This is a genomic window from Streptomyces sp. NPDC050422 (assembly GCF_044458665.1).
Taxonomy (GTDB): Bacteria; Actinomycetota; Actinomycetes; order Streptomycetales; family Streptomycetaceae; genus Streptomyces.
Genome location: NZ_JBITIE010000010.1, coordinates 172,214 through 228,659 on the forward strand (window position 1 = coordinate 172,214; position 56,446 = coordinate 228,659).

54 protein-coding genes (1 of these 54 only partly in view) are annotated in these 56,446 nt (G+C 70.8%); 34 read left to right on the forward strand and 20 right to left on the reverse strand.

All coding sequences use genetic code 11. The features are described 5' to 3' along the window. On the reverse strand, positions 1–665 hold the 5' portion of the coding sequence (gene ndgR, locus ACIBJG_RS17590) for an IclR family transcriptional regulator NdgR (protein ID WP_399308413.1). 52 nt of this gene lie to the left of the window's left edge; the window shows 665 of its 717 coding nt (coding positions 1–665); it begins with the start codon at positions 663–665; its stop codon lies off the left edge, out of view. Between the two features lie 174 nt (positions 666–839). Here ndgR and leuC point away from each other — a divergent pair, with 174 nt between their 5' ends. From leuC to ACIBJG_RS17610, 4 genes are all read left to right on the forward strand, one after another. Further along, positions 840–2,264, forward strand: coding sequence for a 3-isopropylmalate dehydratase large subunit (leuC, locus tag ACIBJG_RS17595; RefSeq protein WP_399308414.1), 1,425 nt, complete (start codon positions 840–842; stop codon positions 2,262–2,264). A 5-nt stretch (positions 2,265–2,269) separates the two neighbouring features. Next, the gene (gene leuD, locus ACIBJG_RS17600) at positions 2,270–2,863 is read left to right on the forward strand and encodes a 3-isopropylmalate dehydratase small subunit (protein WP_399308415.1); all 594 of its coding nucleotides are present in this window, start codon (positions 2,270–2,272) and stop codon (positions 2,861–2,863) included. 104 nt (positions 2,864–2,967) lie between these two features. After that, positions 2,968–3,195 (forward strand): hypothetical protein, encoded by a 228-nt coding sequence (locus tag ACIBJG_RS17605; protein ID WP_136330716.1) that lies wholly within the window; start codon positions 2,968–2,970, stop codon positions 3,193–3,195. 143 nt (positions 3,196–3,338) lie between these two features. Then, complete coding sequence (locus tag ACIBJG_RS17610) at positions 3,339–4,019, forward strand: HU family DNA-binding protein (RefSeq protein WP_399308416.1); 681 nt, start codon at positions 3,339–3,341, stop codon at positions 4,017–4,019. Between the two features lie 99 nt (positions 4,020–4,118). Here the strand turns inward: ACIBJG_RS17610 and ACIBJG_RS17615 are convergent, their stop codons facing one another. Then, positions 4,119–4,322, reverse strand: coding sequence for a hypothetical protein (locus ACIBJG_RS17615; RefSeq protein ID WP_399308417.1), 204 nt, complete (start codon positions 4,320–4,322; stop codon positions 4,119–4,121). A gap of 10 nt (positions 4,323–4,332) precedes the next feature. After that, positions 4,333–5,016 (reverse strand): 2-phospho-L-lactate guanylyltransferase, encoded by a 684-nt coding sequence (cofC, locus tag ACIBJG_RS17620; RefSeq protein WP_399308418.1) that lies wholly within the window; start codon positions 5,014–5,016, stop codon positions 4,333–4,335. Between the two features lie 147 nt (positions 5,017–5,163). On the opposite strand from cofC, the gene ACIBJG_RS17625 reads away from it, so the two are divergent. The 3 genes from ACIBJG_RS17625 to ACIBJG_RS17635 all read left to right on the forward strand — a co-directional run bounded on the left by ACIBJG_RS17625 (position 5,164) and on the right by ACIBJG_RS17635 (position 8,148). Continuing rightward, on the forward strand, positions 5,164–5,916 hold the full coding sequence (locus ACIBJG_RS17625; protein WP_399308419.1) for a lysophospholipid acyltransferase family protein: 753 nt from the start codon (positions 5,164–5,166) through the stop codon (positions 5,914–5,916). Next, positions 5,913–6,923, forward strand: coding sequence for an NAD(P)H-dependent glycerol-3-phosphate dehydrogenase (locus tag ACIBJG_RS17630; RefSeq protein WP_399308420.1), 1,011 nt, complete (start codon positions 5,913–5,915; stop codon positions 6,921–6,923). The genes ACIBJG_RS17625 and ACIBJG_RS17630 overlap by 4 nt, the downstream gene beginning before the upstream one ends. A gap of 67 nt (positions 6,924–6,990) precedes the next feature. Continuing rightward, on the forward strand, positions 6,991–8,148 hold the full coding sequence (locus ACIBJG_RS17635) for a D-alanine--D-alanine ligase family protein (protein WP_399308421.1): 1,158 nt from the start codon (positions 6,991–6,993) through the stop codon (positions 8,146–8,148). 48 nt (positions 8,149–8,196) lie between these two features. Here ACIBJG_RS17635 and ACIBJG_RS17640 read toward each other — a convergent pair whose 3' ends face one another. Both ACIBJG_RS17640 and ACIBJG_RS17645 read right to left on the reverse strand, forming a co-directional pair. Further along, positions 8,197–8,685 (reverse strand): DUF3515 domain-containing protein, encoded by a 489-nt coding sequence (locus ACIBJG_RS17640; protein WP_399308422.1) that lies wholly within the window; start codon positions 8,683–8,685, stop codon positions 8,197–8,199. Between the two features lie 20 nt (positions 8,686–8,705). Beyond that, positions 8,706–8,939, reverse strand: coding sequence for an Lrp/AsnC family transcriptional regulator (locus ACIBJG_RS17645; RefSeq protein ID WP_064070330.1), 234 nt, complete (start codon positions 8,937–8,939; stop codon positions 8,706–8,708). Positions 8,940–9,265: 326 nt separating this feature from the next. Here ACIBJG_RS17645 and ACIBJG_RS17650 point away from each other — a divergent pair, with 326 nt between their 5' ends. Together ACIBJG_RS17650 and thiD are read left to right on the forward strand one after the other, a co-directional pair. Next, entirely contained in the window at positions 9,266–10,234 is a 969-nt protein-coding gene (locus tag ACIBJG_RS17650; RefSeq protein ID WP_399308423.1) for a thiamine-phosphate kinase, read from the forward strand. Between the two features lie 31 nt (positions 10,235–10,265). After that, positions 10,266–11,075: a bifunctional hydroxymethylpyrimidine kinase/phosphomethylpyrimidine kinase gene (gene thiD / locus ACIBJG_RS17655; protein WP_399308424.1), complete on the forward strand. Its 810-nt coding sequence runs from the start codon at positions 10,266–10,268 to the stop codon at positions 11,073–11,075. Between the two features lie 93 nt (positions 11,076–11,168). Here the strand turns inward: thiD and rpmB are convergent, their stop codons facing one another. Continuing rightward, on the reverse strand, positions 11,169–11,354 hold the full coding sequence (gene rpmB, locus ACIBJG_RS17660; protein ID WP_003965989.1) for a 50S ribosomal protein L28: 186 nt from the start codon (positions 11,352–11,354) through the stop codon (positions 11,169–11,171). Between the two features lie 259 nt (positions 11,355–11,613). Here rpmB and ACIBJG_RS17665 point away from each other — a divergent pair, with 259 nt between their 5' ends. The 9 genes from ACIBJG_RS17665 (at position 11,614) to mutM (ending at position 20,811) form a co-directional block, all read left to right on the forward strand. Continuing rightward, positions 11,614–13,248, forward strand: a complete 1,635-nt coding sequence (locus ACIBJG_RS17665; RefSeq protein WP_399308425.1) for a DAK2 domain-containing protein — start codon at positions 11,614–11,616, stop codon at positions 13,246–13,248. Between the two features lie 107 nt (positions 13,249–13,355). Continuing rightward, entirely contained in the window at positions 13,356–15,581 is a 2,226-nt protein-coding gene (gene recG / locus ACIBJG_RS17670) for an ATP-dependent DNA helicase RecG (protein ID WP_399308426.1), read from the forward strand. 107 nt (positions 15,582–15,688) lie between these two features. Then, entirely contained in the window at positions 15,689–16,273 is a 585-nt protein-coding gene (gene rsmD / locus ACIBJG_RS17675) for a 16S rRNA (guanine(966)-N(2))-methyltransferase RsmD (protein ID WP_399308427.1), read from the forward strand. A 26-nt stretch (positions 16,274–16,299) separates the two neighbouring features. Beyond that, positions 16,300–16,779, forward strand: coding sequence for a pantetheine-phosphate adenylyltransferase (coaD, locus tag ACIBJG_RS17680; protein ID WP_328898434.1), 480 nt, complete (start codon positions 16,300–16,302; stop codon positions 16,777–16,779). 118 nt (positions 16,780–16,897) lie between these two features. Further along, complete coding sequence (locus ACIBJG_RS17685; protein ID WP_399308428.1) at positions 16,898–18,010, forward strand: cell division initiation protein; 1,113 nt, start codon at positions 16,898–16,900, stop codon at positions 18,008–18,010. Positions 18,011–18,225: 215 nt separating this feature from the next. Beyond that, positions 18,226–18,834, forward strand: coding sequence for a YceD family protein (locus ACIBJG_RS17690; RefSeq protein ID WP_399308555.1), 609 nt, complete (start codon positions 18,226–18,228; stop codon positions 18,832–18,834). 2 nt (positions 18,835–18,836) lie between these two features. Then, positions 18,837–19,010 (forward strand): 50S ribosomal protein L32, encoded by a 174-nt coding sequence (gene rpmF / locus ACIBJG_RS17695; protein WP_003965982.1) that lies wholly within the window; start codon positions 18,837–18,839, stop codon positions 19,008–19,010. A gap of 19 nt (positions 19,011–19,029) precedes the next feature. Then, positions 19,030–19,851, forward strand: a complete 822-nt coding sequence (gene rnc / locus ACIBJG_RS17700) for a ribonuclease III (protein WP_399308429.1) — start codon at positions 19,030–19,032, stop codon at positions 19,849–19,851. Positions 19,852–19,956: 105 nt separating this feature from the next. Next, on the forward strand, positions 19,957–20,811 hold the full coding sequence (mutM, locus tag ACIBJG_RS17705) for a bifunctional DNA-formamidopyrimidine glycosylase/DNA-(apurinic or apyrimidinic site) lyase (protein ID WP_399308430.1): 855 nt from the start codon (positions 19,957–19,959) through the stop codon (positions 20,809–20,811). Between the two features lie 5 nt (positions 20,812–20,816). On the opposite strand, the gene ACIBJG_RS17710 is transcribed toward mutM, so the two are convergent. Next, complete coding sequence (locus tag ACIBJG_RS17710) at positions 20,817–21,236, reverse strand: winged helix-turn-helix transcriptional regulator (protein WP_399308431.1); 420 nt, start codon at positions 21,234–21,236, stop codon at positions 20,817–20,819. Positions 21,237–21,366: 130 nt separating this feature from the next. Next, positions 21,367–22,359 (reverse strand): CAP domain-containing protein, encoded by a 993-nt coding sequence (locus ACIBJG_RS17715; protein ID WP_399308432.1) that lies wholly within the window; start codon positions 22,357–22,359, stop codon positions 21,367–21,369. A gap of 144 nt (positions 22,360–22,503) precedes the next feature. Between ACIBJG_RS17715 and ACIBJG_RS17720 the strand changes: the two genes are divergently transcribed. From ACIBJG_RS17720 to ACIBJG_RS17735, 4 genes are all read left to right on the forward strand, one after another. After that, the gene (locus ACIBJG_RS17720) at positions 22,504–22,785 is read left to right on the forward strand and encodes an acylphosphatase (RefSeq protein ID WP_399308433.1); all 282 of its coding nucleotides are present in this window, start codon (positions 22,504–22,506) and stop codon (positions 22,783–22,785) included. 438 nt (positions 22,786–23,223) lie between these two features. Beyond that, complete coding sequence (locus ACIBJG_RS17725; protein WP_018551753.1) at positions 23,224–23,436, forward strand: hypothetical protein; 213 nt, start codon at positions 23,224–23,226, stop codon at positions 23,434–23,436. A 361-nt stretch (positions 23,437–23,797) separates the two neighbouring features. Next, the gene (locus ACIBJG_RS17730; RefSeq protein ID WP_399308434.1) at positions 23,798–27,565 is read left to right on the forward strand and encodes an AAA family ATPase; all 3,768 of its coding nucleotides are present in this window, start codon (positions 23,798–23,800) and stop codon (positions 27,563–27,565) included. A 209-nt stretch (positions 27,566–27,774) separates the two neighbouring features. After that, entirely contained in the window at positions 27,775–29,193 is a 1,419-nt protein-coding gene (locus ACIBJG_RS17735; protein ID WP_399308435.1) for a sugar porter family MFS transporter, read from the forward strand. Positions 29,194–29,263: 70 nt separating this feature from the next. Here the strand turns inward: ACIBJG_RS17735 and ACIBJG_RS17740 are convergent, their stop codons facing one another. Both ACIBJG_RS17740 and ACIBJG_RS17745 read right to left on the reverse strand, forming a co-directional pair. Further along, positions 29,264–30,229: an LLM class flavin-dependent oxidoreductase gene (locus ACIBJG_RS17740; RefSeq protein WP_399308436.1), complete on the reverse strand. Its 966-nt coding sequence runs from the start codon at positions 30,227–30,229 to the stop codon at positions 29,264–29,266. A gap of 62 nt (positions 30,230–30,291) precedes the next feature. After that, positions 30,292–31,683 (reverse strand): purine-cytosine permease family protein, encoded by a 1,392-nt coding sequence (locus tag ACIBJG_RS17745; protein ID WP_399308437.1) that lies wholly within the window; start codon positions 31,681–31,683, stop codon positions 30,292–30,294. Between the two features lie 113 nt (positions 31,684–31,796). Here ACIBJG_RS17745 and ftsY point away from each other — a divergent pair, with 113 nt between their 5' ends. Then, entirely contained in the window at positions 31,797–32,993 is a 1,197-nt protein-coding gene (gene ftsY / locus ACIBJG_RS17750) for a signal recognition particle-docking protein FtsY (protein ID WP_399308438.1), read from the forward strand. Between the two features lie 72 nt (positions 32,994–33,065). Here ftsY and ACIBJG_RS17755 read toward each other — a convergent pair whose 3' ends face one another. Then, the gene (locus tag ACIBJG_RS17755; protein WP_399308439.1) at positions 33,066–33,725 is read right to left on the reverse strand and encodes a bifunctional DNA primase/polymerase; all 660 of its coding nucleotides are present in this window, start codon (positions 33,723–33,725) and stop codon (positions 33,066–33,068) included. 423 nt (positions 33,726–34,148) lie between these two features. On the opposite strand from ACIBJG_RS17755, the gene ACIBJG_RS17760 reads away from it, so the two are divergent. The 5 genes from ACIBJG_RS17760 to ffh all read left to right on the forward strand — a co-directional run bounded on the left by ACIBJG_RS17760 (position 34,149) and on the right by ffh (position 41,873). Then, positions 34,149–35,624: a hypothetical protein gene (locus ACIBJG_RS17760; RefSeq protein WP_399308440.1), complete on the forward strand. Its 1,476-nt coding sequence runs from the start codon at positions 34,149–34,151 to the stop codon at positions 35,622–35,624. Positions 35,625–36,024: 400 nt separating this feature from the next. Continuing rightward, the gene (locus ACIBJG_RS17765; RefSeq protein WP_399308441.1) at positions 36,025–37,368 is read left to right on the forward strand and encodes an ammonium transporter; all 1,344 of its coding nucleotides are present in this window, start codon (positions 36,025–36,027) and stop codon (positions 37,366–37,368) included. Beyond that, positions 37,365–37,703 (forward strand): P-II family nitrogen regulator, encoded by a 339-nt coding sequence (locus tag ACIBJG_RS17770; RefSeq protein ID WP_136330688.1) that lies wholly within the window; start codon positions 37,365–37,367, stop codon positions 37,701–37,703. Before ACIBJG_RS17765 ends, ACIBJG_RS17770 begins: the two co-directional genes overlap by 4 nt. 31 nt (positions 37,704–37,734) lie before the next feature. Next, positions 37,735–40,188, forward strand: a complete 2,454-nt coding sequence (locus ACIBJG_RS17775; protein ID WP_399308442.1) for a [protein-PII] uridylyltransferase — start codon at positions 37,735–37,737, stop codon at positions 40,186–40,188. Positions 40,189–40,319: 131 nt separating this feature from the next. Next, a complete protein-coding gene (gene ffh / locus ACIBJG_RS17780) occupies positions 40,320–41,873 on the forward strand; it encodes a signal recognition particle protein (RefSeq protein ID WP_399308443.1) in 1,554 nt (517 codons plus the stop codon). 74 nt (positions 41,874–41,947) lie between these two features. On the opposite strand, the gene ACIBJG_RS17785 is transcribed toward ffh, so the two are convergent. The 8 genes from ACIBJG_RS17785 to yhfZ form a co-directional block, all read right to left on the reverse strand. Next, positions 41,948–43,189: a phosphopentomutase gene (locus ACIBJG_RS17785; RefSeq protein ID WP_399308444.1), complete on the reverse strand. Its 1,242-nt coding sequence runs from the start codon at positions 43,187–43,189 to the stop codon at positions 41,948–41,950. A gap of 11 nt (positions 43,190–43,200) precedes the next feature. Then, entirely contained in the window at positions 43,201–44,367 is a 1,167-nt protein-coding gene (locus ACIBJG_RS17790) for an alanine racemase (RefSeq protein WP_399308445.1), read from the reverse strand. A gap of 2 nt (positions 44,368–44,369) precedes the next feature. Further along, entirely contained in the window at positions 44,370–45,485 is a 1,116-nt protein-coding gene (locus tag ACIBJG_RS17795; RefSeq protein ID WP_399308446.1) for an aminotransferase class V-fold PLP-dependent enzyme, read from the reverse strand. A 2-nt stretch (positions 45,486–45,487) separates the two neighbouring features. Beyond that, positions 45,488–46,441 (reverse strand): phosphotriesterase, encoded by a 954-nt coding sequence (locus ACIBJG_RS17800; RefSeq protein WP_399308447.1) that lies wholly within the window; start codon positions 46,439–46,441, stop codon positions 45,488–45,490. 47 nt (positions 46,442–46,488) lie between these two features. After that, positions 46,489–47,826, reverse strand: coding sequence for a YhfT family protein (locus tag ACIBJG_RS17805; RefSeq protein ID WP_399308448.1), 1,338 nt, complete (start codon positions 47,824–47,826; stop codon positions 46,489–46,491). Positions 47,827–47,873: 47 nt separating this feature from the next. Continuing rightward, on the reverse strand, positions 47,874–48,230 hold the full coding sequence (locus ACIBJG_RS17810) for a DUF2620 domain-containing protein (RefSeq protein WP_399308449.1): 357 nt from the start codon (positions 48,228–48,230) through the stop codon (positions 47,874–47,876). Positions 48,231–48,268: 38 nt separating this feature from the next. Next, the gene (locus ACIBJG_RS17815; protein ID WP_399308450.1) at positions 48,269–48,655 is read right to left on the reverse strand and encodes a transcriptional antiterminator; all 387 of its coding nucleotides are present in this window, start codon (positions 48,653–48,655) and stop codon (positions 48,269–48,271) included. A 98-nt stretch (positions 48,656–48,753) separates the two neighbouring features. After that, on the reverse strand, positions 48,754–49,692 hold the full coding sequence (gene yhfZ, locus ACIBJG_RS17820) for a GntR family transcriptional regulator YhfZ (RefSeq protein ID WP_399308451.1): 939 nt from the start codon (positions 49,690–49,692) through the stop codon (positions 48,754–48,756). 126 nt (positions 49,693–49,818) lie between these two features. Between yhfZ and ftsH the strand changes: the two genes are divergently transcribed. After that, positions 49,819–51,735 carry an ATP-dependent zinc metalloprotease FtsH gene (gene ftsH, locus ACIBJG_RS17825; protein WP_399308452.1) on the forward strand — a complete coding sequence of 639 codons (1,917 nt, stop codon included), beginning with the start codon at positions 49,819–49,821 and terminating at the stop codon, positions 51,733–51,735. Positions 51,736–51,903: 168 nt separating this feature from the next. Here ftsH and ACIBJG_RS17830 read toward each other — a convergent pair whose 3' ends face one another. Then, positions 51,904–52,752: an SAM-dependent methyltransferase gene (locus ACIBJG_RS17830; RefSeq protein ID WP_399308453.1), complete on the reverse strand. Its 849-nt coding sequence runs from the start codon at positions 52,750–52,752 to the stop codon at positions 51,904–51,906. Between the two features lie 581 nt (positions 52,753–53,333). On the opposite strand from ACIBJG_RS17830, the gene ACIBJG_RS17835 reads away from it, so the two are divergent. The 5 genes from ACIBJG_RS17835 to trmD all read left to right on the forward strand — a co-directional run bounded on the left by ACIBJG_RS17835 (position 53,334) and on the right by trmD (position 56,336). Further along, entirely contained in the window at positions 53,334–53,927 is a 594-nt protein-coding gene (locus ACIBJG_RS17835; protein WP_073739095.1) for a hypothetical protein, read from the forward strand. A 157-nt stretch (positions 53,928–54,084) separates the two neighbouring features. Further along, positions 54,085–54,528, forward strand: a complete 444-nt coding sequence (gene rpsP / locus ACIBJG_RS17840) for a 30S ribosomal protein S16 (protein ID WP_399308454.1) — start codon at positions 54,085–54,087, stop codon at positions 54,526–54,528. A gap of 2 nt (positions 54,529–54,530) precedes the next feature. Then, a complete protein-coding gene (locus ACIBJG_RS17845) occupies positions 54,531–54,770 on the forward strand; it encodes an RNA-binding protein (protein ID WP_014153811.1) in 240 nt (79 codons plus the stop codon). 79 nt (positions 54,771–54,849) lie between these two features. Continuing rightward, positions 54,850–55,515, forward strand: coding sequence for a ribosome maturation factor RimM (rimM, locus tag ACIBJG_RS17850; protein ID WP_399308455.1), 666 nt, complete (start codon positions 54,850–54,852; stop codon positions 55,513–55,515). Further along, entirely contained in the window at positions 55,515–56,336 is an 822-nt protein-coding gene (gene trmD / locus ACIBJG_RS17855) for a tRNA (guanosine(37)-N1)-methyltransferase TrmD (protein WP_399308456.1), read from the forward strand. The genes rimM and trmD overlap by 1 nt, the downstream gene beginning before the upstream one ends. Positions 56,337–56,446 lie beyond the last annotated feature (110 nt).

A 56,446-nucleotide genomic window follows, 5' to 3' on the forward strand; every position in this document is an offset into this window, starting at 1 on the left:
GCCTGGGCGTGCATCCGGCCCGGGTGGCGGGTCAGCCGCTCGATCGGTCCCGAGACCGAGACCGCCGCGACCACCCGGTTCGAGGGGCCGCGCACCGGGGCGGAGACCGAGGCGACGCCCGGTTCGCGCTCACCGATCGACTGGGCCCAGCCCCGGCGCCGTACGCCGGAGAGCGCCGTCGCCGTGAAGCGGGCGCCCTGGAGGCCGCGGTGCAGCCGCTCCGGTTCCTCCCAGGCCATCAGGATCTGGGCGGAGGATCCCGCCTTCATGGTGAGCGTGGAGCCGACCGGTACGGTGTCCCGCAGGCCGGACAGTCGTTCCGCCGCCGCCACACAGATGCGCATGTCGCCCTGCCGGCGATAGAGCTGGGCGCTCTCGCCGGTGATGTCGCGCACATGCGTGAGCACGGGGCCGGCCGTGGCCAGGAGCCGGTCCTCACCCGCCGCTGCGGCGAGCTCGGAGAGGCGGGGGCCGAGAATGAAGCGGCCCTGCATGTCCCTTGCCACCATGCGGTGATGTTCCAGTGCCACGGCCAGCCGGTGGGCCGTGGGTCGTGCGAGCCCGGTCGCCGCGACCAGCCCCGCGAGGGTGGCCGGTCCGGACTCCAGGGCGCTCAATACCAGAGCTGCCTTGTCGAGAACGCCGACGCCGCTAGAGTTGTCCATACGACGATACTCGCGTCTCACTCTGTGAAACGCAAGTTCAATTTTCCAGGGAAGTTGCGAACCTGTACGGGCGGCCCCACAACGGCCCGTAGCCACCGCCCCGCACGGGGGTCCGGACGGGGGCGCACCGAATCTCTAGTTGGGCCGGCGACGACGCCGGCCGGAGGGAAAGCGATGGGTAGGACACTCGCGGAGAAGGTTTGGGACGACCATGTCGTCCGGCGCGCCGAAGGCGAGCCCGACCTCCTCTACATCGATCTGCACCTGCTGCACGAGGTGACCAGCCCGCAGGCCTTCGACGGTCTGCGGCAGGCCGGACGCCCGGTGCGGCGCCTCGACCTCACCATCGCCACCGAGGACCACAACACCCCTACCCTCGACATCGACAAGCCGATCGCCGACCCGGTCTCCCGCGCCCAGCTGGAGACCCTGCGCAAGAACTGCGCGGAGTTCGGCGTCCGGCTGCACCCGCTGGGCGACGTCGAGCAGGGCGTCGTGCACGTGGTCGGCCCGCAGCTGGGCCTGACCCAGCCCGGCACCACGGTCGTCTGCGGCGACTCCCACACCTCCACGCACGGTGCGTTCGGCGCCCTGGCGTTCGGCATCGGCACCAGCCAGGTCGAGCACGTGCTCGCCACCCAGACGTTGCCGCTGGCCCGTCCGAAGACGATGGCGATCACCATCGACGGCGAACTGCCCGACAGCGTCACGGCCAAGGACCTGATCCTCGCGATCATCGCGCGGATCGGCACCGGCGGCGGCCAGGGTTACATCCTCGAATACCGCGGCTCCGCCATCGAGAAGCTCTCGATGGAGGCCCGGATGACCATCTGCAACATGTCGATCGAGGCCGGAGCGCGGGCGGGCATGATCGCCCCCGACCGGACCACCTTCGACTATCTGCAGGGCCGGGACCACGCCCCGCAGGGCGAGGACTGGGACGCGGCCGTCGCGTACTGGAAGACGCTGCGCACGGACGACGACGCGGTCTTCGACGCCGAGGTGGTCATCGAGGCTGCCGAACTGGCGCCGTTCGTCACCTGGGGCACCAACCCCGGCCAGGGCGCGCCGCTGTCGGCCAACGTCCCCGACCCTGCTTCGTACGAGGACGCCTCGGAGCGCAACGCCGCCGAAAAGGCCCTGGAGTACATGGGGTTGACCGCCGGGCAGCCGCTGCGCGAGATCAACGTCGACACCGTCTTCGTAGGCTCCTGCACCAACGGCCGGATCGAGGACCTGCGCAACGTGGCCGCGATCATGGACGGCCGCAAAGTCGCCGACGGAGTACGCATGCTGGTCGTCCCGGGCTCCGTCCGGGTCGCCCTGCAGGCCGTGGAGGAGGGCCTGGACAAGGTCTTCACCACCGCCGGCGCCGAATGGCGGCACGCGGGTTGCTCGATGTGTCTCGGCATGAACCCCGACCAGCTGGCCCCCGGCGAGCGTTCCGCATCGACCTCGAACCGCAACTTCGAGGGCCGGCAGGGCAAGGGCGGCCGTACGCACCTGGTCTCCCCGCAGGTCGCCGCCGCCACCGCGGTGCTGGGCCATCTGGCCTCGCCCGCCGACCTGTCCGACGTCCGTACGCCCGCCGGAGTCTGAGAATCATGGAAGCTTTCACCGCACACACCGGCCGGGCCGTCCCGCTGCGCCGCAGCAACGTCGACACCGACCAGATCATCCCCGCCCACTGGCTGAAGAAGGTCACCCGGGACGGCTTCGAGGACGGGCTCTTCGAGGCCTGGCGCAAGGACGAGAACTTCGTCCTCAACCGCCCGGAGCGGGGCGGTGCCTCGGTCCTGGTGGCCGGCCCCGACTTCGGCACCGGCTCGTCCCGCGAGCACGCCGTCTGGGCGCTCCAGAACTACGGCTTCAAGACCGTCATCTCCTCCCGGTTCGCCGACATCTTCCGTGGTAACTCGCTGAAGAACGGGCTGTTGACCGTGGTCCTGGACCAGCAGGTCGTCGACGCCCTGCTGGAGCTGACCGAGGCCGACCCGACGGCCGAGGTCACCGTCGACCTGGAGAAGCGGCAGGTGCTCGCGGAAGGCATCACCGCCGACTTCGAACTCGACGAGAACGCCCGCTGGCGGCTGCTGAACGGTCTGGACGACATCGGCCTCACCCTTCAGAACGAAGCGGACATCGCGACCTACGAGGCGGCCAGGCCGGCCCACAAGCCCCGTACAATTAACGCCTGAGCAGCGCGTTTCCGGTACTGCGCCCCCTGCCTTCTGGTAGGGGGCGCAGTCGCTTGTTGAGACCCCGTCGGGCGACAACTCGCCCCAGATGGCACAATCGGTGCATGGAACGCGACAGCCAACTCAAGCTTTACGGCCAAGTCGCCGACCAATTGAAGGAAGCGCACTCACGAGTGCGTGCACTGCAAGTCCCGGAGGGCGTACGGATGGCGCTGAACCGGAAGCTGTTGGTCGTCACGGCCGCGGCAAAGCACGATCTCCCAGATGCAGCAAGGCGTCTGGACCGGTTGATGAAGGACCTCGATGAGGGCCGATTCCCCGAAGGTGACTGACTCTGCGGAACTGCGCAGCGGTCGACTTCGTTGCGGCACTAGGGTGATTAGCCCGTTTCGTGTTTGATTTGCGGTATATATCTGCCTAACGTGCGAAAAAGCCTGAACAGTTTCGTTCAGGCAATGTCTCCGAAGGGGAAGACGTGAACAAGGCGCAGCTCGTAGAAGCGATTGCCGACAAGGTCGGCGGCCGTCAGCAGGCCGCGGACGCCGTCGATGCGGTGCTCGACGCGATCGTTCGTGCGGTTGTCGCAGGTGACCGGGTTTCGGTCACCGGCTTCGGCTCGTTCGAGAAGGTCGACCGCCCCGCCCGTTACGCCCGCAACCCGCAGACGGGTGAGCGCGTACGGGTCAAGAAGACCTCGGTGCCCCGCTTCCGTGCGGGACAGGGCTTCAAGGACCTGGTGAGCGGCTCGAAGAAGCTCCCCAAGAACGACGTGGCCGTGAAGAAGGCCCCCAAGGGCAGCCTCTCGGGCGGTTCTTCCACCCGTACGACGGCCAAGGCCGCCGCGAAGAAGGCCACCGCCAAGAAGGCCGTGGCGAAGAAGGCAGCCACCGCCAAGAAGGCCGTGGCGCCGGCGAAGAAGGCCACGGCCACCGCCAAGAAGACCACCGCGAAGAAGACGTCCGCGGCGGCGAAGAAGACCACGACGGCCGCCAAGAAGGCGACCCCGGCGGCGGCGAAGAAGACCACGGCGACCACCAAGAAGGCCGTCGCCGCCAAGACCGCGCCCGCCAAGAAGACCACGGCGAAGAAGGCGCCCGCGAAGAAGACCACCGCGCGCAAGACCACGGCCAAGAAGGCCACTGCACGCAAGAAGTGAGGACCGGAACCTCAGGGCTCCTCACACACGCGCCGGGCCGGGCTCCCCTCGGGGAGCCCGGCCCGCGGGCTGTCCGGGCCCGGTCGGACCGACCGGCACTCAGAAGGTCTGCAGCGTCACCAGGGTGATCCGCAGCCCGGCACCCCTGCCCTGCCCCTCGATCCGCACCCGTTGCCCCGGACGCAGCAGCCGCAGACCGCCGGCGTCGAAGGCCGGGGCGTCGAAGTCCACCGGGGTGCCGTCGTCGAGCAGCACGCTGCCGGTGCGGGTCTCGGGGTCGTACGTGTACGAGGTCGCCTGCATGGGCGGCAGCCTATCGGTCCGCCGCACGGACCCCCGCGGCCCAGCGGCCCGCCGTGTACGGGCCGACGCCCAGTGCCAGCGCCACCCGCAGATCGTCGCCCGTGTCCACGTCCTGGCGCACCGAATCGATACCGGACAGCGTGATCTCCACCGCCCCGGACGCGAGATGCCGGGCCCTGGACGGACCGCCGAAAGCGGGACGCAATTCCACTCCCGGCCCGGCGGAGAGAAATGTCGTTCCGATTCCGGCGGCGTCGGTGACGAACGTCCGCGGAAAAGCGGCAGAAATTTCGAGTACGCGCGACAATTCCGCCGGCCGCAGCGCGGGCAGATCCGCGTTGAGCGCGGCGACCGCCCCCCGCGGCCGCGTCGCTCGCACCGCCCGCTCACCGTGCGCGAGGGCGGCGTTGAGTCCGGCCGCCGGGGTGTCGGCCACGATCCGGGCCCCGAGCGCCGCCAGCGCCGATCCGGCCGCGGTGTCGTCCGTGACGACCACCACATCGGCGACCCCCGGGCAGGACAGTGCGGCGGACACGGTGTCCCGGGCGAACGCCAGGGCGAGCCGTGGCCGCAACAGGGCCCCGGAAGCGGGCGTCAGCCTGCTCTTGGCCCGCGCCAGGGGCTTCAACGGGACGACCAGTGACCAGGGGCCGGTCGGGTCGGTGTTCGTGGCGGTCTCCCCCTCGATGCGCATGGCCGCCTATTCTCGCCTGCCGGTGCGACAACCCGGAGGGTCGGTCCCGAAGGTGAGGCGTACGGTGTTCTCGACAGAGCAGGGGCCTGGGGCGAGACTTGACCGTCGGTAGTCAGTCACAGTCAGGCCATAGAGGAGGGTGTCCGAGTGTCCCGCCGCAGAATCGGCTTCTGGTACCGCCTGGCCGCGGTCATCGCGAAACCGCCGCTGGTGATTCTGTTCAAGCGCGACTGGCGGGGAATGGAACACATTCCGGCCGACGGCGGATTCATCACCGCGGTCAATCACAACTCGTACCTGGACCCGCTTTCGTACGGACATTTCCAGTACAACACCGGACGGGTGCCGCGGCTCCTCGCCAAGGCGGGTCTCTTCAAGACCCCCTTCGTCGGAATGATGCTGCGCGGCACCGGACAGATCCCGGTGTACCGCGAGACCACCAACGCGCTGGACGCCTTCCGGGCCGCCGTCGACGCCATCGAGCGCGGTGAGTGCGTCGCCTTCTACCCCGAGGGCACCCTCACCCGCGACCCCGACATGTGGCCGATGACCGGCAAGACCGGCGCCGCCCGCGTCGCGTTGATGACCCGCGCTCCGGTCATCCCCGTCGCTCAGTGGGGCGCCAACCTGGCGATGCCGCCCTACGCCACGGAGAACAAGCTGCGGTTCTTCCCCCGCAAGACCCTTCAGGTCCAGGCCGGTCCGCCCGTCGACCTCTCCCGGTTCTACGACCGGGAGCCGACGCCCGACGTGCTGCGCGAGGCGACCGAGGTCATCATGCTCGCGGTCACCGCGCAGCTGGCGCACGTGCGCGGCCGGCCGGCACCCGCCGAGCTCTACGACCCACGCAAGGCCCGTGCACAACAACGGCGCAAGGCCGAAGGAGAGGGAACCAAGTGACGCACCCCGTAAAGGCAGCCGTCTTCGGAACCGGCTCATGGGGTACGGCCTTCGGCATGGTCCTCGCCGACGCCGGCTGCGAGGTCACCCTCTGGGGGCGCCGGGCCGAGGTCGCCGAGGCCGTCAACACGACCCGTACCAACCCCGACTACCTGCCGGGCATCGAACTTCCCGCATCTGTCCGGGCCACCACGGACGCCGCCGAAGCGCTGCGCGGCGCGGACTTCGCGGTCCTCGTCGTGCCGTCCCAGACGTTGCGCGCCAACCTCGCCGACTGGGCCCCGCACCTGGAGCCGCAGACGGTCCTGGTCTCGCTGATGAAGGGCGTCGAACTCGGTACCGCGAAGCGGATGAGCGAGGTCATCGAGGACGTCACGAAGGTCTCCGCCGACCGCGTCGCCGTCATCACCGGACCCAACCTCGCCAAGGAGATCGCCGAACGCCGCCCCGCGGCAGCGGTCGTCGCCTGCCAGGACGAGTCCGTCGCACGCCGTCTCCAGGCCGCCTGCCACACCCCGTACTTCCGCCCGTACACGAGCACCGACGTGGTCGGCTGCGAACTCGGCGGCGCCGTCAAGAACGTCATCGGGCTGGCCGTCGGCATCGCCGACGGCATGGGGCTCGGCGACAACACCAAGGGATCGCTCATCACCCGCGGCCTCGCCGAGACCATCCGCCTCGGTGTGGCCATGGGTGCCGATCCGCTGACGTTCTCCGGACTCGCGGGCCTCGGCGACCTGGTGGCGACCTGCTCGTCGCCGCTCTCGCGCAACCACACCTTCGGCACCAACCTCGGCCGCGGCATGACGCTCCAGGAGACCATCGCCGTCACCAAGCAGACCGCCGAGGGCGTCAAGTCGTGCGAGTCCGTGCTCGACCTGGCCCGACGGCACGGAGTCGAGATGCCTCTCACCGAGACGGTCGTCAGCATCGTCCACGAGGGCAAGCCGCCGCTGGTCGCGCTCAAGGAACTCATGTCGCGCAGCGCCAAGGCCGAACGGCACTGACAAGCTGACCCCGTTCGGCCCCGACCGCGCTGACGTGACCCGTACCAGCAGGTACGCTCATCGCGATATGAGCAGCGAGAACCTCCCCCAGAGCACGGAGCAGCAGCTCCGCAAGCCGCGTGTGGCCGTCGTGTTCGGCGGCCGCAGCTCCGAACACGGCATTTCGGTGGTCACGGCCGGTGCGGTCCTGAACGCGATCGACCGGACGAAGTACGACGTCCTGCCGATCGGCATCACGACGGACGGCCGCTGGGCGCTCACCGCCGACGAACCCGAACGCATGGGCATCACGGACCGGAAGATGCCCGACGTGGCACAACTGGCCGAGTCCGACGAGGGCGGCGTGGTGCTCTCCGTCGATCCCGGCAGTCGTGAAGTGGTCTACAGCGAGCCCGGATCGGTCCCCAAGGCGCTCGGCGAGGTCGACGTCGTCTTCCCCGTCCTGCACGGTCCCTACGGTGAGGACGGCACGCTCCAGGGCCTCCTGGAGCTGTCCGGTGTGCCGTACGTGGGCGCCGGTGTCCTCGCCTCCGCGGTCGGCCAGGACAAGGAGTACATGAAGCGCGTCTTCATCTCCTTCGGGCTCCCCGTCGGGCCGTACGTGGTCGTGCGCCCCCGCGAGTGGGACAACGACCCCCAGGGCGCCCGCAAGCGCATCACGGACTTCGCCGGCGAGCACGGCTGGCCGCTCTTCATCAAGCCCGCCCGGGCCGGCTCGTCCATCGGCATCACCAAGGTCGACGACGCCTCCGGCCTCGACGAGGCGATCGAGGAGGCCCGCCGCCACGACCCCAAGTTCCTGGTGGAGTCGCTGCTGCGGGGCCGCGAGATCGAGTGCGGGGTGCTGGAGTTCGAGGACGGTCCGCGCGCCAGCGTGCCCGCCGAGATCCCGCCGGTCACCTCGCACGACTTCTACGACTTCGAGGCCAAGTACATCGACGCGGCGTCCGGGATCGTGCCCGCCCCGCTCACCGACGAGGAGACCGCCGAGGTCCAGCGGCTCGCGGTGGAAGCCTTCGAGGCGGCCTCCTGCGAGGGGCTCGTGCGTGCCGACTTCTTCCTCACCGAGGACGGCGGCTTCGTCATCAACGAGATCAACACCCTGCCGGGGTTCACCCCGATCTCCATGTACCCGCGCATGTGGCAGGAGAGCGGCGTCAGCTACCCGCAGCTGGTGGACCGGCTCATCCAGGCGGCGCTGGACCGGCCGACCGGTCTGCGCTGAGATCCGCCGCAACGGCGCAGGGAGTGCGCCCCGGCCGGGGCGCACTCCCTACAGGCTGCTGGGAACCGTCTTCTTGACCGCTGCCGCGAAGGCGGCCAGCGGGGTCGCGTCGTGCGCGTACGCCGCCGAGAGCGTGACTTCGACGTACGCCTTGCGCAGGGTGGTCGTGAAGCGCGGTCCGTCGTCCTCCCGTTGCTCCAGCAGCCAGTTGACGCCGTCGGCCTCGGCGGCCTTCGCCTGGGAGTCGTCCATCTTCGCGGGGCGCGTGACACCGCAGCGCAGTACGATCGCCCCGTCCCCCCACCCGGCGGTCAGATCCGATCGGGGCGCGGGATCACTGCGCTCCAGACCGGCGACGGAACTCGGCAGCTCCTTGTGCAGTGCGCGGCAGTAGGCTGCGGCTTCCGAGGACGGGGTGGGCACCGTGACCGATGCCGACGGATCCGTGGAAGTGCAGCCAACCGCTGCCAGGAGCACCAGGGCCGCGGTCGGACCGAGGAGCACGGGGTGGGGGAGCCGGCGGCAGGAAGATGTCACCGGCCCAGCGTAGACGGGGGCTACAGGTGAACGACCGGACAGGTCAGGGTTCGGGTGATGCCATCCACCTGCTGGACCTTGGCGACCACCATGCGTCCGAGTTCATCGACCGTGTCGGCCTGTGCCCGCACGATCACGTCGTAGGGGCCGGTGACGTCCTCTGCCTGGATCACTCCCGGAATCTTGGCGATGGTCTCGGCGACTGTCGACGCCTTGCCCACCTCGGTCTGGATAAGGATGTACGCCTGTACCACGGAACCTCCAGGGCGGCCACGAGGATCATGTGGGGGAAAGGGACGCCACGTTATCGCGTTGCCGTGGGCCGCGGGGAGACCTGCGGGCCGGATGACGCCCACAGCGTGGCGTACAGCACACACAAGTTGACGTATCTCTTGACAGTACCGACAGCAGTGAAGGCCCGCGACCGCAAGCTCAGCGGCGCGGACGGGGGACAGGCATGCCCGTGACCAGCAGGACGGACCGCCCCCGTCGGCGGACACGCTCCACGGCCGGGTCGGGCGCCCGGTTGCTGAAGCAGGCCGGACGCCCGTCCGGCCCCATAGATGAGAGGTGAGACTCGGTGAAGGGAACCGTGGGCGAGTTGGGGGAGTTCGGACTCATCAGGGAACTGACGTCCCGGCTCACCACCACTCCGGCGGTACGGCTGGGGCCCGGCGACGACGCCGCGGTCGTCACCGCCCCCGACCGCAGGGTCGTGGCCAGCACGGACATCCTGCTGGAGGGACGGCACTTCCGGCGTGACTGGTCGACCGCGTACGACGTCGGCCGCAAGGCCGCCGCGCAGAACCTCGCCGACATCGCGGCGATGGGCGCCGTGCCCACCGCACTGCTCCTCGGCCTCGTCGTCCCCGCCGAACTCCCGGTCACCTGGGCCGGGGAGCTGATGGACGGCATCCGCGACGAGTGCCAGGTCGCGGGGGCGGCCGTGGTCGGCGGCGACGTGGTGCGCGGCGACACCATCACCGTCGCGATCACCGCGCTCGGCGATCTGCGTAACCACGAACCCGTCACCAGGGCGGGCGCCCAGCCCGGCGACGTCGTCGCCGTCACCGGCTGGCTCGGCTGGTCCGCCGCCGGTTACGCCGTCCTCTCGCGCGGATTCCGCTCGCCCCGCGCCTTCGTGGAGGCCCACCGCCGCCCCGAACCGCCGTACCACGCCGGTCCCGCGGCGGCCGGGCTCGGCGCCACCGCGATGACGGACGTCAGCGACGGGCTCGTCGCCGACCTCGGCCACATCGCCGAGGCCAGCAAGGTCCGCATCGACCTGCGGTCCGGGCTCATCGACATCCCGTCCCAGATGTCCGACATCGGGCAGGCCGTCGGCGTGGACCCCCTCCAGTGGGTGCTCACCGGCGGCGAGGACCACGCGATCGTCGCGACGTTCCCGTCCGACGTGAAGCTGCCGGCCCGCTGGAAGGTGATCGGCGAGGTCCTCAATCCCTCGGCGCTGCCGCAGGTGACGGTCGACGGGGCGCCCTGGACCAGCAAGAGCGGCTGGGACCATTTCGGCGACATCGAGGACGCCTAGGGTCCTGCCCGGACCCAGTAGATTGCGGCGTATGCCCATACCCTCCGCCGTTCCGCCCCGCGTGCTCACCGTCGCCGGATCCGATTCCGGCGGCGGTGCGGGCATCCAGGCCGACCTGAAGACGATGCTGGCGCTCGGCGTCCACGGCATGAGCGTGCTGACCGCCGTCACCGCGCAGAATTCGCTGGGCGTGCAGGGCGCCTGGGAGCTGCCCGCGGAGGCCGTACGCGCCCAGTACCGCAGCGTCGTGGACGACATCGGGGTGAGCGCGGTCAAGACCGGCATGCTGTCGTCGGCGCTGCTCGTCGAGACCGTCGCCGGACTCCTCGCCGCGACGGACGCCCCCGCCGTCGTCGACCCGGTCGGCGTCTCCAAGCACGGTGACCCGCTGCTGGCCGCCGAGGCACTCGACTCGGTCCGTACGAAGCTGCTGCCCGTCGCGACCGTGGCGACGCCGAACCTCGACGAAGTGGCACAGCTCACCGGCATCACGGTCACCGACGAGGCCGGAATGCGGGAGGCGGCGGCCGCACTGCTCGGATACGGGCCCCGCTGGGTCGTCGTCAAGGGCGGACACCTGCCGGGCGAACCCGTCGACCTGCTCACGGACGGCACCGAGGAGCACTGGCTGCGCGCCCCCCGCCACGACAACCGCCACACGCACGGCACGGGCTGCACCCTCGCCTCCGCCATCGCCTGCGGACTGGCCCTGGGCCAGGACGTGCCCACGGCGGTACGGACCGCCAAGACCTATGTCACCGGCGCGATCATGGCGGGCTTCCCGCTGGGATCGGGGATCGGCCCGGTCGACCACGGGTGGCGGCTGCGGGACGCCCGCTGACCCTTCCCTCCCGGAAGCGCACAGCAAAAAGCCGGTCCACCGAGGTGGACCGGCTTTTTGGGCAACCGGTAAGGCTGCGCTACGACGGGAACGTCAGCGCGCGACCTTGCCGGCCTTGATGCACGAGGTGCAGACGTTGAGCCGCTTCGGCGTCCGCCCGACCACGGCACGCACGCGCTGGATGTTGGGATTCCAGCGACGGGACGTACGGCGGTGCGAGTGCGAAATGCTGTTGCCGAAGCTCGGCCCCTTGCCGCAAACGTCGCAGTTGGCAGCCACGGGTCACTCCAAAACTTCAGATGCACTTACAGTGAATTCCGGCACGCCGGATTCATTGACTGAAGTGGCGGTACCGGGGGAATGTTCCCGACTCTCGTCGGGCAACCGAAGCAGCATACAACGGCTGCGTCGGAGATACGAAACTACCATGGGTCCACAGCCGCCCGCCCCGCCCCTGATCCCGTCCCGGCCGGCCGGCGAGGCACTATTCTGCGGTGCAGCCCGCCGTCCCGGTACGCGTTTCGAGGAGGACCATCAGGTGCCGCAGACCGCCGACGACCTGGACGCCGTCGCGGTGCGTACCTGGTGCTCACTGGCACTGGACGCACTGGGCCGGGAGCGCGAGGCCATCGACGCGATCAACGTGTACCCCGTCGCCGACGGCGACACCGGGACCAATCTCTACCTGACCGTGGAATCCGCGGCGGCCGCCGTCGAGGCCGTCTTCGCCGCCCACGAGACCGGCACCTCGGTCCCCTCCACCGCCGACGCGGTACGCGCCATGGCGCACGGGGCGCTGATCGGGGCCCGCGGCAACTCCGGCACGATCCTGGCGCAACTGCTGCGCGGCATGGCCGGGGTCCTGGCCGAGGGAACGGGCACCTCCCGGCTGTCCCTCGCGCTGACCACGGCCGCGGCGTCGGCCCGCGAGGCGGTCGCCCACCCCGTCGAGGGCACCGTCCTCACCGTGGCCACCGAAGCCGCCGCGGCCGCGGGGCGGGTGGCGGACGGCGCCGGGGCGACCGCGGTGGTGCGGGCGGCGTACGAGGGGGCGCGCACGGCACTGGAAGCGACCCCCGGACAGCTCGCCGTCCTCGGCAGGGCCGGGGTCGTCGACGCCGGTGGGCGGGGCCTGGTGGCGGTGCTCGGCGCACTGGTCGAGGCGGTCTCGGGCCGGGCGCCGGAACGGGTGTACGAGGCATGGGCGGCGCCCGTTCCGTCTCCCACCGCGGGCGGGGCCTGCCCCGCGGCGGACGACCCCGAGGGCGGGCCCGCCTTCGAGGTCATCTACCTGCTGGAGGCCGACGACCGGGCGGTGGAGCGGCTGCGGACCCGGCTCGACGGCCTGGGCGACTCCCTCGTGGTGGTCGGTGGCGACGGCCTCTGGAACGTCCATGTGCACGTCGACGACGCGGGAGCGGCGGTGGAGGCCGGTGTCGAGGCCGGACGGCCGTACCGCATCCGGATCACCCACTTCGCCGCGGACCGGGTGCACGCCCGCCCCGAACCCGCCCAGCGCGCCGTCGTCGTCGTCGTCCCGGGCGACGGCCTCGGCGGCCTGTGCGCGGAGGCCGGAGCGACGACGGTGCTCGCGCGGCCCGGGGAGCCCCCGGCCAGCGGCGAACTCGTGGACGCCATCCGCCGCGCGCACGCCCGGGAGGTGGTGCTCCTGCCCAACGACGGGGACCTGCGCCACACCGCCGCGGCCGCCGCCGAACAGGCCCGGACCGAAGGCATCCGGGTCGCCCTCATTCCCACCCGGGCCGCGGTCCAGGGCATCGCGGCCCTGGCCGTCCACGAGCCGGACCGCAGCTTCGACGAGGACGTCGTCGCGATGACCGCGGCAGCCGGTGCCACCCGCTACGCCGAACTGGCCGTCGCCGAACGGCAGTCCTGGACGATGGCGGGCATCTGCCAGGCCGGCGACATCCTGGGCCTGATCGACGGCGATGTGGCCGTCATCGGCGAGGACGTCCCCGAGACGGCCCGGAAGGTGCTGGACCGGATGCTGGCGGCGGGCGGCGAACTCGTCACGCTGGTCCTCGGCGAGGACGTCCCCGGCACACTGGCCGACGCGTTGGAGGAACACGTCCGCGAGGGGTACCTGGCGGTGGACACCGTGGTCTACCGCGGCGGCCACCAGAGCGCTCCGCTCCTGATCGGCGTGGAGTAGCACCGTCGCAGGACGCAGGACGCAGGACGCAGGACGCAGGACGCAGGACGCAGGATTTCGGAGTTCCGGCGCTGCCCGGCGGACAACTGTCAGTGGCGTGGTGTGCAATGGATCGCGTGTCTGCGTTCGACGAACCCCTCAAGAAGCTGCTCGGTGGCGCCACCGCGAAGGTGATGGCCGAGCACCTCGACCTGCACACGGTCGGTGATCTCCTGCATCACTACCCGCGGCGGTACGAGGAGCGCGGCCGGCTGACGGCGCTGACCGACCTCCCGCTCGAGGAGCACGTGACGGTCGTCGCCCAGGTCCAGGACGCCCGCGTGATGATGTTCAACGGCGGCCGGGGCAAGCGCCTGGAAGTGACGCTCACCGACGGGCACGGTCGCCTCCAGCTGGTCTTCTTCGGCCACGGCGTCCACAAGCCGCACAAGGAGCTGCTGCCGGGCCGGCGCGCCATGTTCGCCGGCAAGGTCTCCGTCTTCAACCGCAAGATGCAGCTGGCCCACCCCACGTACCAACTGCTCGACGCCGAGTCCGCCGACGAGGCCGGGGCGACCGAGGCCGTCGACGCGTTCGCCGGCAAGCTGCTCCCGATCTACCCGGCCTGCAAGCAGCTCGACTCCTGGCGCATCGCCAAGGCGGTCGACGCCGTGCTGCCCAGCGCCCAGGAGGCCGTGGACCCGCTGCCGCCCGCACTGCGCGAGGGCCGCGGCTTCCCCCCGCTGCCCGAGGCCCTCCTGAAGATCCACCGGCCGCAGACCAAGGCCGACGTCGCCGCGGCCAGGGACCGGCTGAAGTGGGACGAGGCCTTCGTCCTCCAGGTCGCCCTGGCCCGCCGCAGATACGCGGACACCCAACTGCCGGCCGTCGCCCGCAAGCCGGTCCCCGGCGGACTCCTCGACGCCTTCGACGCCAAACTGCCGTTCACCCTCACCGACGGCCAGGTCAAGGTCTCCAAGGAGATCTTCGACGACCTGGCGACCGAACACCCGATGCACCGCCTCCTCCAGGGCGAGGTCGGCTCGGGCAAGACGTTGGTCGCGCTGCGCGCCATGCTGGGCACTGTCGACGCCGGCGGACAGGCCGCCATGCTCGCGCCCACCGAGGTCCTCGCCCAGCAGCACCACCGGTCCATCACCGAGATGATGGGGGAGCTCGCCGAGGGCGGCATGCTGGGCGGGGCCGACCAGGGCACGAAAGTGGTGCTGCTCACCGGATCGATGGGCATGGCGGCACGCCGGCAGGCCCTGCTCGACCTGGTCACCGGCGAGGCCGGGATGGTCATCGGGACGCACGCCCTGATCGAGGACAAGGTGCAGTTCCACGACCTGGGGCTGGTCGTCGTCGACGAGCAGCACCGCTTCGGGGTGGAACAGCGCGACGCCCTGCGCTCCAAGGGCAAGCAGCCGCCGCATCTGCTCGTCATGACCGCCACGCCCATTCCCCGTACGGTCGCCATGACCGTCTTCGGTGACCTGGAGACCTCCGTCCTGGACCAGCTCCCGGCCGGCCGCTCGCCGATCGCCAGCCATGTCGTCCCCGCCAAGGACAAACCCCACTTCCTCAGCCGCGCCTGGGAACGGGTCCGCGAAGAGGTGGAGAACGGCCACCAGGCGTACGTGGTCTGCCCCCGCATCGGCGACGACGAGGAGGACGCGGCCAAGAAGAAGGGGAAGAAGAAGGCCGCCGAGGAGAAGGCCGCCGAGGAGGGGGACAAGCGCCCTCCGCTCGCCGTCCTGGAGATCGCCGAGCAGCTCGCCAAGGGGCCGCTGACCGGTCTGCGTATCGAGGTGCTGCACGGCAGGATGCACCCCGACGACAAGGACGACGTGATGCGCCGCTTCGCCGCGGGCCAGGTCGACGTCCTGGTGGCCACCACCGTCATCGAGGTCGGGGTCAACGTCCCCAACGCCACCGCGATGGTGATCATGGACGCCGACCGGTTCGGCGTCTCCCAGCTCCACCAGCTGCGCGGCCGGGTCGGCCGAGGATCCGCTCCCGGCCTCTGCCTGCTGGTCAGTGAGGCCCACGAGGCGAGCCCTGCCCGCGCCCGCCTCTCCGCCGTCGCCGCCACCCTCGACGGCTTCGAACTCTCCCGGATCGACCTCGAACAGCGCCGCGAGGGCGATGTCCTCGGACAGGCGCAGTCCGGGGTCCGCTCCTCGCTCCGGGTCCTCAGCGTCATCGACGACGAGGAGGTCATCGCCGCCGCCCGCCAGGAGGCCGTCACGGTCGTGGCCGCCGACCCGGACCTGGAGCACCTGCCCGAGCTGCGCATCGCCCTGGACGCCCTGCTCGACAAGGACCGTGAGGAGTACCTCGACAAGGGGTGACGCCAGGGCCGTGCCCGCGGGAGCTCCGTCCGCCCCGACGCCATATCGTGGGTGGCACGGCGCCCGCAGCACCCTGCGCGCCGCCCCGACCCGAGGATCAGACACCCATGACCCGCGTGATCGCAGGCGTGGCCGGCGGACGCCGCCTGGCCGTCCCGCCCGGCACCGGCACCCGCCCCACCTCCGACCGCGCGCGCGAGGGCCTTTTCTCCACCTGGCAGGCGCTCCTCGGCACCCTCGACGGCATCCGGATCGCGGACCTCTACGCGGGCTCGGGCGCCGTCGGCCTCGAAGCGCTCTCCCGCGGAGCGGTCCACGCCCTGCTCGTCGAGGCCGACGCCAAGGCCGTCCGCACCGTCCGCGACAACGTCCGCACCCTGGACCTTCCCGGCGCCGAGGTCCGCGCAGGCAAAGCCGAACAGATCGTGACAGGACCGGCGCCCGCGGACCCGTACGACGTGGTCTTCCTCGACCCTCCGTACGCCGTCACCGACGACGATCTTGGCGAGATCCTGCTCACACTCCGTGCCCAGGGGTGGCTCACAGCCGATGCGCTCGTCACGGTAGAACGCAGCACCAGAGGCGGAGAATTCAGCTGGCCCAAGGGATTCGAGCCATTGCGGGCCCGTCGCTACGGCGAGGGAACGCTTTGGTACGGTCGCGCCGCCGCTACGTGCGAAGACGCACGATGACCGGACCGGAGAGCGAGGGAATCAAGTTGCGCCGCGCCGTCTGCCCGGGGTCGTTCGACCCCATCACCAATGGACATCTCGACATCATCGGCCGTGCCTCGAAGCTGTACGACGTCGTACATGTCGCGGTGATGATCAACCAGTCCAAGAAGGGCCTGTTCACGGTCGACGAGCGGATCGAACTGATCCGCCAGGTCACCTCGGACTTCGGCAACGTCCAGGTCGAGGCCTTCCACGGGCTGCTGGTCGACTTCTGCAAGCAGCGCGACATCCCGGCGATCGTGAAGGGCCTGCGGGCCGTCAGCGACTTCGACTACGAGCTCCAGATGGCCCAGATGAACAACGGGCTCTCGGGCGTCGAGACGCTCTTCGTGCCGACCAACCCGACCTACAGTTTCCTGTCGTCCTCCCTGGTAAAGGAGGTGGCGACCTGGGGCGGAGACGTCTCGCACCTGCTGCCGCCACTGGTCCACGAGGCCCTGACCGAGCGCCTCGCCCAGCAGTGAGGCGCTGACGGCCCGTCACCAGGGCCCTGTGGAGGGCCCATAGGTGCCGGGGGGCGCCGACTGGCCGTACAGTCGTCCCGTCCGTCTCCAATCGGCAGTAGAGAGTGGCGAGCACACGGTGGACGTGCAGAAGAAGCTCGACGAGATCGTCGAAGCGGTCGGGAACGCCCGGTCCTTGCCCATGTCGGCGTCCTGCGTGGTCAACCGCGCCGAACTGCTCTCGATGCTCGAAGAGGTGCGCGAGGCCCTGCCCGGCTCGCTCGCGCAGGCCGCGGAGGTCATCGGCGGCCATGAGCAGCTCGTCGAGCAGGCCCGCCAGGAGGCCGGCCGGATCGTCGAGTCCGCCCGCGCCGAGCGCGGCTCGCTCATCTCCGGCACGGAGATCGCCCGGCAGTCCCAGACGGAGGCCGACCGGATCCTCGGCGAGGCCCGCAAGGACGCCGAGGAGGTCCGTGCCGAGGCCGACGAGTACGTCGACAGCAAGCTCGCCAACTTCGAGGTCGTCCTCACCAAGACGATCGGCTCGGTCGACCGGGGCCGCGAGAAGCTCCTCGGGCGCGGCCAGGGCTTCGACGAGCAGGGCTACGAGGACCCCGACTTCGCCGAGGCCCCCGAGCGCAGCGCCGACCCGGCCACACTCCAGCGCCGTGCCGACGAGTACGTGGACACCAAGCTCGGCGCCTTCGAGGCGGTGCTCGCCAAGACCCTGGAGGCCGTCGGCCGCGGCCGGCAGAAGCTGCACGGCCGGGTCGCCACCGACGACCTCGGCGCGCACATGGCCGCCCAGGACGCCGCGGGCAGCCAGGGTCACACCAGCGACGAGGACCACTGGGCCGGTCTGGCGGAGATCGCCACCCCGGAACCGCTCCCGGTGCCCCACCAGCACGGTGAGCCGCAGTACGCGCAGACGTACGCCTACCAGGAGCAGCCGCAGGACGCCTACCAGGCGCAGCCGCAGGACGCCTACCAGGCGCAGCAGCCCGATCCGTACGCCGGTTACCAGCAGCAGCCCGATCCGTACGCGGCCTATCAGCAGCAGGGCTACGACCCGGACCAGGCCCAGGTCCAGGTCCCCATGCCGGCGCCGGGCTACGACGCCTGGCAGCAGCCGGTGCAGGCCCAGCATCAGCCCCTCCAGCAGCACGGCGAGGGCGCGCTGGACGAGACCAGCCTGTTCGACACCGGCATGATCGACCTTGAGCAGCTCCGCCGCTACGAACAGGAGCGCTGAGCGCCTCCCGGTCCCGGATCAGGGGCCGGATCGGGGCCGGATTGGGAGCTGGGCGGTGTGTCCAGTATCCTGGCTCTTCGGTCGCGCGTATGTCCGCGATCCCGGCTGCCCGCTTCGACTCCGAACCGGTCGGCCCACCCCCACCACGCGTGATGCGTACGATTTCGAAAGCAGGAAAAGCCCTGAACGGCCACCTCGACCACCGAAACCCTCTCGTGTTCGATACGCACGAGCTGGGTCGGCGTCCCGGTGCCCTCAAGCGGCTGACCCGCTCGGCGGACGCCCCCAAGGATCTCGGTATCGACGGGGTCATCGGTGTGCCGGAGGGCGCACCCGTGGAGCTGGACGTCCGCCTCGAATCGGTCATGGAAGGTGTGCTTGTCACAGGCACCGCCCGTGCATCCGCCGAGGGGGAGTGCGTAAGGTGTCTGGAGCCGCTGACCCTTGAGGTCGAGGCGGATTTCCAGGAAATGTTCTCGTACCCTGACGCCGATGACCGGAACCGCAGCAAGACCGCGGACCCGGTCGACGACGCCGAGGACGACGAGGACAGGTACTTCCTCGAGGACGGCTTGTTCGACCTCGAGTCGGTGCTGCGTGATGCGGTGGTGCTCGCACTGCCGATGCAGCCGGTGTGCAAGGAGACCTGTGCCGGCCTGTGTTCCGAATGCGGAATCAGGCTGGACGAGAATCCGGGCCACCACCACGATGTCGTCGATGCTCGTTGGGCGGCATTGCAAGGACTCGCCGAGACCGTTCAGGACGGCGAGAAGGACAACATGGGCGGCGCCGAACCCGGCGTCGACGAGAAGCAGGAGAAGTAGCCGTGGCTGTTCCGAAGCGGAAGATGTCGCGCAGCAACACGCGCCACCGCCGGTCGCAGTGGAAGGCTGCGGTCCCCACCCTGGTTTCGTGCGAGCGTTGCCAGGAGCCGAAGCTGCAGCACATCGCGTGCCCCAGCTGCGGCACGTACAACAAGCGCCAGGTCCTCGAGGTCTGAGCGGCTGGTGAGAGGCCCGATGTCTGAGTTGTCCCACGCCAAGAAGCAGGCAGACAACGTCAACACAGCCTCGTCCCACACGCTTCTGGAAGGGCGGCTCGGGTACCACCTCGAGTCCGCCCTTCTGGTGCGTGCGCTGACCCATCGTTCGTACGCGTACGAGAACGGCGGTCTGCCCACCAACGAGCGGCTCGAATTCCTCGGGGATTCGGTGCTCGGCCTGGTGGTCACGGACACGCTGTACCGCACTCACCCCGACCTGCCTGAAGGCCAGCTGGCCAAATTGCGGGCCGCGGTAGTCAACTCGCGTGCGCTTGCGGAAGTGGGCCGCGGCCTCGAACTCGGCTCCTTCATCCGGCTCGGCCGCGGTGAAGAGGGCACGGGTGGCCGGGACAAGGCGTCCATCCTCGCCGACACCCTTGAAGCGGTGATCGGTGCGGTCTATCTCGATCAGGGCCTCGACGTGGCCTCGGAGCTGGTTCACCGGCTCTTCGACCCGTTGATCGACAGGTCCTCGAGCCTCGGTGCCGGCCTGGACTGGAAGACCAGTCTCCAGGAGCTCACCGCGAGCGAGAGCCTCGGAGTCCCCGAGTACCTCGTCACGGAGACCGGCCCGGACCACGAGAAGACCTTTACTGCTGCTGCTCGCGTCGGTGGTGTCTCGTACGGCACCGGCACCGGTCGTAGCAAGAAGGAAGCGGAGCAGCAGGCGGCAGAGTCCGCCTGGCGCGAAATCAGCGCCGCCGCGGAAGCACGGGAGGCTGCGGACAAGTCCGCTGCCGACGGAGGGGCCGCCGACACCCCTGCCGACCCGGCGTCCGGGGACGTTGCTCCTGCCTGACCCCGAGAACCCCTCGGTGCCCAGTGCACCGGGGGGTTCTCTCTGTCCCGACCGCTTTCCGAACCGTCCCGCGGACCTTTCGGACCACTCTTCAGGAGCGCCACCGTGCCCGAGCTGCCCGAGGTCGAAGTCGTCCGGCGCGGTCTGGAGCGCTGGGTCACCGGGCGCACGGTCCGCGAGGTCGAGGTCCTGCACCCGCGTGCGGTCCGCCGGCATCTCGCGGGCGGCGCGGACTTCGCGGCCCGGCTCGGCGGCGTCCGGCTGGGGACGGCGATGCGCCGGGGCAAGTACCTGTGGGTGCCGCTCGACGACGCGGCCACCTCGCTCCTCGGTCACCTGGGCATGAGCGGGCAGTTGCTCGTACAGCCCGAGGGGACACCTGACGAGAAGCATCTGCGGGTCAGGTTCCGCTTCGACGACGCCGTCGGCACCGAGCTGCGCTTCGTCGACCAGCGCACCTTCGGCGGGCTCTCCCTCCACGAGAACACCGCCGAGGGACTGCCCGACACCATCGCCCACATCGCCCGCGACCCGCTGGACCCGGCCTTCGACGACGCCGCGTTCCACATCGCGCTGCGCCTTCGCCGCACGACGGTCAAACGGGCCCTGCTCGACCAGTCACTGATCAGCGGCGTGGGCAACATCTACGCGGACGAGGCGCTCTGGCGCGCCCGGCTGCATTACGACCGGCCGACGGCGACCCTGACCCGGCCCCGGTCGGCCGAACTGCTCGGGCACATCCGCGACGTGATGAACGAGGCGCTGGCGCAGGGCGGCACGAGCTTCGACAGCCTCTACGTGAACGTGAACGGCGAGTCGGGCTACTTCGACCGCTCGCTCGACGCCTACGGCCGCGAGGACGAGCCCTGCCACCGCTGCGGTACGCCGATGCGGCGCCGCGCCTGGATGAACCGGTCGAGCTACTTCTGCCCCCGCTGCCAGCGCCCGCCGCGCGCGTAGAGCCTTCAGGCCCGGTCCGCGTGGGCCTCGTCGTACCGTCCGCGTGCGGCCAGGACCTCGGACATCCGGCCCTCGACGAGCTGGATGAGGCCGAGCAGCTGTCCGGCGACCTGCCGCCCGAGGGGGGTGAGCTCGTAGTCGACGCGGGGCGGATTGGTCGGCTGGGCCTCGCGGTGCACCAGGCCGTCGCGCTCCAGTGCGTGCAGTGTCTGGGAGAGCATCTTCTCGCTCACCCCGTCGATCCGGCGCCGCAGCGCGTTGAACCGGAGGCTGCTCTCGTACAGCGCGCCGAGCGTCAGACTGCCCCAGCGGCCGGTGACGTGCTCCAGGGTGCCGCGCGAGGGGCAGTGCTTGGAGAACACGTCGAAGGGGAGTGTGTCGTCCGGGCCGCTCTCACCCGGTGTGCTGCCGCCGGTCTCGTTCATGAAAACCAGCGTACGCCCGCACAGCGCTTTCCACGGGTTTGCGCATCCCTTGGGTGAGCGGTGGGGCGTACGAGGTCGGAGCGGGTGGTGGTACGGGGGAGGGGCGGGGCCCAGGAGCGCCCCGGCCGCCTCAGAAGCCGAAGTCCTGCGTCCACCAGGGGCCGCCGGAACCGAAGTGGACACCGACGCCGAGCGTCTTGTAGTCGCAGTTGAGAATGTTCGCGCGGTGGCCGTCGCTGTTCATCCAGGCCTCCATCACGGCCGCGGCGTCGGCCTGGCCGCGGGCGATGTTCTCACCGCCGAGACCCGAGACGCCGGCCTTGGACGCACGGTCCCAGGGGGACTGGCCGTCGGGGTCGGTGTGGTCGAAGAACCCGCGGGACGCCATGTCGTCGCTGAAGTTCTGGGCGAGCGAGGCCAGCGAGGAACTCGCGGTCACCGCACTGCAGCCGACCTTGGCGCGCTCCTGGTTGACCAGGGCGAGCACGGCGGCCTGGGCCGAGGGGTCGACGGCCGGCGCGGTGGTCTTGCGGGCGGCGGGTGCGGAGGACGATGCCTTGGCCGTCGGCTTGGCCGGGCTCGGTGCGGCGGCCGGTGCCGAGCTCTTGGTGTTCGCGGCGGCGGGGGCCTTCGAGGCGGCGGGGGCCTTCGCGGCGGCGGAGCGCCGTGCCTGCTCCGTGGCAGCGGCAGCGGCTGCAGCCTTCGTCTTCGCCTTCGTAGGCTCGGAGGTCTTCGAGGGGGACGCGGACGGCGTGCCGGCCTCGGCGGAACCCGACTTCGTGGGTGCCTTGGCGCGCTCGGTGCCGCGGGCGGCGGCCGGCGCGGATCCGCGGTCGGCCGGCGCGGTCGTGGATCCGCCCTGCGTGAGCAGGTCGGGGGCCCCGTCGGAGCGCACCTGGTCGGCGGCCGGGCCGCCGCTCACGTTGTAGTTGTCGCCGCCGGGCAGCAGACCCGAGGCCACGGCCACGGCGCCGACGGCGAGGGCCGCGGAGACGCCGAGCAGTCCCGTACGTAGCGGTATGCCGGAGCGCTTACTGCGGCGCGCACCCCGGTTCTGGCCTGCGGTTCCCTCCGCGTACGGTTCAGCGGCGGGAGCTGCGGCGGAGCGTCGATGGCGTCCCATCTGCTGTGCCCTTCTGACGATCTGGACGCCGTTGTCGGCGCACCCTGGCTCACCCGATCGAGTGAAGCTATTGCGTGGGGACTGTACGCCATGGCTAATCGGCGAGAAGTGCTCCGCGAGCAATTGGCCGGTTAGCGTTCGGGCATGAACGAAGATGTGCGACTCACCGCATGGGTACGCGGTCGAGTACAGCAAGTAGGGTTCCGCTGGTTCACCAGGGCAAACGCTTTGGAGATCGGCGGCCTCACCGGATTCGCCCTCAATCTCGGCGACGGCAGAGTGCAGGTTGTGGCGGAAGGGCCGCGTGAGAATTGCCACCGTCTACTGGATTGGCTGCGCTCGGACGACACACCCGGCCGCGTTGACGGAGTCACTGAGATCTGGGACACGCCGCGGGGTGGATACGAGGGATTCGCCATCCGCTGACGCGGTCCCCGGAGAGGGGAGGAGCACGGCTCGTGTTCGGGCCGTGTTCGATGGGCGGCGAGGGGTGACGGAGAAGGGCGCGGTCATGCGTACACATGAAATGACCTGCGGAATGATCCGGTGGTTGCCAAGATTCGGTTGCCGTGCCAGGCTGCGGCAGTAACGATGATCTCCGTGCCCCTGAGGGCCCCGCTGGAGAGTCGCGCCGCATGATCGTCAAGCCGCGCACCCCCGGGACGCCCGCCTCTACAGGGTGTGATCGTGTTGACCGTCAAACTTTTTGGTGAGACGCTGAAATCCCCGCGCACCTTAGCTGTTCGGCAGAGCTGTTTGGCAGCAGAACAGCAGTGAACACAGAGCACTGCCGAGCACCGCGGGTGCGATTCCCTCACGACCCACACCGCATCGGTCGGTCACTCAGTGTGGAGGACCATCCTCATGGCAAAGGCGCTTCTCGGTTACGTCGGCGGTTCCGATCCGCGACTCCTCGCCGAGATGCGACGGCTTCAGCAGCGCGTCCAGGATCTTGAGTCCGAGCTTGTACGGATTCAGGACGAGAACGACGCGCTGAACGCCGCCGCCCAGCACCAAGAGTCGCTGCTCGACAGCATCGACATCGACGTACCTCAGGCGGAGCCGGCGCTGACCTGACCCATGGCCCTCAGGGGTCGGTCGGGCTGCACGCGTCAGCCGCTCTGGACCATCGCCGGATCGTCACCGGATCATTGAAGATCAATTGCTCTTGATCTGCCTCTTCATGTGCCTCGTCACTGATCCGGGCAAGCGCGCCTCATTGGGCGGTGGATCCGTCGACGTGGCACTGCACTGGATCTGGAACCACGAGGTCTGGCAGCATGCCACAAGATTTACAGGGGACGCTTCGGCGTCCCTTCTTTCTTTTCCCCTCCGGACTGCGCCCGTCCCGCCCCGGACGTACACCCCTTCCCTTACCGTCTGATGTGCCCTGCACCTTCATCAGCGAAACCGAGAGCGAAAGGTAGAGTCCGGCGGCGTGCATCTCAAGGCCCTGACCCTGCGTGGTTTCAAATCGTTCGCCTCCGCCACCACCCTGCGGTTCGAACCCGGGATCACCTGCGTGGTCGGCCCCAATGGGTCGGGCAAGTCCAATGTCGTGGACGCGCTCTCCTGGGTCATGGGGGAGCAGGGTGCCAAATCCCTGCGCGGCGGCAAGATGGAAGACGTGATCTTCGCCGGTACCACCGGGCGGCCGCCGCTCGGCCGGGCGGAAGTCTCGCTGACCATCGACAATTCCGACGGCGCACTGCCCATCGAGTACGCCGAAGTGACGATCACTCGGATCATGTTCCGCAACGGCGGCAGCGAATACCAGATCAATGGTGACACCTGCCGGCTGCTGGACATCCAGGAACTCCTCTCCGACTCCGGTATCGGCCGGGAGATGCATGTCATCGTCGGCCAGGGGCAGCTCGATTCCGTACTCCACGCGGACCCGATGGGGCGCCGCGCCTTCATCGAGGAGGCCGCGGGCGTCCTCAAGCACCGCAAGCGCAAGGAGAAGGCGCTCCGGAAGCTGGACGCGATGGGGGCGAACCTGGCCCGCGTGCAGGATCTCACCGACGAACTGCGGCGGCAGCTGAAACCGCTCGGCAGGCAGGCGGCGGTGGCCCGCCGGGCCGCCGTCATCCAGGCCGATCTGCGCGACGCCCGATTGCGCCTCCTCGCCGACGACCTGGTCCGGTTGCACACCGCGCTGCGCAGCGAGATCGCCGACGAGGCGGAGCTGAAGCAGCGCCGCGAGGCAGCCGAGACGGAACTGAAGGCGGCCCTCGCGCGCGAGGCCGAACTGGAGGGCGAGGTAAGGCGGCTGACGCCCCGGCTCCAGCGGGCCCAGCAGACCTGGTACGAACTCTCGCAGCTGGCCGAACGCGTACGCGGCACGATCTCGCTCGCCGACGCCCGGGTGAAGAGCGCCACCGCGCCGCCCGACGAGGAGCGGCGCGGACGCGACCCCGAGGACATGGAGCGCGAGGCGGCCCGGATCCGCGAGCAGGAGGCGGAGCTGACCGCGGCACTGGAGGCGGCGGAGCACGCCCTGGAGGACACGGCGTCCCACCGCGCCGAACTGGAACGGGAACTGGCGGCCGAGGAACGCAGGCTCAAGGACGCGGCCCGCGCGCTCGCGGACCGCCGCGAAGGGCTCGCCCGGCTGAACGGCCAGGTCAACGCGGCCCGCAGCCGCGCCGGTTCGGCGCAGTCGGAGATCGACCGGCTGGCCGCCTCACGCGACGAGGCGCGGGAGCGGGCTGCCCGGGCCCAGGAGGAGTACGAGCAGCTGAAGGCCGAGGTCGACGGCCTGGACGCCGGGGACGCGGAACTCGGCGAGCGCCACGAGGCCGCCCGGCGCGAGCTGACGGAGGCGGAGGGGGCGCTCTCCGCCGCGCGCGAGGACCTCACCGCCGCCGAACGCAAGCGCGCGGCGGTCGCGGCCCGCCATGACGCGCTGGCCCTCGGGCTGCGCCGGAAGGACGGCACCGGTGTGCTGCTGGGCGCCCGGGACCGGTTGACGGGTCTGCTCGGACCGGCTGCGGAACTGCTCACCGTGGCGCCGGGACACGAGATCGCGGTGGCTGCGGCCCTGGGCGCGGCGGCGGACGCCGTGGCGGCGACGGACCCGGGTGCGGCCGCGGAGGCGATCCGGCTGCTGCGCAAGCAGGACGCGGGACGCGCGTCCCTGCTGCTCGGCGGCGCGCCCGGCGGATCGGGTGCCGTGGGGCACGTACCCGGACAGGGACCGGAGCCGCACCCTGCGTCGCCGCCCGGTGCCGCCCATGTCCCCGGGCAGGGCGCGCAGTCCGGCCCCGCACCCCGGGTGCCGGAGGCCACCGAGCCCCTCACTCCCGGCGGACCGGCCCGCGCAGGGAGCGGGACGGAGACCGACGCCGAGCCCGCCGGACAGCTGACCGCGCTGGTTCCGGGCGGCGGCCGGGGCGCCCCTGCCGTCGCAGATCTCGTCAGCGGTCCCGTCGGACTGATGGCCGCGGTCCGCAGGCTGGTCCGGGGCATGGTGGTCGTCGGAACGCTGGAGGACGCCGAGGACCTGGTCGCCGCCCACCCGGAGCTGACGGCGGTGACCGGCGAGGGGGACGTGCTCTCGGCGCACTTCGCGCACGGCGGCTCGGCGGGGGCGCCCAGCCTCCTGGAAGTCCAGGCGTCCGTGGACGAGGCGGCGGCGGAGCTGGCCGGGCTCGCCGTGCGGTGCACGGAGCTGGCCGGGACGCAGCGGGACGCGGCACAGCGGCGCGGTGACTGCGCGGCGCTCGTCGAGGAGCTGGGGGAGCGCCGCCGGACCGCGGAGCGGGAGAAGTCCGGCGTGGCCCAGCAGCTCGGCCGGCTGGCAGGCCAGGCGCGCGGGGCGGCCGGTGAGGCCGAGCGGATGACCGCGTCCGCCGCCCGCGCCCAGGAGGCCCTGGAGCGGGCGACGGAGGAGGCCGAAGAGCTCGCCGAGCGGCTGCTGGTGGCCGAGGAGGCGGCTGAGGAGGGGGCGGACGAGGAGCCGGACACCGCCGTGCGCGACCGGCTGGCCGCCGACGGTGCCAACGCCCGCCAGACCGAGATGGAGGCCCGGCTCCAGGTCCGTACCCACGAGGAACGGGTCAAGGCCCTCGCAGGCCGCGCCGATTCCCTGGACCGGGGCGCCCGCGCCGAACGTGAGGCCCGTGCCCGCGTCGAGCAGCGCCGCGCCCGGCTGCGCCACGAGGCCGCGGTGGCCTCGGCCGTCGCGTCCGGCGCCCGCCAGCTGCTCGCCCACGTCGAGGTGTCGGTCGTGCGGGCGGAGGAGGAGAGGGGCGCCGCCGAGGCGTCGAAGGCCGAGCGGGAGCGGGAGCTCGCGGCCGAACGTCACCGGGGCCGCGAGCTCAAGGGCGAGCTCGACAAGCTGACGGACTCGGTCCACCGGGGGGAGGTGCTCGGTGCCGAGAAGCGGCTGCGGATAGAGCAGCTGGAGGCGAAGGCCCTGGAGGAGCTCGGCGTGGAGCCGGCCGGTCTGGCGGCGGAGTACGGTCCCGACCAGCTCGTCCCGCCGTCCCCCGCGGCCGACGGGGAGGAGCTGCCGGAGGATCCGGAGCACCCCCGCAACCAGCCGAAGCCGTTCGTCCGGGCCGAGCAGGAGAAGCGGCTGAAGTCGGCCGAACGGGCGTACCAGCAACTCGGGAAGGTGAATCCGCTCGCCCTTGAGGAGTTCTCGGCGCTTGAGGAGCGGCACAAGTTCCTCTCCGAGCAGTTGGAGGACCTGAAGAAGACCCGGGCCGATCTGATGCAGGTCATCAAGGAGGTCGACGAGCGGGTCGAGCAGGTCTTCACCGAGGCGTACCGGGACACGGCCAGGGAGTTCGAGGGGGTCTTCTCACGGCTCTTCCCGGGTGGTGAGGGGCGGCTCGTCCTGACCGATCCGGACAACATGCTGGCGACCGGTGTGGACGTCGAGGCCCGGCCGCCGGGCAAGAAGGTCAAGCGGCTCTCCCTGCTGTCGGGCGGCGAAAGGTCCCTGACGGCGGTGGCGTTGCTGGTCGCGATCTTCAAGGCCAGGCCGAGTCCGTTCTATGTGATGGACGAGGTCGAGGCGGCGCTCGACGACACCAATCTGCAGCGGCTGATCCGGATCATGGAGGAGCTCCAGGAGAGCTCCCAGCTCATCGTGATCACGCACCAGAAGCGGACGATGGAGGTCGCCGACGCGCTGTACGGCGTCTCGATGCAGGGCGACGGCGTCTCCAAGGTGATCAGCCAGCGGCTGCGCTGAGCCTTTACGTAATCTTCAAGACTCCAACATGCTGATGCGGGCAATCCTGGGTATATGCGGGCCCTGACCCTGACATCGACTTCAGAAGTTGAACGCATAGTCTCTGAAACATCGTTTTTGTCTTCATGTGGTGGCAGGACTGAAGTTATGCGCCACTGGGAGGGTTCACCCCCCACGCCTGACGTTGCGCCCAGGCCCCAGGAGTTCATGTGACCAGCACACCGCAGGGACCAGAGTCCGGAGCCCGGACGGCCCATCCGGACCACATCGGCCATGTCATCTTCATCACTGCCGCGGCCGCTATGGGTGGCTTCCTCTTCGGCTACGACAGCTCCGTGATCAACGGCGCGGTCGAAGCGATCCGCAGCCGGTACGACATCGGCTCCGGCACGCTCGCCCAGGTCATCGCCATCGCCCTGATCGGCTGTGCGATCGGCGCCGCCACGGCCGGGCGGATCGCCGACCGCATCGGCCGCATCCGCTGCATGCAGATCGCCTCGGTGCTCTTCACCATCAGCGCCGTGGGTTCCGCGCTCCCCTTCGCGCTCTGGGACCTGGCGATGTGGCGCATCATCGGCGGCTTCGCCATCGGCATGGCGTCGGTGATCGGCCCGGCGTACATCGCCGAGGTCTCCCCGCCCGCCTACCGCGGCCGGCTCGGCTCCTTCCAGCAGGCGGCGATCGTCATCGGCATCGCCATCTCCCAGCTGGTCAACTACGGCATCCTGCAGATCGCCGACGGCGACCAGCGCGGCAAGATCGGCGGGCTGGAAGCCTGGCAGTGGATGCTCGGTGTGATGGTCGTGCCCGCGATTCTCTACGGGCTCCTCTCGTTCGCGATCCCCGAGTCGCCGCGCTTCTTGATCTCCGTCGGCAAGAAGGACCGGGCCCGGCAGATCCTCAAAGAGGTCGAGGGCGAGAACATCGACTTCGACGCCCGGGTCGCCGAGATCGAGACCGCGATGCACCGCGAGCACAAGTCGAGTTTCAAGGACCTGCTGGGCAGCCGCTTCGGCTTCCTGCCCATCGTCTGGGTCGGTATCGGCCTCTCGGTGTTCCAGCAGCTCGTCGGCATCAACGTGGCGTTCTACTACTCGGCGACACTGTGGCAGTCGGTCGGCATCGACCCGACCGCCTCGTTCTTCTACTCGTTCACGACCTCGATCATCAACATCATCGGTACGGTGATCGCGATGATCCTGGTGGACCGGGTTGGCCGCCGCCCGCTGGCCCTCGTCGGCTCCTGCGGCATGGCCATCGCCCTCGCCTTCGAGGCGTGGGCCTTCTCCGCCGCGCTGGTCGACGGCAAACTCCCCAACACCCAGGGCGTGGTCGCCCTCGTCGCCGCCCACGTCTTCGTGCTCTTCTTCGCCCTCTCGTGGGGCGTCGTGGTCTGGGTCTTCCTCGGCGAGATGTTCCCGAACCGGATCCGCGCCGCCGCACTCGGCGTCGCCGCCTCCGCGCAGTGGATCGCCAACTGGGCGATCACCGCGAGCTTCCCGAGCCTCGCCGACTGGAACCTGTCGGGCACGTACATCATCTACGCCTGCTTCGCCACGCTCTCGATCCCCTTCGTCATCAAGTTCGTCAAGGAGACCAAGGGCAAGACGCTGGAGGAGATGGGTTAGTCCCCGCTGCCCCTCCTCGAAATCCTTACGGCCCCGGCTCGCACCCGCGAACCGGGGCCGTACGCGCGCCTCACCCCCCGAGCGCCCCGCAGAACAGCCGCAGGCTGCGCCACCCCTCCTCGACCGGCATGCCGCCGCACAGCGGGTGCAGCACCAGGCTGTCCAGCTCCCCGGCGAGAGCCGCGCACTGCTCCGGCGTGACGATCCGGTAGACGCCCTCGTCCCGGAGTTCCGCCACCGTCGTCGCCGCCGAGCGGACGGCCGAGCGGATGTCCTTGGACTGCCAGGAGGCGTACGTACGGGCCTCGTGCAGGAAGTGCTCCCCGTACTCCGCCCACGTCCGGTCCGGGTCCTCGGACACATGCAGCAACGGCGTCTCGGCCGCGGGCATCATGCAGAAGCCCTCCGTGCCGTGCTGCGCGCGCTGCTCGTGGTAGTACGCCTCCAACTCCGGCAGATGCGCGCTCGGGAACAGCGGCAGCCCCAGCCGGGCCGCCCGCCGCGCCGCGGCCCGCGAGCTGCCGCCCACCAGCAGCAGCGGGTGCGGGCGGGTGTACGGCCGCGGGGTGACCGTGACCGTACGGCCCCGGAATTCGAACGGCTCCCCGGTCCACGCCTGCAACAGCGTCTCCAGCACCTCGTCCTGGAGCCGGCCGCGCCTGCCCCACTCGACGCCCGCCCGCTCGTACTCCTCGGGCCGGTAGCCGATCCCCGCGACCGTGACCAGCCGGCCCGCACTCAGCAGGTCGAGCACCGCGATGTCCTCGGCCAGTCGCAGCGGGTCGTGCAACGGCCCGATGACCGCGGAGACCGTGACGGCGATCCGGCGGGTGGCCCCGAACACGGCCCCGGCGAGGACGAAGGGGGACGGCAGCCAGGAGTTGGCGGCGCCGTGGTGCTCCTCGGTCTGCACCGTGTCGACGCCGTTCTCGTCGGCGTACGCGGCCATGTCCAGCGCCGCACGGTAGCGGGCCGAGAGGGGCCCCGGGGTGGCGTCGGGGTCGACGAGGTTGAAACGGACGACGGTGAAGGCCATGAGCTGTCCCCCTGGGTCCTGCCGGGCGGGCTGGGCGAGGCCGGACCTTAGCTGACGCAGCGTCAGAAGTGTAGGGGTGTGGTCCGGCGCCGTACGGCGGACCGCGGCAGCACCGCGTACAGACCGCCCGAGACGATGATCGTGGCCGCCCAGCCGAGCCCGTTGCGACCGGTCCAGGTCGTCGCGAGCGGGCCGGTGAACCACTCCACCCCGGTGAACAGCAGCCCCGTCACCAGCCCCGCCGCCCAGGCCGCCACGGCTGTCCAGGCGAATCCGCCCGTGTACCAGTAGGCGCTGGTGGGCGTGGTGTCCATGAGTGCCACCGGGTCGTACGCGCGTCCCCGCAGCTGATCCACGCCGAAGACGCCGATCCATGCCGAGAACGTCACCGCGAGCAGATTCAGAAAGGAGACGAACGAATCGACGAAACTGCTCGCCACCAGCATCAGCAGCGATCCCAGGAACAGACTGATCGCGGCATTCACCCCGACGGCCCAGGCGCGCGGGATCATGAATCCCAGCGTCTGCGCGGTGAATCCGGCCGAATACATCGACATGGCGTTGATCAGCACCATGCCGAGCACGGCGACGGCCAGATACGGAACCGAGATCCAGTCGGGCAGCAGCACACCGATGAACGAGACCGGATCACGGGTGACGGCGAGGCCCGGCGTGCCGACCGCCATCACCGCCCCCACCATGACCATCGGCAGAAACACGATTCCCGCGCCGCCCATGGCCGCCGCGACCATCGCCCGCCCGGACGCGGTGCGCGGCAGATAGCGGGTGAAGTCCGGCCCCGTGGGTGCCCAGCTGATGCCGCCGGCCGCCAGGGTGCCGATCCCCGCGATCATCGCCGACGTCGGCCCGGCCGGCCGGTCCAGTACCGCCGGCCAGGCCGTCGCCCCGGCCAGGTGCACCAGGACCAGGACGCTGAACCCGCCGAAGAGGTACGCGGACCAGGTGCAGCACAGCCGCAGCGCCCGCATGCCCAGTCCCGACAGCAGGAAGCTGCTCGCCACGAAGGCGAGCAGCGTCACCATGATGAGCGTCGCGGTGCTCCGCACACCGAAGAGCAGGTCGAGCACCGCCAGCAGGGCGTACGTGCCGGTGACCGCGTTCACCGTCTCCCAGCCCCAGCGGGCCACCCAGATCAGTGCACCGGGCGCCAGATTGCCCCGCTGGCCGAAGACGGCCCGCGAGAGCGCCATGCCGGGGGCGCCGCCGCTGCGCCCCGCCACCGAGATCAGGCCGACCAGGCCGAACGAGACGGCCGGCGCCACGACCGCGACGACCAGCACCTGCCAGAAACTCAGCCCGTCGAAGACGATGAGCCCCGCCCCGATGGTGAGCAGCAGCACGGTCATGTTGGCGGCCGCCCAGGTGGGGAACAGGGCCCGGACCCGGCCGGTGCGCTCGCTGTCGGGCACGGGGTCAAGCCCACGGGTCTCCACGGCCAGGATCGTACCTTTACCGGCATACGGTGCGTAACGGCCCGCGCACTCGGCCCCTCGCGGGACCGCGCATCCCCCGCACGGCGCCACACGTGACCGATACTGGGGGGGTTATGGAATTCGTCATCCTTGCTGTAGTCATCGCCCTGGTCGCGGTCGGCGTGATCAGCGGGCTCGTGGTCAGCAGCCGCAAGAAGAAGCAGCTGCCCCCGGCACCGTCGAGCACGCCGACCATCACTCCTCCCGCCGAGCCCCATGTCGGCGAGGAGGCCGAGACGCCGCGCGACGCTTCGCGCCGCACCATCGAGGAGGTCGGCCTCCCGCCCGAGGAGGCCCCGGAAGCCGTCGAACCGGAGACGCCCGCGGCCCCCGCGCTGGACGTCCCCGAGCCCACCGCCGGCCGTCTCGTACGGCTGCGTGCCCGGCTCGCCCGCTCGCAGAACTCCCTCGGCAAGGGGCTGCTCACGCTCCTGTCCCGGGACAACCTCGACGAGGACACCTGGGAGGAGATCGAGGACACCCTCCTCACCGCCGACGTCGGCGTCGCTCCCACCCAGGAACTGGTCGAACGGCTCCGGGAGCGCGTCCGCGTCCTCGGCACCCGGACCCCCGACGAGCTGCGCAAGCTGCTGCGCGAGGAGCTCCTCACCCTGCTCGGCACCGACTTCGACCGTGAGGTCAAGACGGAGGGCGGCGCCGAGACTCCCGGCGTCGTGATGGTCGTCGGCGTCAACGGCACCGGCAAGACCACCACCACCGGCAAGCTGGCCCGGGTGCTCGTGGCCGACGGTCGCAGCGTCGTGCTCGGCGCGGCCGACACCTTCCGTGCCGCCGCCGCCGATCAGCTCCAGACCTGGGGCGAGCGCGTCGGTGCCCGCACCGTGCGCGGACCCGAGGGCGGCGACCCGGCGTCGATCGCCTTCGACGCCGTGAAGGAAGGCATCGCCGAGGGCGCCGACGTCGTGCTCATCGACACGGCGGGCCGGCTGCACACCAAGACCGGGCTGATGGACGAGCTCGGCAAGGTCAAGCGGGTCGTCGAGAAGCACGGGCCGCTCGACGAGATCCTGCTCGTCCTCGACGCCACCACCGGCCAGAACGGCCTGGTGCAGGCACGGGTGTTCGCCGAGGTCGTCGACATCACCGGCATCGTGCTCACCAAGCTCGACGGCACCGCCAAGGGCGGCATCGTCATCGCCGTCCAGCGCGAACTGGGCGTACCGGTGAAGCTGGTCGGGCTCGGCGAGGGGCCGGACGACCTGGCCCCGTTCGAGCCGGAGGCGTTCGTGGACGCCCTGATCGGGGACTGAACCCCCTCCGTACAGCTACAGCGAGGAGCCCGGCCGCACGCACCGCGCGGCCGGGCTCCTCGCTGCGGCCGCTCAGCCGCAGGGGGCCAGCCGGTGGCAGATGTACGCCAGCGTGCCCAGCAGCAGCCGCGCCTGCGGGGGTGCCGCCGCGGTGTCCAGGGCCGGCGGGCGCAGCCAGCGGACCGGGCCGAGGCCGCCCTGGTCCGACGGCGGCGCGGTGATGTGGGAGCCGGCGCCGAGCGCCCGCAGGTCCAGGGCCATGTCGTCCCAGCCCATCCGGTACAGCAGCCGGGGGAGTTCGGCGGCCGCTCCGGGCGCGACGAAGAACTGCGCCCGGCCGGCCGGTGTCACCGCCACCGGGCCCAGCTCCAGCCCCATCCGTTCCATCCGCACGAGCGCCCGGCGCCCGGCCTGCTCCGCGACGTCGAGCACATCGAAGCTGCGGCCCACCGGCAGTAGCATCGCCGCACCGGGCACCTCGGCCCACGCGCGTGCCGCCGTGTCGAGCGTCGCCCCGGCGGGAACCTCCCGCGCGAAGTCCAGCGGATGCGCACCGGGGGAGGGGCAACCCGCTTTCCCGCACGAGCAGTTGCCGTCCGCGGCGCGTGCGCCGGGCACGACCGCCCAGCCCCACAGTCCCGTGTACTCGGCCACCGCGGTGCCCTCGGCCGCACGGCCGCGGCGCCGTGCTCCGGACCGCATCTCGCGGATGCCGCCGATCGTGAAGCCCATGCCCCCTCCAACGGGTCCAACGCGCCGGTGGTGACGAATCGCAGCGTCGTCATGACACTCCGTCGTCCCTGGCGACCGGCGTGAGCGCGGGGTGCGCCCCCGGGGTGCGAGGCCCCGCGCGCGCCCCCGAGTGCTTCTCTGCGCCTACCGTCGGTCGCTGTCTGTCAAGTGAATCGCGCCCGGCCGTGGTGGCGTTCATTCGAAGGGGTGGCGAATGGTGGCGTTTCTGTAAACGCCCTCGCCGAGGGGGTGATCGTAGGATTACCGTCGGTACACGAACCATGGAAGTATGTGCGTCCATGGGTATGCCGGAGGCAACTCGATTTTCTGTTCGATGGCGGGCAACGTGCATACGGGCAGCATCGGTTCGCGGCATTCTGATAGAGGTTCGCGCGACAGTATTCGGCGGATGGGGGCGTTCCAGTGAGTGGCAGTGGCGCAGGCGATTCGAATGCCGGCAAGCGCCCCAACGGGCAATTGGGATCATGGTTCGTGCGCAGCGGATGGTCGAAGGGCGAGCTCGCCCGGCAGGTGAACCGCAGAGCGCGTCAGATGGGCGCCCACCACATCAGCACCGACACCTCACGGGTGCGGCGCTGGCTCGACGGTGAGCAGCCGCGCGAACCGATCCCGCGCATCCTGTCCGAGCTGTTCTCCGAGCGCTTCGGTTCCGTCGTCGCCGTCGAGGACCTGGGGCTGCGCGCCGCCCACCAGGCACCCTCCGTGGCCGGCGTCGACCTGCCCTGGGCCGGACCCCAGACCGTCGCCCTGCTCAGCGAGTTCTCCCGCAGCGACCTGATGCTCGCCCGCCGCGGATTCCTCGGCAGCTCACTCGCGCTCGCCGCCGGACCCGCCCTCATCGAGCCCATGCAGCGCTGGCTGGTGCCCGTCGTCTCCACCGGATCCGTCGAGCCGGAGTCGGCCGCCTCAGCCCGCCGCCCGTCCCGGCTCTCCGGACCCGAGCTCGATCTGCTGGAATCCACCACCGCGATGTTCCGCCAGTGGGACGCCCAGTGCGGCGGCGGACTACGCCGCAAGGCCGTCGTCGGCCAGCTCCACGAGGTCACCGACCTGCTGCAGGAACCGCAGCCGGCCGCCACCGCCAAGCGCCTGTTCCGCTGCGCCGCCGAACTCGCCGAGCTGGCGGGCTGGATGAGTTACGACGTCGGCCTCCAGCCCACCGCGCAGAAGTACTTCGTGCTCGCCCTGCACGCCTCCAAGGAGGCCGGCGACAAGCCGCTCGGCTCGTACGTCCTGTCCAGCATGAGCCGCCAGATGATCCACCTCGGCCGGCCCGACGACGCCCTCGAACTCATCCACCTCGCGCAGTACGGCAGCCGCGACTGCGCCACCGCGCGGACCCAGGCCATGCTGTATGCGATGGAGGCCCGCGCCTACGCCAACATGGGCCAGCCCAGCAAGTGCAAGCGGGCCGTCCGGATGGCCGAGGACACCTTCCTGGACGCGGGGATCGACGGTGAGCCCGAGCCCGACTGGATCCGCTTCTTCTCCGAGGCCGAGCTCAACGGAGAGAACTCCCACTCCTACCGCGACCTGGCCTATGTGGCCGGCCGCAGCCCCACGTACGCCTCGCTCGCCGAACCGGTCATGCGCAGGGCGGTCGAGCTCTTCGGCGAGGACGACGAGCACCAGCGGTCGTACGCGCTCAATCTGGTCGGCCTCGCCACCGTCCACCTCCTCAAGCGCGAGCCCGAGGAGTCCACCGTGCTGGCCGAGAAGGCGCTGCGCGTCGCCAGGAAGGTCCGCTCGGAGCGCGTCAACACCCGGCTGCGCAAGACCGTCGACACCGCTGCCAGGGACTTCGGGGACATTCCCGAGGTCGCCCGGCTCACCGATCTCCTCACCGAACAACTGCCCGAGACCGCCGAAGCGGTCTGAGCGGTACCTCATACCCCGGCCACGACGGCCACCCCGCACGGACCGACTTCGGCTCCCCCGATTGCCTGGTCAGTGGGTGGTTGTCGTGGCCGGTTCGTGTGGTCGTTCCCCTGCCGGAGCGTCGTAACCGCACCGTATGCGGCTCCGGCCGCAGAGTAGGCCCGAGCGTGGGTACGGCACGGGCGGTTCATGGGGACGTAACACGGCGGTCCTCTTAGTCACTGCGGCGAAACATCGTGCGGCATCGGCCGAAACCGCGCTGGGCGAATCTCATGGCGCATAAGGACCGACCGGCAGGTGGAGGGCGGTCCAACCGGCCCGCACCTTTTCCCCAGTGGTCCCGCACGTGGTTGCTCCCCCATCGCCCGCACGCGGCCGCACCGACGACGAGGAGACGCCGATGCCCCCAGGCATCACGACGCTTGCAGCAGACGCCCCGACGCTGTCTGCCGCCAACACCGGGTTCATGCTCATCTGCTCGGCCCTGGTGATGCTCATGACCCCGGCCCTGGCCTTCTTCTACGGAGGCATGGTCCGCGTCAAGAGCACCCTCAACATGCTGATGATGAGCTTCATCAGCCTCGGGATCGTCACGATCCTGTGGGTGCTCTACGGATTCAGCCTCGCCTTCGGCACCGACGCCGGCTCGGTCATCGGATGGAGCCAGGACTTCGTCGGCCTCAGCGGGATCGGCGTCACGGAACTCTGGGACGGCTACACCATCCCGGTGTACGTCTTCGCCGTCTTCCAGCTGATGTTCGCCGTGCTCACCCCGGCCCTGATAAGCGGTGCCCTCGCCGACCGGGTCAAGTTCACCTCGTGGGCGCTCTTCATCACCCTCTGGGTCACCGTCGTCTACTTCCCGGTCGCCCACTGGGTCTGGGGTGCGGGCGGCTGGCTCTTCGAGCTGGGCGTCATCGACTTCGCCGGTGGTACGGCCGTCCACATCAACGCGGGTGCCGCGGCCCTCGGCGTGATCCTCGTCATCGGCAAGCGCGTCGGCTTCAAGAAGGACCCGATGCGGCCGCACAGCCTGCCGCTCGTCATGCTCGGTGCCGGGCTCCTCTGGTTCGGCTGGTTCGGCTTCAACGCCGGCTCGTGGCTCGGCAACGACGACGGTGTCGGCGCGGTCATGTTCGTCAACACCCAGGTCGCCACCGCCGCCGCGATGCTCGCCTGGCTCGGCTACGAGAAGCTCCGCCACGGCTCCTTCACCACCCTCGGCGCCGCATCCGGCGCCGTCGCCGGACTCGTCGCCATCACCCCGGCAGGCGGCGCGGTCAGCCCGCTCGGAGCCATCGCCGTCGGAGCCATCGCCGGTGTGCTGTGCGCCATGGCCGTCGGCCTCAAGTACCGGTTCGGATACGACGACTCCCTGGACGTCGTCGGCGTCCACCTCGTCGGCGGTATCGCCGGATCCCTCCTCATCGGCTTCTTCGCCACCGGCGGAGTCCAGTCCGACGCCAAGGGCCTCTTCTACGGCGGCGGGCTCGACCAGCTGGGCAAGCAGGCCGTGGGCGTCTTCGCGGTCCTCGCGTACTCTCTGGTCGTCTCCGCCCTCCTCGCCTTCCTGCTCGACAGGACGATCGGGATGCGGGTCGAGGAGGACGACGAGGTCTCCGGCATCGACCAGGTCGAACACGCCGAGACGGCGTACGACTTCAGCGGCGCCGGCGGCGGTGCCGCCCCGCGCACCACGACCGGCACCACGGCAGCCCCGACGAACAAGAAGGTGGACGCATGAAGCTCATCACCGCAGTCGTGAAGCCCCACCGGCTTGACGAGATCAAGGAGGCCCTCCAGGCCTTCGGCGTCCAGGGCCTCACGGTCACGGAGGCCAGCGGCTACGGGCGTCAGCGCGGCCACACCGAGGTCTACCGGGGCGCCGAGTACACCGTCGACCTCGTCCCGAAGATCCGCATCGAGGTCCTCGTCGAGGACGAGGACTCCGAACAGCTCATCGACGTCGTCGTGAAGGCCGCCCGGACCGGCAAGATCGGTGACGGCAAGGTCTGGAGCGTCCCCGTCGAGACCGCGATCCGGGTACGTACCGGTGAACGCGGCCCGGACGCACTCTGACCGACTGTTCCGCACACGGAAAGGCAGCTGGGTGACGAGCACCGAAGTGACCACCGAATCCGAGGACTCGGGACCCAGCGGCTACGCGGCGGCCCGGCTGCGCCTTCTCCAGGAGAAGGCGCAGTCCGGGCCGCCGCGCCGTGCGGCCCTCGCCACGCTCACCGACGAGTGGCTGACCGCCCTCTTCACCGCAGCGGCCGAACACGCCGGAGTCCGGGGCGCCGCCCTTGTCGCCGTCGGCGGCTACGGCCGCGGCGAGCTCTCCCCGCGCAGCGACCTCGACCTCCTGCTCCTGCACGACGGCACCGCCGACGCCGGAGCGGTCGCCGCCCTCGCCGACCGCGTCTGGTACCCCGTCTGGGACCTGGGCCTCGCCCTCGACCACTCCGTACGCACCCCCGCCGAGGCCCGGAAGACCGCCGGCGAGGACCTCAAGGTCCAGCTCGGCCTCCTCGACGCCCGTCCCGTCGCCGGGGACCTCGGACTCGTCGCCTCCCTGCGCACCGCGATCCTCGCCGACTGGCGGAACCAGGCCCCCAAGCGCCTGCCCGCACTCGACGAGCTGTGCCGCGAACGGGCGGAGCGCCAGGGTGAGCTCCAGTTCCTCCTGGAGCCCGACCTCAAGGAAGCCCGCGGCGGACTGCGTGACGCCACCGCCCTGCGTGCCGTCGCCGCCTCCTGGGTCGCCGACGCCCCCCGCGAGGGCCTCGCCGAGGCCCGCCGCGTCCTGCTGGACGCCCGCGACGCCCTTCACCTCACCACCGGCCGCGCCACCGACCGCCTCGCCCTCCAGGAACAGGACCAGGTCGCCGCCGCCCTCGGCCTCCTCGACGCCGACGCTCTGCTGCGCCAGGTGTACGAGGCCGCCCGCACCGTCTCGTACGCCACCGACGTCACCTGGCGCGAGGTCAACCGGGTGCTGCGCGCCCGCTCGGTGCGCCCCCGGCTGCGCGCCATGCTGGGCGGCGGCAGGGCCCCGGCCGTCGACCGCACCCCGCTCGCCGACGGCGTCGTCGAGGCCGACGGCGAGGTCGTGCTCGCCCGTACCGCCCGGCCCGAGCGCGACCCGGTCCTCGTCCTGCGCGCCGCCGCGGCGGCCGCCCAGTCCGAGCTGCCGCTCTCCCGCCACGTCGTACGTCACCTCGCCACATCCGCCAAGCCGCTGCCGGTGCCCTGGCCGGCCGAGGCCCGGGAGGAACTCGTCACGCTCCTCGGCGCGGGCGAGGCCACCGTGCCCGTCTGGGAGGCCCTCGAAGCCGAGGGGCTCATCACCCGGCTCCTGCCCGACTGGGAACGGGTCCACTGCCGGCCCCAGCGCAACCCCGTCCACACCTGGACCGTGGACCGCCACCTCGTCGAGGCGGCCGTCCGCGCCTCCTCGCTCACCCGCCGCGTCGGGCGCCCCGACCTCCTGCTGGTCGCAGCCCTGCTGCACGACATCGGCAAGGGCTGGCCCGGCGACCACTCCGTCGCCGGTGAGGTCATCGCCCGCGACATGGCCGCCCGGATCGGCTTCGACCAGCAGGACGTGGGTGTCATCGCCACCCTCGTACGCCACCATCTGCTGCTCATCGAGACCGCCACCCGACGCGACCTGGACGACCCGGCCACCGTCCGTTCCGTCGCCACGGCGGTCGGCACCGCGTCCACGCTGGAGCTCCTGCACGCGCTCACCGAGGCCGACGCGCTCGCCACCGGGCCCGCCGCCTGGTCCAGCTGGCGTGCCTCCCTCGTCGCCGATCTCGTCAAACGCGTCGCGGCGGTCCTCGCCGGCGAGGCGCCCGAGGAACCCGCGCCCGAGGCGCCCAGCGCCGAGCAGGAGCGCCTGGCCATCGAGGCCCTGCGCACCGGCGAACCCGTCCTCGCCCTGCACACCCAGTCCGAGGCTCCGCACGAGGACGGCGGCCCCGAGCCCGTCGGCGTCGAACTCCTCATCGCCCTTCCCGACCGGCCCGGCGTCCTCCCCGCCGCCGCCGGGGTCCTCGCCCTGCACCGCCTCACCGTCCGCGCCGCCGACCTGCGCGCCGTGGAGCTCCCCACCGAACTGGGCGAGAGTGCGGACCTGCTGCTGCTCAGCTGGCGCGTCGCGGCCGAGTACGGCTCCCTGCCCCAGGCGGCCCGGCTGCGCGCCGACCTCGTCCGCGCCCTGGACGGTTCCCTGGACATCCGGGCCCGTCTCGCCGAGCGCGAGGCCGCCTACCCGCGGCGCCGGGGTGTGAAGGCCCCGCCGCCGAGGGTGACGGTCGCGGCGGCGGGCTCGCAGTTGGCCACCGTGATCGAGGTGCGCGCCCAGGACGCCCCGGGCCTGCTGCACCGGATCGGCCGGGCGCTGGAACAGAGCGCGGTACGGGTACGCAGCGCGCATGTGTCGACGCTGGGGGCGAACGCGGTGGACACGGTCTACGTCACCGATGCGGAGGGCGAGCCGCTGTCCGCGGAGCGGGCCGCGGAGCTGGCCCAGGAGATCGAGAAGGCGCTCGGCTGAGCCGGGCCACCACGCGAAAAGGCCCTCGTCCTCCACGTAAACCGGGCGAGGGCTTTGCGTTCTCCGGCGTCCGGATACCCTGGGGGACGACTACCTTCCCCCGCCCCCGACCCTGAGGACCGACGAGCGCCGTGTTCGATACTCTCTCCGACCGCCTTGCCGCGACTTTCAAGAACCTCAGGGGCAAGGGCCGCTTGTCCGAGGCGGACATCGACGCCACGGCTCGCGAGATCCGTATCGCCCTGCTGGAAGCGGATGTCGCGCTCCCCGTCGTCCGGGCCTTCATCGCCAACGTGAAGGAGCGGGCGCGTGGCGTCGAGGTCTCCCAGGCGCTGAATCCTGCCCAGCAGGTCGTCAAGATCGTCAACGAGGAGCTCGTCTCCATCCTCGGTGGCGAGACCCGGCGGCTGCGGTTCGCGAAGACCGCGCCCACCGTGATCATGCTCGCCGGTCTCCAGGGTGCCGGTAAGACGACCCTCGCGGGAAAGCTCGGCGTCTGGCTCAAGGGCCAGGGCCACTCCCCGCTGCTCGTCGCCTGTGACCTCCAGCGCCCCAACGCCGTGAACCAGCTGAGTGTCGTCGCCGACCGCGCAGGCGTCGCGGTGTACGCGCCGGAGCCGGGCAACGGCGTGGGTGACCCGGTCAAGGTCGCCAAGGACTCGATCGAGTTCGCCCGGACCAAGCAGTACGACGTCGTCGTCGTCGACACCGCCGGCCGCCTCGGCATCGACCAGGAGCTGATGCAGCAGGCCGCGGACATCCGCGACGCCGTCAACCCGGACGAGATCCTCTTCGTCGTCGACGCGATGATCGGCCAGGACGCGGTCAACACCGCGGAGGCCTTCCGCGACGGCGTCGGCTTCGACGGCGTGGTGCTCTCCAAGCTCGACGGTGACGCCCGCGGTGGTGCGGCCCTGTCGATCGCCCACGTCACGGGCAAGCAGATCATGTTCGCGTCGAACGGTGAGAAGCTCGAGGACTTCGACGCCTTCCACCCCGACCGCATGGCGTCCCGCATCCTCGACATGGGTGACCTGCTCACCCTGATCGAGCAGGCGGAGAAGACCTTCAGCCAGGAAGAGGCCGCTCAAATGGCCTCCAAGCTGGCGTCCAGCAAGGGCGGGAAGGACTTCACGCTCGACGACTTCCTGGCCCAGATGGAACAGGTCCGGAAGATGGGCTCCATCTCCAAGCTGCTCGGGATGCTGCCTGGCATGGGGCAGATCAAGGACCAGATCAACAACATCGACGAGCGTGACGTCGACCGCACCGCCGCGATCATCAAGTCGATGACCCCGAAGGAGCGCGCCGAGCCGACGATCATCAACGGCTCGCGGCGGGCCCGTATCGCCAAGGGCTCCGGTGTCGAGGTCAGCGCCGTGAAGAACCTGGTCGAGCGGTTCTTCGAGGCCCGCAAGATGATGTCGAAGATGGCGCAGGGCGGCGGCATGCCGGGGATGCCCGGGATGCCGGGCATGGGCGGCGGACCCGGCCGGCAGAAGAAGCAGGTCAAGCAGGCCAAGGGCAAGCGCAAGAGCGGTAACCCGATGAAGCGCAAGGCCGAGGAAGCGGCCGAGGCGGCCCGCCGGGAGCAGGCGGCCCAGGGCGGCGCGCTCGGTCTGCCCGCCGGTCAGGACGACAAGAGCTTCGAGCTGCCGGACGAGTTCAAGAAGTTCATGGGCTGACAGTCCGGATGACGTGTGTGTGAGGGGCGCCCGCTTCCGGCGGGCGCCCCTCACACATGTCCGGGTGGCGGGGGTCAGGCCGCTCGTCGGCCCGTCCGCAGCTCCCGGCCGTTGGCCAGTCCCTCGGGGGCCAGCGACAGTGACACGGCGGCGGTCGCGCCGACGTCCGCCAGGCTCTCCGAGTCCGGCAACAGCTCCACGCCGTCCGCGCCGGGCCGGTGGATGAGGACGGGGACGTACTCACGGGTGTGGAAGGCGTGGCCGGCCGTCGGGTCGTTGCCGTGGTCGCCGGTCACGATGAGGCGGTCACCGGGGGCGTCGAGCAGGGCGACGAGTGCGGCCAGCCCCGCGTCGACCTGTTCCAGGAGACGTCCGTAGCGCTCGGTGTCCTGCTGGTGTCCCGCCAGGTCGGTCTCCTGGATGTTGGAGACGACCAGGCCGTCGCCACAGGCGCGTACCGCTTCGAGGGTGTGCGTGAGGACGTCCGCGGTGTCCACGGCGGGGTGCCGGGTCGCGGCGTCGCAGGCCAGGATGTCGGCGGCCTTCCCCACCAGGGTCACGGGGATGCCCGCGTGGGCGGCCAGGTCGGGGAGCTGGCGGGTGTGGTCGATTCCGGCTCCCAGGTGCTGCACTTCGAGGCCGCCGTTGCGGTAGAAGCCGGTGGCGGGGGTGTCGAGGCCGACCGTGCCCTCCTCCCCGGCCCGCACGAAGCGCTCCAGCGGGCCGTCCGCGTGCCCGCCGACCGCGATGACGCGGGCCACGGGGGCGACGGTGCGGACGGTACGGGCCACGGCGAGGATGGAGCCCGGCCCGTCGAACGGCACGTCCTCCAGCCGCCCGGAGGCGTTCCAGTTGATCCCCGGGTCGGCCTCCAGGTTGTCGTGGACCAGGACCGCGCCGTCGACGACCAGGAGCGGCTTGCCTTCCAGTAGCTCGACCCGGTGACCGGCCTCTTCGAGGGCGGCGGTCACCTCGCCGACGTGGTCGGCGAGGCGGGCGACGGTGACCCGGCTGAAGTCGGCGCCCATCATGGTCTGGTGGCCGGCGAAGGTGTCGGCGCCCGGATAGCCGAGGGCCGCCCGGCCCGCGGCGACCGGCAGGTGGGTGCGCCGGGCGAGGTCGGGGTGCGGGTGGACCAGGCCGAGACCGAGCGAACCCAGCACCGGCAGCCGCAGCGGGCGGCCGAACGCCTCCCGGCAGTGGTCCAGCACATGTCCGCAGGTGTCGGCGGTGAGATCGCCGGGGCGCGGGGTGCCCGCGTCGGGCATGGCGCCGATACCGAATCCGTCGATCACGACGATGACGGTCTTGGCCATGGGGTGCCTCCTCAGCTCAGGGACCGGCCCTGGGCGTCGTACAGACCGTTCAGACGGGGCGCACCGGATGCGATTCCGGAGACGACGGCGACGGTCGAGCGGGTGACGAAGATCTGGGTGCGGAAGGCGAACAGCGCGGTGTCGCCGATCCGGACGTCCTGTCCGGGGGCGGGGGCGTCGAGCAGCCGGTAGTAGTCGATGTTCTCGGCCGGCGCGTCCTGCACGTTCAGGCGTGCGCCGGTGCGTGGCAGCAGGGCGCTCCTGATGTGGGAGCGGGCGTAGAACCCGCCACCGAAGACGGCGGGCCGGCCGTCGTCCAGGGTGTGGGCGACCTCGCTGACGTACACGTAGGCGGGCGTCTCGGGCTGCGCCGGGTCGAGGGCGTGCAGCGGGGTGGTGCCGGTCAGCGCGTGGCCCGGCTCGCCGTGGGTGGCGCCGAGGCCGGCGAGCAGCGGCAGGGAGGCCATCGAGGTGGCGCTGGGAGCGCTCAGTTTGAGGTCCTGGTGGCCGCGGTCGGCGAGTGCCTCGCGGGCCTTGAGGGCGAGGGCGAAGTTGGGCGTGGCGTACGGGACCCCGGTCGCCGGGTCGCACAGCACGCACGGGAAGGCGGTCACCCCCGCGATCCGGATTCCGGGCAGCCGTTCGGCGGCGTCGGCGAAGGCGTCGAGCCGGGCGAGCGGGATGCCGCCCTCCTGGCCTGGGTAGACGCTGCCCTCGGCGCCTTCGAGGCGGATCAGGAGGTCCTGGACGAACCCCAGCCGCGTCGCGGCGTCGGAGACCGCGCGGGCGTTGTCCAGGTCGTAGACGGTGACGGTCTCGGGGCGCCACGCCAGCATCTCGGCCAGGGCGCGGCGGGGGATCTGGACGAGGTGTCCGAGGTTGCCGGCCCGGGCGCCCGCGGCGTGCAGGGTGCGGGCCTCGCGCGGGTCGATGGCGGCGTACCGGGGGATGTGCCGGGCGATGGCCCGGATCAGCTCCGGGTTGCGGCCGAGCTGTTTGACGACGAACCAGAGCGAGATGCCCAGCCGCCCGGCCTCGGCGGCCAGCAGTGCGGCGTTGGCCTCGATGGCGTCCAGGTCCATCACATAGGTGTCGGGCGGGATCCCGCCGTCGCTGTGGAGTGCGGCCGCGGCCTCGACGAGCCCGGGGTTGCGGGTCAGTACGGTGTCGAGAAACACGGTCAGTGGTCCTTCGCGTCGTTCAGCGCGGCCAGCGAGCGGCGCAGGATCTCGATGACGAGGTCCGCGCCTGCCCGCATCGGGTTGATGCGTACGGTCCAGTCGGCCAGTTCGGGGGAGTCGTCCAGGGCGGAGCTGGACATCCGGTAGAAGAGCGGCGTGATCTCGTAGCGGGAGTTGGAACCGACGGGGTAGGGGGCGGCGCCGAAGCGGGCGGCTACGGCGGGCAGTTCCCTGGCGACGGGCCGGTCGAGTCGGACTAGCAGGCACCGGTCCTGCGCGTTGGCGAGCCGGACCTCGGCGACGCCGGGGACCTCGCCCGCGGCCAGCCGTTCGGCGACCTCGGCGCCGACCTGGGACTGCACGGACCACATGAGCGGTACGTGGGTGAGCGCGCGCAGTGAGTCGAGCGCCTGGTGGCCCTGGACCTGGCCGCCGCCGGAGTAGTTGTCGCGGCGGATGTGCTCGACCAGGTCGCCGGCGCCGACGACGATGCCGACGCCCTCCGGGCCGTGCAGCTTGAACAGGGAGAAGCAGGAGGCGTCGGCGCCCAGTTCGACCCCGGCAGCCGGGGTGCGCATGACGGCGTAGTTGTCGTCGACGAGGGTGCGGACGCCGGCGGCCCGGCAGGCCGCGAGGACGGCGCCGGGGTCGTAGGAGTCGGCGAGCCGCTGCCGGGTGTGCTGGACGTAGGCCCAGCGGAACCGGCCGGACTCCAGCGCCTCGCGCAGCTCGTCGGGGTCGTTGAAGTCGGCCTCGACGGTCCGGACGCCGATGCCGCGCAGCGTGACCTCGGTGGTGCGGTAGACGGGCGCGCGGTGGATGAGCAGGGGGTCGCCCGTCCTGACGGCAGCGCCCAGCGCGGCCCGGATCGCGCCGGTGCCCGCGCCCTGGACGAAGGCGGCGTCCTCGGCACCGAAGAAGTCGGCGAGGACGGCCTCGACACGGGCGGTGGTGGCGGGGCGTCCGAGGCCGGGCACGACCCCGGCGTCGGAGGCGAAGAGCTGCGGGCCCTCGAAGTGGCGGGCGGTGGCCTCGATGAGCCGGAACTGCCGGGCGACGGCGTCGGCAGGGGCCACGGTCGGCAGCGGGAACGTCCGGGGAAGTACGGGGTTCATGGTCAGATCTCCTCCACGCTCGCGCCGGTGAGGAAGCGCAGCGGATTGCGGCGGGTCAGCAGGTCGATCAGGCTCTCGTCCACACCTGCCGCACGGAGCTTGGGCAGGAAGCTTCCGAAGAGGTGGCCGTAGCCCTGGCCGCCCTCCGAGGTGAGGTAGCCGTGGCGGGAGATGTCGCAGCTGAGCAGGGCCCGGTCGGCGTGCCCCGCCTCCAGGAGGGCGAGCAGCAGCCGTAGCCGGGTGTCGTCGCTCTGATAGCTGTCCTTGCCGACGGTGTCGAAGGCGACGTACGCGCCGCTCGCTGCCAGCTCCCGGTGCACCGCCGGGTCGTCCAGCAGGTCCTGGTGGCCGAGCGCGATGCGGTGCGGGGGCAGGCCCTCGCCGGTGAGCAGTTCCAGCTGGGCGAGGCCGCCGCGGCCGAGCTGGGCGTGGGTGGCGACGGAGAGCCCGGTGGCGTGGGCGGCGCGCGCCGCCGCGCGGAGCACCTTGCTCTCGGGCGGCGTCGGGATGTCCCCATGGCTGCCGATCTCGCCGAGGACACCGGGGCGGATGCCGGTGGCGTCGATGCCGTCGCCGATCTCACGGACGAGGGTGGCGGCGAGTTCCTCGACGCTGCCGCGATCGATCTCGGGGGTGTGGAACGGCTCGTAGTACCAGCCGGTCGCGGCGACGACGGCGACCTGGGCGTCCCGGGAGATCCGGGCCAGGGTGCGCACATCACGGCCCATGCCGCGGCAGGTCAGTTCGACGACGAGGGCGAGTCCGTACTCCTCGCGGAGCGCGGCCAGTTCGGCGGTGACGGCGGCGGTGTGCCGGCCGGGGGCGAGCACGGCGGCGCCGTCACCCCGGCGGTCGAGGTCGAGTACGAGGTGTTCGTGGGCCAGGGCGGGGCCGCGTACCGCCTCGGGAGCGAGATCTCCGAGGACGGTACGCAGCGTGGGTGCGGGGCTGTTCATCGTGGGGGGTCCTTCTCGGGGTGGCCTGCGTGATCCGGGGAGCGGAGCTATCCCTTGATCGGTGTGAACAGGTCCATCCAGTACAGGAGGTTGAGGAGGATGCCGCCGACGATGACCGCGGCCGGTGCCGCGGCCATGCGGACGATCGGCCGGCCCATGGCCTCGTTCAGCAGGTAGAGCCCGCCGACGACGAGGATGCCGAGGCCGCCGCCCATGGCGTTGGCCGCCATCAGCGAACCGAAGAGGATCGCCAGCTGGAGGGTGTCGCTGATCGCGCTGCGCAGGTGCTCCGAGGAGTCACGGACGCTGGGCAGCCGGCCGAGGAGCTTGCCGATGTAGGAGAGGGCCAGCACTTCGGCCGCGAAGACCAGGGCGCCGACGATCGCGGCGAGGTACGGGTTCGGCATCAGGTAGCCGATGGGGTACACGAGGGTGAAGCCCGCGATGCCGTACGCGCCGGAGGCCAGCGCGGTGGTCGCGATCAGCGGGATGAAACCGAAGACCCGGTAGAAGTCGACCTGGGCGGCCTCGGAGTAGTTCCCCTTGGCGATCAGGAAGCTGGTTGCCTCGCCGCCGCCGAATATGTGCATCTGGGCGAGCACACAGACTCCGGCGCCCAGCACCATGAACAGGGGCAGGTACCTGCGCAGCCGGGCCGCACTGGCGCTGAAGAGGGAGGCCATCGGGTCGTCGCCCTCGACGACGGGTTCGCTCACGCCTGCGGCCTTGTCGGCCTTGCGCTGCGCGAGGTCCTTGGCGACGGCGAGACCGATGAGCATCAGCACGCCGACCGCCATCGCCAGCGCGCCGGCGAACATGTTGGGCCACAGCTTCATGGTCATGACGACCAGGGCGAACTCCAGGAACCCCGCGATGCCACCCCACTTGCGGCCGAACTGCTTGGTGATGGCCAGTACCGGGAACAGCGTGAAGAGGAAGAGGATCGGGGTCGACATCTGCTGCATGGCGGTGATGAAGTCGACCGGCAGGTCGTGCGCCACGTTGTTGGCCCCGTTGAGGCCGAAGACGACGACCGCGCCCCAGGCACCGCCGAGGATCGGTGCGAGCCACTTCTTCGGCGACAGCATGCCGAGGATGTCGGTGGGCAGGAAGAGGAGCCACGGGTTCAGCACACCGGTGGACAGGGCCATCGGGGCGCCGAGTCCGAAGATGAACCCGGCCGAGAGGCCGAACGAGACCGCCGTCGTCGCGCTGCGGGTGGTGCGCCCCTGGATGAAGTCCAGGAGGAACGGACGTACGCCGTCGTTGAAGACGGCCAGCGCCATGTGCGAGATGTACGCGGTCAGCGCACAGAGGGCTATGACGGTCAGTTGCTGGGCCAGCGTGAAATCGAGGCTTGCACCGGCTGCGAGTGTCGTACTCACGGGGTCACTCCTTCGTGCCCGGGGTGATCAGATCGGGGTGGCTGGGGTCAGCCGCGGGCGGCGATGGCGCGCGCCATGAGAGGGGCGATGGTGTCGATCTGGTCCATCGAGAAACCGAAGACCTTCTTGCCCTCGTCGAGCAGGGCGGTGATCTGCTCCTCGGTGGGGACGCTGCGGCCGAAGGTGTGGCAGGCGGCGCTGCCCATCAGGCCGACGAGGACGCCGAGCGAGGCACCCGCGCCGGTGTGACAGGTGCCCAGGTAGTAGTCGGCCTGTGCGACGCGCAGCTTCATCGCTGCGTCCATGTCGCTGGAGGCGACGACCTCCAGGCCCTCGATGCCGAGCTGCTTGATGGTGCTGGTGACCTCGGTCTTGCCGACGCCGCCGGTGAGGATCTTCGTCATGGCTGTACTTCTTCTCTGGTGGAGGGGAGGCGCGGTGGTCAGGAGGAGGGTGCGGCGGGGGTCTGCTGGGCCAGCACCGCGAGGTGCATGCCCAGGAAGTTCACCTCGGACTCCGGCAGTGCGGCCCCGAGTTCCCGCCGGGCGCGCTCGGAGACGGCACGGGCGCGGGAGACGGCGTCGGGGTGTCCGGCCAGTTCGGCGGCGACCTGGTCGTCGGTGAGGAACTGCTCGATGGGCTCGCCGTCCAGGAGCCGGGTGAGCGCCATCATCAGATGGCTGGTCAGCATGCCGGCGGTCGCCTCGGTCACGGTGCGGCCGTCCGCTTCGAGGGCTGCCAGCTCGGCCGTGACGAAGTCGGCGACCTCGGGCTTGATCTGTCCGCCCTCGCGGAAGAGCTGAATCCGCAGTGCCAGTTGGTCATCCATGGAGGTCCTCCTAAAATCGACAGTAACCAGGATTTTGTATTTTGACGAGGACGAAGGTCCCGTAAGGGCGGGACCTTCGTCCCTTCCTGCCCGGCCGGTCAGTACGAAGGCATGCGCGCGCCCTCGAGTACCTCGCGCTGGAGCGAGGTGATCAGTGAGAGGTCCAGCGAGTCCCGGACGGCAGCCAGGGCCTTGGCCCCGTCGGTCCGGCCGATGATGACCGCGCTGGAGTTGCGCAGCGCCAGCTCGCGGGTGACCTCGTCCCCCAGCGGGAGCACGTCGACGCCGAGCCCGAGCCGGTCCTGCACCTCGTCGAGGTTCCAGACGGTGGCGTCGACCTCGGCGCGGGCGAAGAGGTCGCGCAGCTGCATGTACGAGGCCTCCAGCCACTGGATGTCGTCCCGCCCGGCGAAGACCCGCTCGACCAGCATCCGCAGATCCTCCGACGCGTGGTCGACCGCGACCCGCAGGCCCGGCGTGTTCACGTCCACGCCATGGCGCAGGAGCATGCCGTGAGCGCCGACGTAGGTCGCCGGTCCCAGGTCGGCCACCAGCTCCACCGGATGCTCGGCGATCAGCTCGTCGGCGGCGAAGCGGGACAGGACGACGAGGTCGACCTTGCCCTCGAGCAGCGCGGCGGTACGGGCTCCGGCGCCTCGCATGAACGTGATCGCGAAGGGTGCGCCGGCCTTCTCGAAGGCGCTGCGCAGTCCGGTCGCCAGGCCCTCGTACCGGCGGGAGTACGGCAGCGGCATCGCGGCCAGCAGCGTCCCGAGCCCGGAGAGCCGCCAGAGTATGGAGCGGTCCGAGTGGACGAGGAAGGTGCCGAGATGCCCCCGGGCGGTCGTCCCGATGGCGCCGGACTCCTCCAGCAGTTGCAGGGCGGCCTGGACCGTGCCGTTTCCGCAGCCCAGCTCCTCGGCGTAGTCCCGCACGCGGGGCAGCCGCGTGTCCGGCTCGTGGTTGAGCAGCAGGACCGCGAGCTGGCGGGCGGCCAGTCCGTTGCGCGTGAGGAAGCGGTCATCGAAGGCGTTCACGAAGAGAACAGTAAACAGGATTCTGGATATTGACAAGGGTCCTCGCGGAGGGGTGGATGCTCCAGAGGTTTTTGTGTGCTTTCTCCCTTAATGTCGCCAGAAGTGGCCGTCGGTAGAGGAGCACACGTGACCAACCCCGTACCTCCGCGCGATCGGACGGACCAGCCCTGGCGCTCCGAGGGAGCGCCGAAGCCCCAGCCGCCCGGCCGGAAGATGCCGGGCGGCTGGGGCGGACTCCTGCTGACCGCGCTGGCCGTCTATCTGATCGCCAACCTGGTGCTGTCGTTCTTCAACGGCAAGGACGAGCCGACGATCGCGTACACGGAGTTCAGCAAGCAGGTCACCTCGGGCAACGTCTCCAAGATCTACTCCAAGGGTGAGGCGATCCAGGGACAGCTCAAGAAGAAGGCGAAGGTCCCGGGCAGCGACGACACGTACACCAAGTTCGTCACCCAGCGGCCCGCCTTCGCCGACGACAACCTCTGGGCCGAGCTGGTCAAGGACGATGTCACGGTCACCGCGGAACCGGTCGTCCAGGAGCGCAGTTTCCTCGCCAACCTGCTGATCTCGCTGGCGCCGATGCTGCTGCTCGTCCTGCTGTGGGTGTTCATCGCCCGGCGGATGTCACGCGGCGGGATGGGCGGCGGCATGGGCGGCTTCGGCCGCAAGGCCCCGCCCAAACCGGTCGAGTTGGAGGGGGACAGGCGTACGACGTTCAAGGACGTGGCGGGCATCGACGAGGTCGAGGGTGAGCTCAACGATGTCGTCGACTTCCTGAAGAACCCGGACGCCTACCGGAAGATGGGCGCCCGGATGCCCGGGGGAGTGCTGCTCGCGGGTCCGCCCGGTACCGGTAAGACGCTGCTGGCGAGGGCGGTCGCGGGGGAGGCCGGGGTGCCGTTCTTCTCGGCCTCGGCCTCCGAGTTCATCGAGATGATCGTCGGGGTCGGTGCCGGCCGGGTCCGGGAGCTGTTCGCCGAGGCGCGCAAGGTCGCCCCCGCCATCGTGTTCATCGACGAGATCGACACCATCGGACGGGCCCGCGGCGGTGGCTCGGGCATGGGCGGGCACGACGAGCGCGAGCAGACGCTCAACCAGATTCTCACCGAGATGGACGGCTTCTCCGGTTCGGAGGGCGTGGTGGTGCTCGCGGCGACCAACCGCGCCGACGTACTCGACCCGGCGCTCACCCGGCCCGGCCGCTTCGACCGGATCGTCCAGGTCAGCCCGCCGGACAGGAACGGCCGCGAGGCGATCCTGGAGATCCACACCCGGCAGATCCCGATGGCCGGCGACGTGGACCTGGCCCGGGTGGCCCGTACGACTCCGGGAATGACCGGCGCCGATCTCGCCAACCTCGCCAACGAGGCCGCGCTCCTCGCCGTGAAGCGGGGGCAGCCGGAGGTGAACGGCGCCGACTTCTCGGACGCGCTGGAGAAGGTCCAGCTCGGGGCGGAACGCTCGCTCGTCATGTCGGACGAGGAGCGCCGCCGGACCGCGTACCACGAGAGCGGGCACGCTCTGCTGGGGATGCTCCAGCCGGGCGCGGACCCGGTCCGCAAGGTCACCATCGTGCCGCGCGGCCGCGCGCTGGGCGTGACGCTCTCGACCCCGGACGCCGACAAGTACGCGTACACGGAGGAGTACCTGCGCGGCCGGATCATCGGCGCGCTCGGCGGCATGGCGGCGGAGCAGGTGGTGTTCGAGGTCATCACCACCGGGGCGGAGAGCGATCTGGAGCAGGTCACCCAACTCGCCAGGGGCATGGCGGGCCGCTGGGGCATGAGTCACAAGGTGGGCCGGCTGACGGCGATCCCGGCCGATGCCCAGCAGGCATACGGGCTGTCGGCGGCGCCCGCGACGCTGGACGCGGTGGACGGCGAGATGCGCCGCATCGTCGACGAGTGCTACGAGGTGGCCTGCCGGATGCTGCGCGAGAACCGGGACCGGCTGGACGCGCTGGCCGCCGCGCTGCTGGCGAACGAGACGCTGGACGAAGCGGACGCCTACCGGGCGGCCGGCATCACCCGGCTGGTGAAGTAGCCGTTCCCGGTGCCGGCCCGCGCACAGCCGGCACCGGGAGGGCCCTGCCGTCGTGCAGACCTGCGCAAGGGCCGGCACGGGAGGCCCTACGTCGTGCAGACCCGCGCAAGGGCCGGCACGGGAGGCCCTACGTCGTGCAGACCCGCGCAAGGGCCGGCACGGGAGGCCCTACGTCGTGCAGACGAGGTAGCGGAACACGTTGGGCATCCAGACCGTGCCGTCCCGGCGCAGATGCGGATGCAGCGCCTCCGCGACCTCCTTCTCCACCTGGGAGCGGTCCGTCGCCCGTACCGCGGAGTCGAAGAGCCGCGTCGACAGCAGGCCCCGTACCGCACTGTCCACGTCCGCGTAGCCGAACGGGCACGCCACCCGGCCCGAGCCGTCGGGCTTCAGCCCGGACCGGAACGCCACGTTCTCCAGGTCGTCCCGGCGCGCTCCGCGCCCGCTCGTGGCCCGCGGTGAGCCCTCCGCGAGCCGCGTCGCCACCTGGAGCACGGCATCGGTGGCGCACCGCTCGGGCGGCCCCCAGCCGGTCAGGACGACCGTGCTGCGCCGGTCCGCCGAGGGCACCGCGGCGCCGATCGCCCTCACCAGCTCCTCCCCGTCGTCGGGGGAGCAGCCGATCGGAGTGAACGCGGTGATCAGGTTGTAGGGCTCGTGGCCGGGCGCCGGGGCCGCGAGGGACTCCAGGAGCTGTGGTTCGGCGGATCCGGACGCGTTCTCGTCCTCGGGGCCGGGCAGCAGCCGGATCCGGGCGAGCGCCAGGCGTTCGAGGTCGGGGTCGACGCCGGTGACGCGCGCCCCGCGGCCGGCCGCGATCAGCAGGGCCAGCCCTGAGCCGCAGCCGAGCGACAGCATCCGTGTGGCGGATCCGACTTCGAGCCGCGTGTACACCGCCTCGTAGAGCGGTGCGAGCATCCGCTCCTGGATCTCGGCCCAGTCACGGGCGCGGGAACCGGTGTCCACGGACGCGGACGGCTCCGCCTGCGTGTGGTGCCGGACGAGCGTTGGTGTCATGGAATGCGCCCCAATCCGCCGAGATGCCGGTCATACCGATCGGTCGTGCCTGAGTGGACGATCTCCCCGTGGCCGTGCGTCGCGCTTCCCCCGTATGTCAGAGAACTGCGCATCCGCCGCCGCGTCCAGGGGTCTACGGGCAATGGTTGCCCGCGGCGGCGGCCGGCGATGCGCCCGGGAGCGCGGCACCCGTCGGGCTGGGGTGCCCGGAGGTGCCGCCTTCGCGCGCCGCGGTCCCAGTCTCACCCGGCGGGCGGGGGCGGGCACGTCGAGCGCTCCGGGCCGGGCCACGCGGTGTGTGCGGTGCCGCTCGGGGAGGGGGCGGGCGGGCGGACGGTGTGCCGGGTACTGTCGGTGTCCGCGCCCGGCGCCCGCACCACCGGCGGGCGGGCGTACGCGCCGTCTACGCGCCGGGGCGTACACGGCGCTACGTACCACCTTGGTGCGAGCTGTGAGTCTTCTCCGCAGATCAGCGCACCCGCCCTCGTCAGGACGCATGAACGGCAACTGACTGGTACGTGCAAATTATTTGGGATGGCCCGGAATCGGAACACCGGGGCCCTCGCGCTCGTTGTCACGACGTGAGCACGACACCACCTGTACTTGCCGCAGAGCTGGCACAGGCGTGGGCCGACATTCAGCGGTACCACCCCGAGCTGCCCGATCTTGCCGCGCCCGAGTCCCTGATCGGAGAGTCCTCGTCCGCCTGTGGCGCCGAGCTCTCCTTCGAACGGCTGCTCCATGAGGCAGTCCACGGCATTGCCGCCGCCCGAGGTGTCCGCGACACCTCGCGCGCCGGCCGATACCACAACCGTCGATTCCTGGCGATCGCCGAGGAGCTGGGCCTCGACCATGCCGAGGAGCCCCACCCCAGCAGTGGCTTCTCGCTGGTCACGCTCAACCCCGAAGCCAAGCGCCGGTACCGGCCGACGATGGAACGGCTGCAGCGCGCCCTCAAGGCGCACACCGTCGCCACCGCCGCCGACACCAAGCGCTCGTTCCGCGGGCCCGCGGCCCGGCACGGCTCCTCCGGAGGAGGCGTCCGGGTCAAGGCCGTCTGTGACTGCGGTCGCAACGTGCGCGTCGTCCCGTCGGTCCTCGCGCAGGCCCCGATCGTCTGCGGCGGCTGCGGAAAGCCGTTCCGGATCCCGGAGGCAGTGGTCGCGGTGGGGTGAGGCGACGTGGTGTGGCACAATGGCTAGCTGTACTCGACAGTCGCATAGGACCCCTCTCTCCTCCGGCTGACGCGTCCATCGGGCACTCCGAGTACCGCAACCCCACGTGGCATCTTGTTGTGCCCAACCACGTCATAGACCAGGAGACACCACTTCCGTGGCAGTCAAGATCAAGCTGAAGCGTCTGGGCAAGATCCGTTCGCCTCACTACCGCATCGTCGTCGCCGACTCCCGTACCCGCCGTGATGGCCGGGCCATCGAGGAGATCGGCCTGTACCACCCGGTGCAGAACCCCTCGCGCATCGAGGTCAACGCAGAGCGCGCGCAGTACTGGCTCTCCGTCGGCGCCCAGCCGACCGAGCCGGTTCTCGCGATCCTGAAGCTCACCGGTGACTGGCAGGCGCACAAGGGCCTCCCGGCCCCCGCGCCGCTGCTGCAGCCGGAGCCCAAGCCTGACAAGCGCGCCCTGTTCGAGGCCCTCACCAAGGACTCCGGCGAGGAGTCCAAGGGCGAGGCCATCACGCAGAAGGCGAAGAAGGCCGACAAGAAGGCGGACGAGGCTGCTGACGCCGCCGCGCCCGCCGAGTCGACCGAGGCCTGAGCATGCTCGAGGAGGCTCTCGAGCACCTCGTGAAAGGCATCGTCGACAACCCCGACGACGTGCAGGTCGCCTCGCGTGATCTGCGCCGTGGACGTGTGCTCGAGGTTCGGGTCCATCCCGATGACCTCGGCAAGGTGATCGGCCGCAACGGCCGCACCGCACGCGCGCTGCGTACCGTCGTGGGCGCCATCGGCGGCCGTGGTATCCGCGTCGACCTCGTCGATGTGGACCAGGTTCGCTGACAGAGTTGAACACCGGCACGGGCCGGGGAGGGCCATGCGCCCACCCCGGCCCGTCGTCGTACGACAGGAGAGACACAAGGTGCAGTTGGTAGTCGCGCGGATCGGTCGCGCCCACGGCATCAAGGGCGAGGTCACCGTCGAGGTGCGCACGGACGAGCCGGAGCTCCGGCTCGGACCCGGCGTCGTACTGGCCACCGAGCCGGCCTCGACGGGGCCGCTGACGATCGAGACCGGCCGGGTGCACAGCGGCAGGCTGCTGCTGCGTTTCGAGGGCGTACGGGACCGTACGGCCGCCGAGGCGCTGCGCAACACGCTGCTGATCGCCGACGTGGATCCCGAGGAGCTCCCGGAGGACCCAGAGGAGTTCTACGACCATCAGCTGATGGATCTCGACGTGGTCCTCGCCGACGGTACCGAGATCGGCCGGATCACCGAGATCACGCACCTGCCGTCCCAGGACCTCTTCATCGTGGAGCGTCCCGACGGCACCGAGGTGATGATCCCGTTCGTCGAGGAGATCGTTTCCGAGATCGACCTGGAGGAGCAGCGCGCGGTGATCACACCGCCGCCCGGTCTGATCGACGAGAGCCAGGCCGTCGTGGTGTCCACGCGCGACGAGGAGGCGGCGGCCGCCGAATCCGGTCGCGCCGAGGACGGTTCGGACGGAGCCGGTTCCGACGGAGCCGGTTCCGACGGAGCCGGTTCCGACGGAGCCGGCTCCGACGGAGCCGGGAAAGACGCCTGATGCGCCTCGACGTCGTCACGATCTTCCCCGAGTACCTGGAACCGCTGAACGTCTCGCTCGTCGGCAAGGCCCGCGCCCGCGGACGCCTCGACGTGCATGTGCACGATCTGCGGGAGTGGACGTACGACCGCCACAACACGGTCGACGACACCCCCTACGGCGGCGGCCCCGGCATGGTCATGAAGACCGACCCCTGGGGCGACGCGCTGGACGAGGCACTGGCCGACGGGTACGAGTCCGGCGCGCACTCCCCGGTGCTCGTGGTGCCCACGCCGAGCGGGCGGCCGTTCACCCAGGAACTCGCCGTCGAGCTGTCCGAGCGGCCCTGGCTGGTCTTCACCCCGGCGCGTTACGAGGGCATCGACCGGCGGGTGACGGAGGAGTACGCCACCCGGATGCCGGTCGTCGAGGTGTCCATCGGCGACTACGTGCTGGCAGGCGGCGAAGCCGCGGTGCTGGTGATCACGGAGGCGGTGGCCCGGCTGCTGCCCGGCGTGCTCGGCAATGCCGAGTCGCACCGGGACGACTCCTTCGCCCCGGGCGCGATGGCCAACCTGCTGGAGGGCCCCGTCTACACGAAGCCGCCCGAGTGGCGTGGCCGGGGGATCCCGGACGTGCTGCTCAGTGGTCACCACGGGCGGATCGCGCGCTGGCGCCGGGACGAGGCCTTCCGTCGTACCGCACTCAACCGGCCCGATCTGATCGAGCGTTGCGAGGCGACGGCCTTCGACAAGAAGGACCGCGAGATGCTCTCCATCCTCGGCTGGTCACCGGAGCCGGGCGGCCGATTTTGGCGCAGGCCCCAGGCCGTGGAAGAATAGGCCGCTGCTGTACGTCCGCGTGCGCCCCTGCCACAGGGGGAAAGACGCCCGTCCGACGCGATCAGCACCCCGAACTCATCACACTCTCCCGTCGATGACCTGTGGCATCG

What these genes read in the sequence shown, in the direction of transcription:
- ACIBJG_RS17725 (WP_018551753.1), top strand. Translation starts at nt 23,224, where the DNA reads ATGGCAAAGGCGCTTCTCGGTTACGTCGGCGGTTCCGATCCGCGACTC.
- ACIBJG_RS17720 (WP_399308433.1), top strand. Translation starts at nt 22,504, where the DNA reads ATGAACGAAGATGTGCGACTCACCGCATGGGTACGCGGTCGAGTACAG.
- thiD (WP_399308424.1), top strand. Translation starts at nt 10,266, where the DNA reads ATGCCCATACCCTCCGCCGTTCCGCCCCGCGTGCTCACCGTCGCCGGA.
- leuC (WP_399308414.1), top strand. Translation starts at nt 840, where the DNA reads ATGGGTAGGACACTCGCGGAGAAGGTTTGGGACGACCATGTCGTCCGG.
- ACIBJG_RS17715 (WP_399308432.1), bottom strand. Translation starts at nt 22,359, where the DNA reads ATGGGACGCCATCGACGCTCCGCCGCAGCTCCCGCCGCTGAACCGTAC.
- ACIBJG_RS17810 (WP_399308449.1), bottom strand. Translation starts at nt 48,230, where the DNA reads ATGACGAAGATCCTCACCGGCGGCGTCGGCAAGACCGAGGTCACCAGC.
- ACIBJG_RS17765 (WP_399308441.1), top strand. Translation starts at nt 36,025, where the DNA reads ATGCCCCCAGGCATCACGACGCTTGCAGCAGACGCCCCGACGCTGTCT.
- ACIBJG_RS17815 (WP_399308450.1), bottom strand. Translation starts at nt 48,655, where the DNA reads ATGGATGACCAACTGGCACTGCGGATTCAGCTCTTCCGCGAGGGCGGA.
- ACIBJG_RS17795 (WP_399308446.1), bottom strand. Translation starts at nt 45,485, where the DNA reads ATGAACCCCGTACTTCCCCGGACGTTCCCGCTGCCGACCGTGGCCCCT.
- leuD (WP_399308415.1), top strand. Translation starts at nt 2,270, where the DNA reads ATGGAAGCTTTCACCGCACACACCGGCCGGGCCGTCCCGCTGCGCCGC.
- ACIBJG_RS17785 (WP_399308444.1), bottom strand. Translation starts at nt 43,189, where the DNA reads ATGGCCAAGACCGTCATCGTCGTGATCGACGGATTCGGTATCGGCGCC.
- ACIBJG_RS17770 (WP_136330688.1), top strand. Translation starts at nt 37,365, where the DNA reads ATGAAGCTCATCACCGCAGTCGTGAAGCCCCACCGGCTTGACGAGATC.
- ACIBJG_RS17710 (WP_399308431.1), bottom strand. Translation starts at nt 21,236, where the DNA reads ATGAACGAGACCGGCGGCAGCACACCGGGTGAGAGCGGCCCGGACGAC.
- cofC (WP_399308418.1), bottom strand. Translation starts at nt 5,016, where the DNA reads ATGCGCATCGAGGGGGAGACCGCCACGAACACCGACCCGACCGGCCCC.
- ACIBJG_RS17740 (WP_399308436.1), bottom strand. Translation starts at nt 30,229, where the DNA reads ATGGCCTTCACCGTCGTCCGTTTCAACCTCGTCGACCCCGACGCCACC.
- ACIBJG_RS17755 (WP_399308439.1), bottom strand. Translation starts at nt 33,725, where the DNA reads ATGGGCTTCACGATCGGCGGCATCCGCGAGATGCGGTCCGGAGCACGG.
- rsmD (WP_399308427.1), top strand. Translation starts at nt 15,689, where the DNA reads ATGACCCGCGTGATCGCAGGCGTGGCCGGCGGACGCCGCCTGGCCGTC.
- ACIBJG_RS17615 (WP_399308417.1), bottom strand. Translation starts at nt 4,322, where the DNA reads ATGCAGGCGACCTCGTACACGTACGACCCCGAGACCCGCACCGGCAGC.
- trmD (WP_399308456.1), top strand. Translation starts at nt 55,515, where the DNA reads ATGCGCCTCGACGTCGTCACGATCTTCCCCGAGTACCTGGAACCGCTG.
- ACIBJG_RS17635 (WP_399308421.1), top strand. Translation starts at nt 6,991, where the DNA reads ATGAGCAGCGAGAACCTCCCCCAGAGCACGGAGCAGCAGCTCCGCAAG.
- ACIBJG_RS17845 (WP_014153811.1), top strand. Translation starts at nt 54,531, where the DNA reads ATGCTCGAGGAGGCTCTCGAGCACCTCGTGAAAGGCATCGTCGACAAC.
- ftsY (WP_399308438.1), top strand. Translation starts at nt 31,797, where the DNA reads ATGGAATTCGTCATCCTTGCTGTAGTCATCGCCCTGGTCGCGGTCGGC.
- recG (WP_399308426.1), top strand. Translation starts at nt 13,356, where the DNA reads ATGGATCGCGTGTCTGCGTTCGACGAACCCCTCAAGAAGCTGCTCGGT.
- ACIBJG_RS17830 (WP_399308453.1), bottom strand. Translation starts at nt 52,752, where the DNA reads ATGACACCAACGCTCGTCCGGCACCACACGCAGGCGGAGCCGTCCGCG.
- ACIBJG_RS17605 (WP_136330716.1), top strand. Translation starts at nt 2,968, where the DNA reads ATGGAACGCGACAGCCAACTCAAGCTTTACGGCCAAGTCGCCGACCAA.
- rnc (WP_399308429.1), top strand. Translation starts at nt 19,030, where the DNA reads ATGTCTGAGTTGTCCCACGCCAAGAAGCAGGCAGACAACGTCAACACA.
- ACIBJG_RS17800 (WP_399308447.1), bottom strand. Translation starts at nt 46,441, where the DNA reads ATGAACAGCCCCGCACCCACGCTGCGTACCGTCCTCGGAGATCTCGCT.